We start from the raw sequence: 57,671 nt of genomic DNA, 5'->3' as shown, positions 1-57,671 counted from the left end.
CGTGGATGGCCTTGGCCAGCGCCGCCAATTGCCGGCCGCCGGTGGCCGCAAAGGGATGACCGCAGCCCAGTGAGCCGCCGTTGACGTTCATCTTGGCGCGGTCGATGCTGCCCAAAGGAACGTCAAGGCCGAGTCGTTCGCGGCAATATTGCGGGTCTTCCCACGCCTTGAGCGTGCACAGCACCTGGGCGGCGAACGCTTCGTGGATCTCGAAGAAATCAAAGTCGGCAAAACCCAAGCCTTCACGCGCAAGCATGCGCGGCACGGCGTAAGCCGGCGCCATCAGCAGGCCCTCGGTGCCGTCGACAAAATTCACCGCGGCCGTTTCGCCGGTGCGCAAGTAGGCCAACACCGGCCAGCCATTGGCGGCGGCCCATTCTTCACTGGCCAGCAGCACCACCGAGGCGCCATCGGTCAGGGGCGTGGAGTTGCCGGCGGTGAGCGTGCCGTTCTGGCGATCGAAGACCGGCGACAAGCCAGCGAGCTTTTCCAGGCTGATATCGGCACGCAGGTTGTTGTCTCGCGCCAAGCCGCGATGGGGGCTGATCAGGTCGTCGAAGAAGCCGCGTTTATAAGCCGCATCCAGGCGCTGGTGGCTGGTGAGGGTCAGCTCGTCCTGGGCCAGGCGCTTGATCTGCCAACGCTTGGCCATTTCTTCGCAGTGCTCGCCCATGGACAGCCCGGTGCGCGGCTCGCCATTACGCGGCAGCAACGGTTTGAACAGCATCGAGGGGCGTACTTTCAACAAGGTTTTGAGCTTGTCGCCCAGGCGTTTGGCCCGATTGGCCGCAAGCAAGGTATGGCGCAAGGATTCGTTGATGCCAATGGGCGCGTCGGAGGTGGTGTCGGCGCCACCGGCAACGCCCACTTCGATCTGGCCGAGGGCGATTTTATTCGCCACCAGCAGCGCGGCTTCAAGCCCTGTGCCGCAGGCTTGTTGCACATCGTAGGCAGGGGTTTGCGCGGACAAGGTGGTGGACAACAGCGCCTCGCGGGCCAGGTTGAAATCCCGCGAGTGCTTGATCACCGCTCCGGCGGCAAACTCACCCAGGCGTTGGCCGTGCAGGTTGTAGCGCTCCACCAACCCTTGCAGGGCGGCGACCAGCAGGTCCTGGTTACTGTCGTGGGCATACACCGTGTTGGAGCGCGCAAATGGAATACGGTTGCCGCCGATAATCGCCACGCGGCGGGTCGGGGCTGGGGTAAAGCTGTAGTCGCTCATTGCTGGCTCTCTTTGCAAATGAATAGCCCGCGCATATGGGGCTTGTCCCCGGCGAAATTGCGCACTTCGAACTCGCGCCGTGGGCCGGTCACGGGGTGGCTCCACAGGGCGACCTGGCCGGGCAGGAAGATCGGCAATTTGAAGTCGCAATGGGCCTCGGCCTGGTCCAGGCCGCCGGGTGGCTGTTGCGCTGCCAATGCGCGGCCCAGGGTCCACATGCCATGGGCGATGGCGCGACGAAAACCGAAGAGTTTGGCACCGATGATTGAGGTGTGAATGGGGTTGAAATCCCCCGAGATCTTGGCAAAGCGTCGCCCCAGGTCGGCGGGCAGCACCCAACGCTGGGTGCGTAACAGACCGTCTTCCTGCAGTGGCAGAGGGTCATTCCAGGGTTCACCCACCGGATTGCTGACGTCACGGCGCAAGTACAGGCTGTCGCTTTCCCACACCAGGGTTTCCTGGCTGTAGGCACGGGTAGCGATGCTCAAGGCCTGCCCTTTCGGATGGGCCACCCAGCGCTCGCAATACACTTCCAGGCGCAGCGCCTGGCCCTCGTGCAGGCGCTGGTGCTGACGAATGCGATTGGCCAGGTGCACCATGCCGCTGGCGGGGTACGGGAAGCTTGGCCGGGTCAGCAGCATCAGGTGCAGTGGGAACGCCAGCACATGGGGATAGGACAATGGCACGCCCTGCTCGCGACGAAAACCACACGCCCGTGCGTATGCGGCGATACCGGCCGGCGAGAGTTCCACCGCGCTGCGCACCAGGCGTGCGGTGGGCAATGGCGGCGCACCGTCGAACTTGGGTTTGCGCAAGGCGCGCAAGCCGCCGAGCAGCAACTGCGTGCGCGACGGCGGTGGGTCGATGATCTGCGTCACGTAGTCCATCGGTCAGGCTCCCAACAGGCTTTGGCCGCACACCCGCACCACCTGGCCATTGACCCCGCCCGACGCCGGATGGGCCAGCCAGGCAATGGCCTCGGCCACGTCGATGGGTTGCCCGCCCTGGGACAACGAATTCATGCGCCGCCCCGCTTCGCGGATCATCAGCGGGATCTTGGCGGTCATCTGGGTTTCGATAAAGCCGGGCGCCACCGCGTTCACCGTGACCTGCCGGGCGGCCGCACGCGGTGCCAGGCCTTGCACCAGGCCGATCACCCCGGCCTTGGACGTGGCGTAGTTGCTCTGCCCCAGGTTGCCGGCGATACCTGAAATTGACGACACGCACACAATGCGCCCGCCGGGGTTCAAGCCCTGGCTGTCGAGCAAGGCCTCACTGAGCTGCAACGGTGCTTCGAGATTGACCGCCAGGACACTACGCCAGGCGGCCTCGGTCATTTTGGCGATGGTCTTGTCGCGGGTGATCCCGGCGTTGTGCACCACCACATCAAAGGCGCCGTATTGGCTGACGTGGGTTTGCAACAGCGCGGCGGTATCGGCGGCGGTGATATCCAGGGGCAACGCCGAGCCGCTCACGCTGGTCGCCGCCTGCTGCAAAGCTTGCTGGGCCTGAGGCACGTCCACGCACACCACATGGGCACCGTCGCGCGCCAGCACCTGGGCAATCGCCAGGCCGATGCCACGGGAGGCGCCGGTGACCAGGGCGCGTTTGCCGGCAAAGGGTTTGTCCCAGTTGATGGCGGCGTGGCCATCGACCGGTTTTTCCAGGCGCACCACCTGCCCGGAAACATAGGCGGAGCGGCGCGACAGGAAAAACCCCAGGCTGCTGTCCAGCGCGTCTTCGGCGCCCGGCGCCACGTACAGCAATTGCACGGTGATCGCCCGGCGCAGCTCCTTGGCCAGCGACCGCACCAAACCTTCAAGGGCGCGTTGGGCGATGGCCTGGGGCAAGTCGTTACAATGCTCGGGCGCGGTGCCGAGTACCACCACCCGGCCATGCTGACCCAGGCGTTTGGCATTGCTGTGAAAGAACAGGTAAAGCTCGTCCAGCTGTTGCAGATCGGCCACGCCGCTGGCGTCGAACACCGCGCCTTGCACCTTGACCGTGGACGGCGCCTTGGGCGTCGCCGGGGTCGCGGCGACGGTGTCGGTGGCGCTGAACACGCGCTGCACCGAGGCCACCAGGCGCCCTGCCCCGGCGATGATCACCGGGTTAGCCAGGCCGGCCTTGCCGCTGCGATGCCGTTGCAGGGGCAAGGGTTGCGGCAAGCCGACCGCCTGGGCCAGGCGCCGGCCCCAGGGGGAATTGACGAACGAAAGGTAGCTGTCACTCATAGAGGGTTCCACTCACAACACAATGGCTGTCTTGTAAACCCGATCGATGTGGGAGCTGGCTTGCCTGCGATGCCCGCGACTCGGTGTATCAGTCAAACCGAGGTGACGCCATCGCAGGCAAGCCAGCTCCCACAGGTGGACCGGGGTTGCTCTTAACTGACCGGGACGCTGCGCCGCTTGGCGACCGGTTCAAGTGCCTGCTTACGCTGCTGCAGGGCCTCCAGCAAACCAAAGTCCTGGGGGAAGTCATCCACCTGGATACCGTGGTCGGCGTACTCCACATAGCGCGCCAGCAAGGCGTCTTCGTCGTCGCTGATCAAATCCAGCGCCCGCGCCTTCACGCGCCAGTCGGTGAAGGCCGTGGCAGAGATCGGCAGCGGACCGAGCAGACCTTGCTTGATGGCGGGCTTGAGCCGCGCCTCGATCAGCTCCACTTGGGGCAGCAAACGGAAACCCAATTCGCCGTAGGCCAGCTTGTCGACTTCCGGACGGGGGATGTAGGAGTTGGCCAGCAAACGGTCGCGGGTTTCGCCAGGGGTCTGCACCACCTCCGCCACCTGCGCCAACAGGCGATCCGACGGTTTGCGCTGCGGGATGCCAAACGGAAAACTCAACGCACGCACCATTGCTGCTGCGGGCTTTGAAGGGTAGTTGTCGAGCACTTCGGCCAAGGCTTCGTGGGCGCGCAACAAGGCGTCTTGGGCCGCCCAGTGCACCAGCGGCAAGTCCGCCTGGGGCCTGCCGTCATCCTCGAAGCGCTTGAGCACGCAAGACAAGATGTACAACTGCGACAAAATATCCCCCAGGCGCCCGGTGATACTTTCCTTGCGCTTGAGGGCACCGCCCAGCACGCCCATGGAAATATCCGAGATCAGCGCCAGCACCACCGACAGCCGATTGGCCTGGCGGTAGTAGGCAGCCAGCGCCGAGTCGGTCTTGGCCGGGGCCGCAATCAGGCGTCCGCCGGTCAGGGCATGCACCGCTGCGCGTACCGTGTTGGCCACGACAAAACTCACATGGCCAAACATTGCGCTGTCGAAGTCTTCCAGGGCCTTGCGCCGGTCGGGGTTGTGCGCCGCTTCCATCTCGCGGAACACGTAGGGATGGCAACGAATCAAGCCCTGGCCAAAGATGATCAGGCAGCGGGTCATGATGTTCGCACCTTCCACCGTAATGGCGATGGGGCTTTGCTGGTAGGCACGGGCGAGGAAGTTATTGGGGCCCATGCAGATGCCTTTGCCAGCGACGATGTCCATGCCGTCGTTGACGATGATGCGCGCCCGCTCGGTGACGTGGTACTTGGCAATGGCCGAGATCACCGACGGTTTCTCGCCGGCGTCCAGGGATGCCACCGACACCTTGCGCACCGCATCACAGGCATACAGATGCCCGGCCATGCGCGCCAGCGGCGCCTGTACACCTTCGAACTTGCCGATGGGCAGGCCGAATTGCTTGCGCATCGCCGCATAGGCTGTGGTACCGCGCACCGCCACTTTACCCAGGCCGACGTTGGCCGATGGCAGGGAAATCGCCCGGCCTGCCGCCAGGCATTCCATCAACATGCGCCAGCCGTTGCCGATTTGTTCGCGACCACCGATCACCCACTCCAAGGGAATGAACACATCCTTGCCGGTAGTAGGACCGTTCTGGAAAACCGCATTCAACGGCCAGTGACGCCGGCCGCTGTTTACCCCTGGATGGGAGGTGGGGATCAACGCACAGGTAATGCCCAGGGAACCAGGCGCGCCAAGCAAGCCCTGCGGGTCTTCGGCGCGGAACGCCAGGCCCAGCACCGTGGCAATCGGGCCAAGGGTGATGTAGCGCTTGTCCCAGGTCACTTTGAAACCCAGTACTTCCTCGCCCTCATGCATGCCTTTGCAGACGATGCCCAGGTCAGGGATCGCGCCGGCATCGGAGCCGGCATACGGGCTGGTCAGGGCGAAACACGGAATATCGTCACCGCGTGCCAGGCGCGGCAGGTAGTAGTTGCGCTGAGCGTCGGTGCCGTAATGCAGCAGCAGCTCGGCCGGCCCCAGGGAGTTAGGCACCATCACCGAAATGGCTGCCGCCGAGCAACGTGTCGACAGCTTCATCACCACTTGGGAATGGGCGTAGTGGGAGAAGCCTTTGCCGCCGTACTGCTTGGGAATGATCATGCCGAGGAACCCGGCCTCCTTGGTGTACTGCCAGCCCTCGGGGGACATGTCCTGCCAGACTTGCGTGGTTTCCCAGTCGTTGGCGATGTCGCACAGGGTTTCGACTTCGTTGTCGAGGAAAGCTTGCTCCTCGGCGCTCAGGCTGGCCGGCGCGGCTTGCAGCAGGCGCTGCCAGTCGGGTTTGCCGCTGAACAGCTCGGCATCCCACCACACCGTGCCGGACTCTATCGCCGCACGCTCGGTATCGGACATCGCCGGCATGATTGTACGAAACAGGCCCAAGGCCTTGGTGGTCAGCAGCTTGCGGCGCAGGGGTTTGATTGCCAGCACCAAGGCGGGCAGCACCACCAATACCGCCGCCAGGGTAATGCCCGGCACGGCCACCGCGTTGAACAGATAACCCGCCGCTAACCAGACCAGGCCAGCGCCCAGCCAGAGGGTGGCGGCGGCTTGTCGATACGCCAGGGCAATCGCGGCGGCGAGACCCACCAATAACCAGATAAGCATGGGGATACCTCTACTTGATTCAGGGCGTAAAACCACACTACAAACTTCAAATCATAAATTCAAATAATGTTTTGAAATTTTTATTTAGTGTGTTGACGAAAAAAATCAGGCTGAACGACTCAGCCTTGTGGAATAAGAAACCAGAACAGCCTAAACAGCCCCGGCAGGGTCTCCAGGTGCACTGGGAACCCTGCTCGACAACTGCTCCACGTGCCCTTTAGAACTTGTAGGTAGCCGACAGACTGACCACATCACCTGAAGATTCGGCTTTGCCGTCCAGTTGGGCGGCTCCGAGACGATCAACGTTCTTGGTCTTCAGATTGACCTTCTGGACGAATTGGTGCGAATACGCGGCATCCACTGACAGACCAGGCACAGCCTTGATGTCATAACCGGCACCAAACGCCAAGAAATAGCGGTCGCCGTCGGGGATCCGGGGGTCACGCGTGGAGTTACGGGTAGGTGTCTGGTCGTAAGCTACACCGGCACGCAGGGTAAGTTCGTCAGTGGCTTTATAGTCGCCACCGATCGAGGTCATCCAGGCGTTCTTGTAGTTGTACGGGATGGCAACAATAGTCGAGCCTTGCGACTTGAGTGTCAGGTCTTTGAACGAAGACCATTCAGTCCACTGGGCGCTGACACCTAATGTCCAGCGATCATTGAACTGGTGGACCCAGTCAATCGCCGCAGTAGCCGGAATATCCAACTGAGTGCTGGCATGCGCCCCGTCCGGGAAAAGCTTCAGCCCCGGATACGCCATTTCAACCAATGTTTCGCCGTTCGGTCCAATAGGATTGGTCATCGCGTTGCGACCGATAGCATCCGTATAGACATTGTATTTGCCGGTCATCTTGTTTTTGATTTTGGCGTGATAGTTCAAGCCCAGTGTGTCTTGCGCCGTCGGCTTCCATACCACACCGCCAAACCAACCGACCGAGATATTATCGACTTTCACACGCATCAACGAATGCCCTACACCGGTCGGAAAGCCGGTCCCGCCGAGTCCGGGAGAGACGTCCGCCGCTGCCAGCAAGTCGACGTTCTGGCTGACAAATCCCTGGCTGCGTTGGACGATGGCGCCACCGCCGACCGAAAACTGGTCATTGACCTTGAACGACAGTGAGCCTGTCAGGCCAACGGTCTCAATTTTGGTGTCGACTGCAAAATCCCGCAGCTTGGAGTCTTCGTTCCAAGTTGTTCTCATGCCCTGGGGGACCACCTGGCTCAAGCCAAACGCAAAGCGGTCGCCGATGGGGATCACCAGGAAACCGGTTGGCAGCCACGCGGTAAAGCCACCTTGCCCCCCGTTATTGTTATTGAGCGTCGGATCGCCCATGCTGCCCTGATCATCCAATACCGGCGTATTGGTCACAGGATTACCGTTGTGGTCAAAAGCCTGACCCGAATATTTGATCTTGACCCGGGCATAATCGACAGTCTGCTGCGCGATAGTTGAATCGATGAACGCCATGGCCGCCGGGTTGTTGTACGCGGCACTGGGGTCGTTCTTGAACAATGAACCGCCGCCAAACGCGCGGCCCCAGCCAGGCGCACCGTAGGTTGGCGTGGAGAAGCCGCCCGCCTGCACATGTCCCGTGGTCATCAAACCTCCCAACAGCGCCAACCCCAGTAACGTGTGAGCGTGTTGTTTCTTATTATTCATGCGCTGCTCCTTATTATTATTTCGCCCGGCCCCTGCCGGTGGGTCGTGTGGCCGCAGGCACACCGTAAGTACCCTGCCCAACCGATGCCTCGCATGAGGCATCGGCCTTTCACGGGTGATCAGCCCTCTGGAGTCACATGCTTACGGGTTAACCGTCAGCGTCGGGGCAACAACATTCAGCGATACGACGGTGCAGTTGCCGGTCAGCGACTGATTGGTGGCCGAAAGTGTTTTGGTACCAGGAGTCCACGCCACGGCAATGGTGGTAGGGCCGCAGTTAGTGGCCGGAATCGAGGAGATTTTGTAGCCTACGTTGGTCACGGTGCCGGTGGTGCCCGTCGCTGCGGTAAGAACCCAAGGCAGGTTAGTCAGCGTGGGCAGTGCGCACAGGCCGCCGCCGGTCAAGGACGCACCGTTGATAGAAGCCACGCCACCGCTAACGTTGCCGGTAAAGGTAATGCCGCAAGTCACTGCCGCACCGAAGGATGAGGGCGACTTCACCACGATGGTACCGGCATTAGTCGAGAACGGACCGTCTGGAGAAACGGACGCCGCGCTCGCCATGGAGGCGGCACCAAAGCACAGAGCAAACGAAGTTGCACAAACGAGGGTTTTCAAGCTTTTCATTGTTTTTCCTCACATGTTATGGCGATTCATTTCGCCAGGGGTAATGGCCATGATCGAGAGGTCACGGTGAAACTGCAGAACTTCCCTTTCCAGCCAAATTTCAATGCATTTACCGCTACAACTGTCGGAACGTGTTATTCGACAACTTTGAAGTTGGCCGGCATCTTGATCGACACCGTCTTGATCTTGCAGTCTTCGCCAATCGCAACATCGGCGGCTTCCAACTTGCCGGTGGCGTTATCCCAAGTACCGTCGGCCGTCGACGGCCCACACTTGCCACCCAGGCCAAAGGCATGCACGTCCACGCTGATCTTCGACATGGAGCCGCTTTTTGTATCTTTGGCGATTAACACCCAAGGCAAGTTGATGGCTTCGACACGGCTGCACTTGAGGCCACCGTCGAACTCGACTTTATCGACATTCACCGATGAACCATCGGCTGCGACCTTGCCGGCTACCTTGATGGTGCAGTCGGCACTGATGAGCTTGCCTTTGGAAAAGCTGATAGGTCCTTGGGCAGTGAAGGCACTGCCAGCAGGTTCGATACGCGCAGCCTGAGCCTGGTGGTAAGCAATCAAACCCATGGCCGCCAACAGGATGTGGGCGGTGAACTTGGCAGAACTTTGCATGGTGTACGTCCTTCCCTTGAAATTATTGTTGTAGGGTCAAACCAGGTTCTTGCACTCAAAACGCCGGGCGACAAGGACCTGCGCGATACACAGATCCCGAGTACACCCTGAAGGCTTACTTCATCTCAAAACGGCTTGGCACTACCGCTGTACTTCTCCAGATACTTCAAACGCTTTGACGGCTGAAGATTGGTCAGGTTGATATCGCCGGCATAGTGATTCAGTACACGATGGTCCATGCGACGCCGCCACAAGTACGGCACATAAGCCCAGACAATCATGCTGGCGTAGCCATATGGAAGTTGCGGTGATTCATCAAAGTGACGCAGCGACTGATAACTGCGCGTGGGGTTGGCATGGTGATCGGAGTGCCGCTGCAACTGGAACAGAAAGATATTGGTGACAATTCGATTACTGTTCCACGAGTGACGCGGCGAGCAGCGTTCATAACGGCCATTGGGCAACTTCTGACGCTTGAGGCCGTAATGCTCGACATAGTTCACCACTTCCAGCAACGAGAACCCGTAGATGCCCTGGATAATCAGGAACGGAATTACCGCCGCCCCCAGCCAGGCAATCATTGCGCCCCACAACACCACGCTGTACATCCAGGCGCTGAGCACCGCGTTCTTCCAGTGCAGGGCCGGCAGGCCGAGTTTGCGCAGGCGTTCGCGCTCCAGGTTCCAGGCCGACACAGCGCTGAACCACACCGAACGCGGCAGGAATGCCCAGAAACTTTCACCCAGGCGCGAGCTGGCCGGGTCTTCCGGCGTGGCGACCCGTACGTGATGGCCACGGTTATGTTCGGTGTAAAAGTGGCCATAGAAGGTTGGCGCCAGGGTGACCTTGGCCAGGAACACTTCCAGAGGCTTGGGTTTGTGCCCCAGCTCATGGGCGGTGTTGATGGCAATGCCGGTGGCGGCCCCGGTGGACATGGCCATGCCCACATACGTCAACCAGCTGACTGCACCGTGAAGTTCAGTGCGTGCGGTGATGAACGCGGCGGTCCTGGCCAGCCAGTTCGAGGGTTCCAGGGTGGCCGTGGCCTGTAACAGGCCGCCGTTGATGATCCAGTCGATACCGCCCGCAGCGAGCCAACCGGTGATCACCACCGAGGCAATCACAAACAGCACGCCGGTGTAGACGATCCAGCGGTAGTAGCGTTGGGATTCAAGGTGGCTGACGGCAGATTCGGGCGGGTTGCTGACGTCTTCGCCGAGCAGGCCGTCAATCAGCGGGATCAAGCCGAAGATCACCAGCACGCCCACCCACCACAGTTGTTGCACGCCTGTGGTGATGGCAAGGGCGCCGGAGAGCAAGGGCGTCGCCAGCGGCATGATGCCCAGCCACCACAGGTGGCGTTTGCCGTCGGCCCACACGGTCGCAGCTGCCAGAGTCTGGTTCATGGCAGCCTCCGCACACATTCGGTAGGCAATGCGGCAGCGGTGCGCTGACTGCTGCGAGAAATCATGCATGCGATAAAAGGCGTTTTTTTCATTATTTTATTCGCTCTTAGGCATTTCAAAAATAATTTCAAATTACACATTGAAATAATTTTTTTAAATAAATAGCGCGGAATCGTTAGGTCGTCAACTAGTTTCTCCAGCCCTTTTTTCCGTGACCGAGCAGTCTCTTTTCAGCCATTTGGTCAGGTGCTCAGGGGCAAGCGTCAACGCCAGGCGCCGCAGTCAGGTGGCACTGTTACTGGCTCGCCAGGGCGACAGGGGGTTTAACGGCCGGACGCTCTCGCCGGGTCGAGCCCGCTTGGCCACCTGCTCCACCAGCGCCGCCACGCGCTCGGTGGCGGTGATCGGCAACATATGCCCACGGCCTTCGATCACTTGCATTTTCAGCCCTGGCACCTTGCTGGCCAGGGCCTGGCCGTGTTTCTGGAAGTCGAGCACCTTGTCCTGCGCGCCGTAGATCAGGCCGATGGGCAGGGTCAATCGGGAGTAGCGCTTGACCATCTCCGGCAGGTGGTCGTTGACCCGGTTGATCTCGGTGGACGCGGCGTAGAAATTGTCGGGGCGCATGCCCAGCAAACCGCCGCCACGGGTGGCAAAGTCCGGCGGCGCAGGATCGGGGGCAAATACGCCCTTCACCACCGAGTCTTTGGTCAGCAGCCCGATGGGCAAGGTCAAGGTGTGCGCCACCCAGCGCCGCAGCCAGGCCGGGCGCACGGCCAGAGACAGGAACACCAGCGGCAGCATGCGTTGGGGGTGAGTCAAGGGCGCAACCAGCACCAACCCGGACACCGCATGAGGATGGTCGAGGGCCAGCGCCAGGGCAATCGCTCCGCCCAGGGAGTGCCCCAGTATCAGCGGTTTGCCCAGATCCAGCGTCTTGATGAAGGCCGCGATTTGTCGCGCCTGGGCCGGCAAGTCTGCCGGCGTGCCGCTGTGCCGGGTGGAATAGCCTGAGCCCGGCCGGTCGAGGCTGATGACCCGAAAATGCTCACACAACGGGCCGGACAAGGCATAGGTCAGGTTGCGACTGCTGCCCATCAGCCCGTGAATCATCACCAGCGGCGGGCCCTTGCCCTCTTCGACATAATGAAAGCGCTCGCCATCCACCTCGACGAAACGCCCGTTGATCGGCACGGTCGCTTCAATGCGCCGCGTCATCCAGGCACTCAAGCCCCATAACGCCGCACTGGCGCCCGCCAGCACACCCGCAGCGACAACCCACTCGACAGCCATAGCTCGGTCCTCTGCTTCCCTGCTGCTGGCGACCCGACCGGAATTGATCTGGCCCCAGCCATCGTCCACACCCTGGACCTAGACTTCATGCATACCACGTTCGTCCGTCGGACAAATCGCTCATGCGCAACAAGGCCCTAGCGTAGGCGAATTTTTCAGGTAGATTATTTAAAATCTTTTTTAAAATAATTAATTCAATTTTCCTTTGCAATGGTGTTCTATCTAAAAGACAAAACAAAAACAGGAGCACATCCGATGCCCAAGCGCTTTATTGATGAGGCAGCCCTATGAATGCCCCCAGTGACTCAATCGACATCGCCATCATTGGCTCCGGGTTCGCGGGCCTGTGCATGGCGATCAAACTCAAGGAAGCCGGGCTCACCGACTTCTTTATCGCCGAACAGGCCCAGACCCTCGGCGGTACATGGCGCGACAACCACTACCCAGGTTGCGCCTGCGACGTGCAGTCCCATGTGTATTCGTTTTCCTTTGCGCCCAACCCGAACTGGACGCGACAGTTCGCGGCGCAACCCGAGATACGCGCCTATCTGGAAGACTGCGCCAGGCGCTTCAAGCTGGCGCCCTACCTGCGCTTTGGCATGGGCCTGCAACGGGCGCTGTTTGATGAACAACAGCAGCGCTGGCAACTGACCTTCACTAACGGCCGCCACGTCAGCGCACGGGTGCTGGTGTCGGGAATGGGGGGCTTGTCGCGCCCGGCAATGCCAGATATCCCAGGGCTGGACAGTTTCAAGGGCAAGCGCTTCCACTCCCAGCAGTGGGATCACGAGTACTCCTTGAAGGGCAAGCGCGTGGCGGTGATCGGCACCGGTGCCAGCGCCATCCAATTCGTGCCGCAGATCGCCCCGCAGGTGGCGCACCTGGACCTGTTCCAGCGCACACCGCCGTGGATCATGCCCAAGCCTGATCGGCCGATTTCCGCTGCCGAGCGCTGGTTGTTCAAGCATGTACCGCTCACCCAGAAGCTGGTGCGTGCTGCGCTTTACTGGGCACTGGAAGGCCGCGTGGTGGGCTTTGCCCTGCATCCACGCCTGATGAAAATGGTGCAGAAAATCGCCCTGCGTCATCTGCGCAAACAGGTGGCCCGCCCTTCCCTGCGCAAAACCCTGACGCCGGACTACACCATCGGCTGCAAGCGCGTGCTGATTTCCAACGATTACTACCCGGCACTCTCGCGCAGCAATGTCGAGGTGGTCACCGACAACGTGCTGCGCATCGAAGCCGACGGCGTAATCACCGCCGACGGTATCAAGCACCCCGCCGATTGCCTGATCTTCGGCACGGGTTTCCAGGCCAGCGACCCGTTGCCCCGTGGCTGCATCATCGGCCGTGACGGCATCGACCTGATGGATGCCTGGCGCGATGGCGCCCATGCCTACAAAGGCACCACCGTGCCGGGCTACCCGAACCTGTTTCTGATCGTGGGCCCCAATACTGGCCTGGGGCATAACTCGATGATCCTGATGATCGAGGCCCAGGTCGCGTACATCCTCGACGCCCTGAAACACATGCAGCGCCAGCGCCTTACCACGGTAGAGGTCAAGCCCGCCGTGGAGCACGCCTACAACCAGCAGTTGCAGGACAAGCTCAAGCGCACCATCTGGAACACCGGCGGCTGCCAGAGCTGGTACCTCGACCCGCGCACCGGCAAGAACACCACGCTGTGGCCCGGCTCGACCTGGCGCTTCAAGCAGGTCACCCGGCATTTTGCCCTCAAAGACTACAGCGTCAGCCAGGCGCCGGCGCCCGCCCTGCCGCGAGCGGTTGCAACGCCCCACTCCACCACAGAAGGCAGCCTGTCATGAAGTCATTCAACGGCCGCGTCGCGGCGATCACCGGCGCGGCGTCCGGTATGGGCCGCTCATTGGCCCTGGCCCTGGCGCGGGAAGGGTGTCATCTGGCGCTGGCAGACAAAAACAGCCAGGGCCTGGAACAGACCCTGGCGCTGATCCGCACCTCGACCTTGTCGCCCGTCACTGTCACCACCCGAGTGCTGGACGTGTCCGACCGCCAGGCCATGCACGATTGGGCAGCACGCTGCGCGGCCGAGCACGGCAAGGTCAACCTGGTCTTCAATAATGCCGGGGTGGCGCTGTCGAGCACCGTCGAAGGCGTGGATTACGCCGACCTGGAATGGATCGTCGGCATCAACTTCTGGGGAGTGGTGCATGGCACCAAGGCATTCCTGCCGTACCTCAAGGCCAGCGGCGACGGGCATATCATCAATACGTCCAGCGTGTTCGGCCTGTTCGCCCAGCCCGGCATGAGCGGCTACAACGCTACAAAGTTCGCGGTACGCGGCTTCACCGAAGCCTTGCGCCAGGAACTCGACCTGCAACGCTGCGGCGTCTCGGCCACCTGTGTACACCCCGGTGGCATTCGTACCGACATCTGCCGCAGCAGCCGCATCGACGCGAACATGACCGGCTTTCTCATCCACAGCGAGCAACAAGCCCGCGCCGATTTCGAAAAACTCTTCATCACCGACGCCGACCAGGCCGCCAAAGTGATCCTGCAAGGCGTACGCAAAAACAAGCGCCGCGTGCTGATTGGCCGCGATGCCTATTTCCTCGACCTGCTCGCCCGTTGCCTGCCGGCGGCCTATCAGGCCCTGGTGGTGTTTGCCAGCAAGCGCATGGCGCCCAAGCCGCGCACGCCGGTGTTTGAAACCAACGACGAGCCTCGACTCTGAACAGGAGGACGCACCATGCTGCCGATCCGTCGCGACATCCGTTTTGCCTTGCCTGCCGAGCGCATCAAGAACTGGCATGAACAAGGGCCTGTGGTCAGCCATTTCTTCAATGCCCTGTCGCTGCTGTTTCCCCAGGGCGAGCTGTTCTTCATGGACAGCGTGCGCCACTACCGTGGGCAGATCGACGATGCCGAACTGAAAAAAGAGATCCAGGGGTTTATCGGCCAGGAGGCCATGCACAGCCGTGAACACGTGGCGTATAACGACTTGCTGCAAGCGGCCGGTCTGCCGGCGCACTCCCTCGACCGACGCCTGAAGTTCTTCCTCGACCTGCAGAAAAAACACCTGCCGCCGTCGTTCAACCTGGCGGTGACCATCGCCCTGGAACACTACACCGCGATGCTCGCGGAAATCCTGCTGAGCGACCCGTCGCGCTTTGGCGACTCACTCAAGGGTTACCAGCAGATGTGGTACTGGCACGCCTTGGAAGAAACCGAACATAAAGCCGTGGCGTTCGATGTGTGGAACACCGTGATCAAGCCAGGGCCTGCGCGTTACCTACTGCGCACCGGCACCATGCTGACCACCAGCGTGCTGTTCTGGGTGGTGGTGCTGGATTTTCACGTGCGCCTGTTGATTGCCGACCGCACTGCGGGTGGCACGCTGAAGGGGCTGTGGCGCATGGTTAAATTCTTGTATGGGCCCAAAGGCGTGTTTCCACGGATGTTCCGGCCGTGGCTGCATTACTTCAAGCCGGGCTTTCATCCCTGGGATCATGACAATCGGGCGCGGTTGGCGGGCATTGACCGGTTGGTCGAAGAGATAGAGCGCACGCGCCGCAGCTATGACGCTTATCAAACTGACGCCTCCTGACCTAAATGTGGGAGCGGGCTTGCTCGCGAAAGCGGTGGGTCAGTCATATTGATGTCGACTGACACGCCGCCTTCGCGAGCAAGCCCGCTCCCACAGGGGGATCGCGTTAAGGCAGTGAGGGTTACGCCAGGCTCTTGCTGACCACCTCAAACACATCGCTGGACAGCTCACCCGTACCCAGGATGCGCTCCAGCTCCGCCTTCATCAGCGCCTGCCGGGCGCTGTCGTATTTACGCCAGCGTGTCAGCGGCGCCAGTTGGCGCGAGGCGATCTGCGGGTTCAGGGTATTGAGCTGGATCACCAGGTCGGCCAGGAAGCGGTAGCCCGAGCCATCCGCCGCATGGAAGTTGATCAGGTTCTGCCCGGCAAATGCGCCCACCAGTGCGCGCACCTTGTTGGGGTTCTTGATGGTGAACGCCGGGTGCTCCATCAACGCCTTGACCCGCGCCAGCCCGCCCGGCAAGGTGCTGCCGGCCTGTACGCTGAACCATTGGTCCATGACCAGCGGGTTGTCCTTGAAATTTTCGGCAAACACCGCCAAGGCCTGGGCTTTCTCTGCTTCGAACGGCGAGTTCACCAACACCGCCAACGCCGTCAGGCGTTCGGTCATGTTATCGCTGGTGTCGAACTGATCCAGGGTGGCCGCCAACACTTCTGGCTTGCCGCTGAGCATCAGGTACGACAGCGCGATGTTCTGCAGCGCACGCCGGGCGAAGTGCTCGGCTTCTGCCACGTAAGGCGTTTGCTTGGACAGCTCGCGGTTGGCCTGGTAGCGCAGCCACAAGCCTTCGAACAGGTTGTCGGCCAGTTGCTTGCGGGCAAACTCGCGGGCAGCGTGGATAGCGTCCACATCCGCCACCTCGCTGATTTCCGTGAGGTAGGCTTCGCTCGGCAACGAGAGCATTTCGGCGACCATGGCCTGGTCCAGGCTTTCATCACTCAACACCGTGCGCAGCGCGTCGATCAAGCGTTGATCAAGCTTCAGCGGCTGGCCCGCCTGATGCTGGCCGATCAGCTCCTGCAACACCTGCACGGCCAACTGCTGGCCGGCATCCCAGCGGTTGAAACCGTCGCTGTCGTGCTGCATCAGGAACATCAGTTGATCGCGGCTGTAGGGGAAGCTGAGCTTCACCGGCGCCGAGAAACCACGCAGCAACGAAGGCAAGGGTTTTTCAGCGATGTCGACGAAGGTAAAGGTCTGTTCCGCTTCGGTTACCGAAATTACCCGCGAAGTGTCGCCCGCCGTCGCTTCACCGGCCAGGCGCAAGGCAATGCCGGCGCCCTGCCCGTCCAGCAAGCCCAGCGCCACCGGGATCACGAAGGGCAATTTCTCGACCTTGTCCGGAGTGGGTGGGCAGCTCTGGCGGAAGGTCAGGCTGTAGGTCTTGGCCGCCGCATCGTAGGCTTCGCTCACCGCCAGGCGCGGGGTGCCGGCCTGGCTGTACCAGCGCTTGAACTGGCTGAGGTCGGCGCCATTGGCGTCCTCCATGGCTTTGATGAAGTCGTCGCAGGTCACGGCCTGGCCGTCATGGCGTTCGAAATACAGGTCGCTGCCTTTGCGAAAGCCTTCGGCACCGAGCAAGGTGTGGATCATGCCGACCACTTCCGAGCCCTTTTCATACACGGTCAGGGTGTAGAAGTTGGAGATCTCGATAAAGCTGTCCGGGCGCACGGCGTGGGCCATGGGGCCGGCATCTTCAGCGAACTGGTGGGTACGCAGGTACGCCACGTCCTGGATGCGTTTGACTGTGGCCGAGTTCATGTCGGCAGAGAAGCCCGAGTCACGGAACACGGTGAAGCCTTCCTTGAGCGACAGTTGGAACCAGTCGCGGCAGGTCACGCGGTTGCCCGACCAGTTGTGGAAGTATTCGTGGGCGACGATGGCTTCGACGCGCTGGTGAGCGGCGTCTGTAGCGGTTTCGGCGCGGGCCAGCACGGCGCTGGAGTTGAAGATGTTAAGGCCCTTGTTCTCCATGGCGCCCATGTTGAAATCGTTGACCGCCACGATCATGAAGATGTCGAGGTCGTACTCGCGACCATAGGTTTCTTCGTCCCAGCGCATGGATTTTTTCAGGCTGGTCATGGCGTGCTGGCACTTGTCGATATTTTCCGGCTCGACGTAGATGCGTAGCGCGACTTCGCGGTTGGTCATGGTGGTGAAGCTGTCTTCGACGCACCACAGGTCACCGGCCACCAGCGCAAACAGGTACGCCGGCTTCTTGAACGGATCTTCCCAGGTCGCCCAGTGCCGGCCGTCTTCACCGGGGCCGCTGGCGATCGGGTTGCCGTTGGACAACAGCACCGGGTAGCTGTGCTGCTCGGCGATCACCGTGGTGGTGAACACGCTCATCACGTCCGGGCGGTCGAGGTAATAGGTGATCTTGCGGAAACCTTCGGCCTCGCACTGGGTGCAGAACATACCGCTGGATTTGTACAAGCCTTCCAGGGCGGTGTTGGTTTCTGGGTGGATCTTGACGGTGGTGTCGAGGGTGAAGGTCTCACTCTTGGGCTGCACGGTCAGGTGGCTGTCGGTCAGCTGGTAGTCAGCGTCCGTCAACGGCTGGTCGGCCAGGTTGACACTCAACAGCTCAAGTTGCTGGCCATCGAGGACCAATGGCGGCAAACCGGCGCCGCGCTCGGGGTTGCGGCGCATCACCAGCTGCGCGTGGACCAGGCTGTGGTCCTCGAACAACTCGAAGGTCAGGTGCGTCTCGTCGATCAGGTAGTCCGGCGCCTGATAGTCCTTAAGGTAAATCATCTTCGGTTGTTCGGTGCGCATGCTGGGGATCCTTCTACTGATGCACGGCGAGCTGATAGGCCGTGTATTTACGAATGTTGATGACGCCGGTGTCGAAGATCAGGTATTGGCCCTTGATCCCCAGCAGCGTGCCTTCGGCAATCGGGTTCTTGTCCAGGTTGAAGCTGACGATCTTGGTCGGATACTGCTCGACCGGGTAGCGGATTTCAATCGGCTCGATGTCGGCAATGGTTTGGATGGCTTGCAGGCCAAAGCGTTCCTGCAAACCCAGCAAGCCCTCGGCGCAAGAGGCGAACAGCTCATCACGCACCTGCTTGAGGTCCACCGCTTGCGCGTCGCCCTTGAGCAAGGCGCGCCAGTTGGTCTTGTCGGCCACCTGGCTGCGGAACAGGTCTTCGACGAAGCCCGATTGCTGACGTGTCGCCACGCGCATGATCGGCAGCGCCTGGCTGGCGCCCTGGTCCAGCCAACGGGTGGGCAACTGCGTAGCACGCGTAATGCCGACCTTGATGCCCGACGAGTTGGCCAGGTACACCACGTGGTCGGTCATGCAGAATGTCTCGCCCCAGCCCGGATCGCGGCAGGTACCGGCGTCGTAATGGCAACGCTCGGGGCTCATGATGCACAGGTCACACTGGGCCAGCTTGGTCATGCAGGGGTAGCAGTAGCCCTGGCTGAAGCTGGTCTTGGTCTTGCGCCCGCAATGGCTGCAATGAATCGCGCCCAGGTATTCCAGGCGGATATGGGTACCGATCAGCGGATTGACCGGCACCTCGGTGTCGCCCAGGCGAAAGGCGTATTGAACGGTCGGCTCACCGAGCTGCGCCGACATTTTGCTGACTGCACCGCGACCAATTTCAATCAATGGATCGCATCCGACTTGAACAGGATATTCGGTACTGGCGCGGATTTGGACGCGCACTCCTGCGGGCCCATATAGCCGGTGCGCTGCTCTTCGGGCAGGTTCTGGATCTCCCAGGCGATCATCGCTTGCAACGACAATTCGCGCTGCTCGGCGGTGAGCTTGCGGCCATCGGACCATTTGCCGATCTCTACCGCGAGCTTGAGGCTCTCGTAGATGTCCGGGGTGATGTTTTCGATCATTTCAGCAAAAGAGGACATAAGGCTCTTCCTTATCAAAGAGACGCTTTGCGACGGTTGTACAAACCGCCGAGCAAACCCGTCAAGCAACCGATGACCAACCCGCCCACATGGGCCGCGTTGGCGATTTCGCCGAAACCGATCATCGAGACCAGCCCCGACAGGCAGAGCAACAACCACACCAGCATCATCACCAGCACCCCACGGGGCAGGCGATAGGCCGGGTTGGGCGACAATAATTGAAAGATCCAGCAGTGCCCGAGCAGGCCGTACAAAACGCCAGACAAGCCGCCAAACAAGCCGGGGCCACCGTAGGCGTATTGCGCGTAGTTGGAGACCAGGCTGAACAACAGGGTCAGGCCCAGCAGGTTGATGCTGCCCTGGCGCGCTTCAATGCGCCGACCCAGCTCCCAGTACCACATGCCGTTCATCGCCAGATGCAGGATGCCGAAGTGGATCAGCATCGGCGTGACCAGGCGCCACCACTGCCCCGAGGCCAGGGTGTCGGCCAACGGCGTGAACTGGATGTACTCGCCCAGCACCCGGAATGGCAGGAAGGTCAGCCAGGCCATGGTTTGCAGGTTAGCGCCGAGCAACGTCACGGCCGCGACGATGAGGCTGGCCAGCAAAACCAGCGCGGTGACCGGGCTATGGCGCACTTGCTGGACAAAGCCCGGCCGCGCAACCGGCGCCTGCTCGGGAATATCCAGTTGCTGGTCCGGGTCGCCAGCGGGGAAACGTTGATACAGCACGCGCACGTCGTCGCTGATGGCCTCGGGCACCCACAGCACCTGTTCACCGGCCTCCTCGCTGACGCGGTGCGGCACCTGCATGCGGTGCAGCAACTTGACGAAACCACCCAGGTCGACGCTCAGGGGCAAGCGCAATACAGCTACGGTACTCATGGAATGGCCTCTGGTCGCTCAACGTCGACCCATACGAATTTACGCGGATCCAGCTGGGTTTCCTGGTCCAGTCGATACGCCACCAGCTTGCCGTACAGCACCGCGCTGTAGTCCAGGCAGGCCAGGTTCGGGCGGATCGGCGCGGGTTTGCCGCTACGCCAGTAATGGCCGACGAACAACAACGGTTCATCGACGCCATAGCGCAGCAAAGAATTCTTTTGTGTGGACGACAACGGCGTGCGTGCCACCGGCTCCGGCAAGGCGTCGGGCTGGAACACGATGTCACCGTAGGTCTTGGGGTCGTCTTCCCAGAACTTGGTGCGAAAGAACGAACGCGTCAGGCCATCGCCACCGGTCAGGGTGAGCCCATCGGGCAGGCGCATATCGGTGCCGCGCAACAGGCGGTCGAATGCATTGCAGGCGAAACTGCCCGGTACGGCGGCGGCTTGCAGGAAGTGCGGGTCGATGCAGCCATCCGGGAAGGTGGCGCGCAGCGGCTGGATAAAACTGTCGTCCCAGCACGCGTGCACCACGCGGAAACGCCCGGCATCGACAAACAGCGGCATGTCGTAGAACCAGCCGAGGAAGTCGTGCCAATCAGCCGGGTGGTGTTCGAACTGGGTCAGGGTCTCGTGGATCAAGCGGGCGTGGCGCGGGTTGTGCTCACGCACAAACTGCTTGCCGCTGCCCGGCGGGGCCGGCGTGGTCCAGCCCAGCGCATTGAACTCGTGGTTGCCCATGATGCACAGCGCCTGGCCGGCCTCGGTCATATCGTGGACGATATGCAGCGCCTCACGGATGCGCGGGCCACGGTCGATGATATCGCCCAGGAACACCGCCATGCGTGACGGATGGCGCCAAGTGCCGCCCTGCTTGTGGTAACCCAATTGGTCGAGCAAGTGCTCAAGGGTATGAGCGCAACCGTGCACGTCACCAATCAGGTCGTAGCTACGCGCGGGATCGAGCATCAGTCGCCTCCACCTCCCAAGCGGCTGCCCCAGCCTAACTTGGTGCGGCACACTTCGTAGTAGTTGTGATCCAGCGGGTGGATCAAGCGCAACTTCTGTGCCTTCTTGCTTACGGTGATGGTGTCACCGGGGGCGCAGGTGAAATGGTTCTGCCCGTCGCAGGAGACTTGCGGGTAGATTTGCATGTCTTTGGACACCACGATTTTCAGCTCACTGTTGCCATCGACCACAATTGGCCGACTGGACAACATATGGGGGTACATCGGCACGATCACAATGGCATCGAGCTTGGGGTGCATGATCGGGCCGCCGGCCGACAGCGCGTAGGCGGTAGAACCGGTAGGCGTGGCGACGATCAGGCCGTCGGCCTTCTGGCTGCAGACGAACTGGCCGTCGATGTACAGCTCGAACTCGATCATGCGCGTGGATTTGCCGGGGTGCAGCACCACGTCGTTAAGGGCATCGCCCTGGCCGATCGCCTCACCATGGCGGCGCACTTCGGCCTGCAGCAGGAAGCGGTTCTCCACCAGGTAATGGCCGTCGAGCACCTTGGCCACTTCGACTTCCAGCTCATCGGGGCGGATGTCGGTGAGGAAGCCCAGGCTGCCGCGGTTGATCCCCAGCACCGGCACGTTATGCCGCGCCAGCGCCCGGGCAGCGCCGAGCAGGCTGCCATCGCCACCGACCACGATGACCATGTCGCACACCTCGCCGAGCATCTTGCGCGACGAGGTTTGCAGGCCGTGGCCAGGGAGGATTTCAGCGATGGTGTCTTCGAGGATCACATGCAGGTGGCGCTCGAGCAGAAACTTCTTCAGCCGGCGGACGGTGTCCAACACCTGGGTACTGCCCAGGCGACCGATAATGCCGATATTGCGAAATTGCTCCATGGGGCTCCTGCTGGATCTGGGGTGAGGCAAAAAGAGCGATTATGGGCGAAAGGCCGCCTCAGGCAAAATCCTTTGTCGCCGCCAAGCCTTGATGACAATGGTTCTCAGGCACCTTCTGCGCACTGAAAAGGCTATGCTCGGACCATGACGCCATTCCCCGACTTGCACACCCTGCCCCGCCAACTGCGCCACCCCGAGGTGCGCGACCTGGCGTGGGTGATGCTCGCACCACCGATGCTGGCGCAGACGCCTTGGCCGCAGCGCCATCCGCTGGCGGGCAGTGACTGGGTGCAAGCCCCTCAGCAACTCGAAGCCTGGCTGCGCCAGCTGGACCAGGACAGCAGCGCGTTGCAGCAGTGGTTGAGCCTGGCACGTACCCGGCGCCTGGGCCTGTATTACGAGCGCTTGTGGCAATTTGCGGTGCAGCATGCGCCGGGCGTGGAGTTGCTGGCCGCCAACCTGCCGATCCGCCGTGCCGGGCACACGCTGGGCGAGTTGGACATGCTGCTGCGCGACCGCGAGGGGGTGCACCACCTGGAACTGGCGATCAAACTCTACCTGGGCCCGCAGGACGGCAACGGCCAGGACGCTACGCAATGGCTGGGGCCTGGCTGCCATGATCGGCTGGACCGCAAGCTGGCACACCTGGCCGAGCATCAATTGCCAATCTCTGCGCGGGCAGAAAGCCGCGAGGCCTTGGCGGCGCTGGATATCCAAGCGTTCGATGCGCATTTGTGGCTCGGCGGCTATCTGCTCTACCCCTGGCCCGGCGCGGCGCTCTCCCCCCTCGGCGCTCACCCGCAGCACCTGCGTGGGCGCTGGTTGCATCAGCGCGACTGGACAGACTTTGTCAGCACCCGCCCAGAGGGTCGTTGGCAACCCCTGCCCCGCCATGCCTGGCTGGCGCCCGCGCATTACCCGGCCGATGAAGTGTGGAGTGAAGTGCAGATGAAAGGCTGGCTGGCAGACCTGGACCCGATGGCCCCGGCGCAGTTGCTGGTGCGCATGGTGCCGAACGGTGAGGAGTGGGAAGAAGCAGAGCGGTTGTTTCTGGTGGCCGATCTTTGGCCGAATGTGCCGGGGACAGGTTGATACAGGTGTGGTGTGTTTGAGGGCCTCATCGCAGGCAAGCCAGCTCCCACAGTTTGACCGCGCCGCTGGCTTGCCTTTTGTAGGAGCGAGCTTGCTCGCGAAAAACTCACTGACTCCGCGTTCATTCAGCAAGCACGGGTTATCGTTGACGTTTTTCGCGAGCAAGCTCGCTCCTACAGAATTGACCGCAGCGCCGATTCCATGTGGGAGCTGGCTTGCCTGCGATGGCGATAGCCCAGGCGCTACAGCTTATCGATGTGCTGATACTCCAACTGCAACCCCACCGCCAATTCCTCAGCCCGCCCCAACCTGATCGGCCCACGCTCGATGTCAATCAACATGCCTGGACACTCCAATCGCGGCAGCGCGCCCGTCGCCTTGAGCCGCCCATCGGTCACCACCAGCAGCTTCTGTTGCTCGGCAGGATAGCGCTTGCGCCGTGCCGCCAACCAATGCCCCGCCTCCGTCAGCGCAGCCAGCAACGGCGTCCCGCCGCCTGCTCCCAACTGCCCCAACCAATCGGCCAAGCCTTTCGCCGCCTTCAAACCTTGCACCTGCCACTTCGGCGATTGCCCGCTGGCCGTCAATAACGCCATGCGCGCCCGTTGGCGATAAGCATCATCAAACAGCTGGGCCAGCAGCCCCTTGGCATCGGTCAGTGCCCGATGGCGCCGCGTGGACGCCGAAGCATCGACAATCACCAGCCACAGTTCAGGAGCCGACCGGCTACGCAGTTGGAACAGCAGGTCCTCATGGCATTGCGGCCGCCCACCCAGCAACGTGCCCGGCCAATTGATCGCCCCGCGCTGTGCGCTGCGGGCCTTGCCCTGCCGGCCAGTGTTCAATCGCCCCGCCTGGGGCCGGGCATCCGCCCCCGTGTCAGCTCGGGGGCGGATGCCTAGGGCTTTTTTGGCCAGGTGGGTACATCGCGGCGGGCGCCCGTGGGCAAGGCGGGTGCGGGCATATCGCCCCACTGGCCTTGGCCGGGCGAGGTGTCGGAGGGTGACGATGACGGCCCGTCATTCGGCGGGGGCGGCGCGCCTGCAGGCGCTTGCTGCTGACGTCGATGGCGCAAGGCGAACTCCGCCACCGCGTCGATATCGTCCTGCTCGATAGCGACGGCGCCACGCCACGCCGCATGGGCACGGGCGCCACGCAACCAGACCAGGTCGGCACGCAGGCCGTCGACCCCAGCGGCAAAGCAGCGCTCGGTGATGTGGGCCAACGCCTGGTCATCCAGGGCGATACTGTCTAGCCGTGCCCGCGCCAGGGTGCAGCGTTCGCGCAAGGCAGCTTGCGCTGGCGCCCACTGCGCGCAGAACGCCGCCGGGTCAGTGTCGAAATCCAGGCGACGCCGAATGATCTGCCCGCGCTCGGCGGGCAAGGTTTGCCCGCTCAAGGCCACGTTGAAGCCGAAGCGGTCGAGCAACTGCGGGCGCAGCTCGCCCTCCTCCGGGTTCATGGTGCCGATCAACACAAAGCGCGCCGCATGGCGATGGGAAATCCCGTCGCGTTCGATCAGGTTGGTGCCGCTGGCGGCTACGTCCAGCAGCAGGTCCACCAAGTGGTCGGCCAGCAGGTTGACCTCATCCACGTACAACACCCCGCCGTCGGCCTTGGCCAACACGCCGGGGGAGAATTGCGCGCGGCCTTCGCCCAGCGCGGCATCCAGGTCCAGGGTGCCGACCAGGCGCTCTTCGGTTGCGCCCAGGGGCAAAGTGACAAACTGCCCGCTGGCCAGCAGGTCTGCCAGCCCGCGGGCCAGAGTCGACTTGGCCATGCCCCGTGGCCCTTCGATCAGCACGCCGCCGATCTTCGGGTCGATGGCCGCCAGGCACAGCGCGAGCTTCAAGTCATCGGCGCCGACCACGGCGGACAGCGGGAAATGGGGAGTATCAGTCATAGTCAACTCTTAATAGCTCGTTCCAACGCTCCCGCGTGGGAACGCTTCGCTGGACGCTCGGCGTCCGTTCTTGTGACGCAGAGCGTCACGGGCTGCATTCCCACGCGGAGCGTGGGAACAATCACTCAGCTGTCTTCTTCTATGTCCAGCAACAGGTTTTCCAAGGCTTCGCGGTACGCCCCCGGTGCCTGCCACAAGCCACGTTGCTGGGCTTCGAGCATGCGCTCGGTCATGTCGCGCAGGGCATCTGGGTTGTGCTGTTGCACAAAGGCACGGGTATCAGGGTCCAGCAGGTAGGCATCGGCGAGCAAGGCGTATTGGTGATCGTCAATCAGCGCGGTGGTAGCGTCGAAGGCGAACAGGTTGTCCACGGTCGCGGCCATTTCAAACGCGCCTTTATAGCCATGGCGCTTCACGCCTTCGATCCACTTGGGGTTGGCCGCACGGGAACGGATCACCCGGTTGAGCTCTTCCTTCAAGGTGCGGATTTTCGGCACGTCCGGCTGGCTGTGGTCGCCATGGTAGCTGGCGGCCTTTTCGCCGCTCAGGGTTTCCACGGCGGCCAGCATGCCGCCCTGGAATTGGTAGTAGTCGTTGGAGTCGAGCAAGTCGTGCTCGCGATTGTCCTGGTTCTGCAACACCGCCTGCACCTGGCTCAACCGCTGGGCAAATTGCTCGCGAGCCGCAGTGCCTTCGTCAGCCCCCCCGTAAGCGTAGCCACCCCAGTTCAGGTAGACCTCGGCCAAGTCCTCGCGGCTCTGCCACAAGCGCCCGTCAATCGCGCCCTGCACGCCCGCGCCATAGGCACCCGGTTTGGCGCCGAAAATGCGCCAGCCGGCCTGCTTGGCCGCGGCACCTTCATCCAGGCCCGCCTCAAGCAATGCTTGGCGTTCACTGCGCACTTTGGCGGCCAGCGGGTTCATGTCGTCGGGTTCATCCAGGGCCGCCACCGCTTGCACCGCCGCATCGAACAGGCGGATCAGGTTGGCAAACGCATCGCGGAAGAACCCGGACACGCGCAGGGTCACGTCCACGCGCGGACGGTCCAATAAGCTGATCGGCAGGATCTCGAAATCGTCCACCCGCTGGCTGCCGGTGGCCCATACCGGGCGCACGCCCATCAGCGCCATGGCTTGGGCGATATCGTCCCCGCCAGTGCGCATGGTGGCAGTGCCCCATACCGACAGGCCGAGCTGACGCAGGTGGTCACCGTGGTCTTGCAGGTGCCGCTCAAGAATCAGGTTGGCCGACTGGAATCCGAGACGCCAGGCCGTGGTGGTTGGCAGGTTGCGTACGTCCACGGTAAAGAAGTTACGCCCCGTAGGCAGCACATCCAGCCGACCGCGACTCGGCGCACCGCTGGGCCCCGCCGGGACAAAACGCCCACTCAAGGCATCGAGCAAGCCACGCATCTCTGCGGGGCCGCAGGCATCCAGGCGTGGCGCGACGACGATGCGCAGGCCTTCGATCACCGCCTTCACCTCCTGCCAGCCGGGCTCTTCCAACTGTTCGATGGGGCCTTCCAGTGCCTGCTCGATCAAGCGCGCCGCGTACAACTCCAGACGTTCACGGGTATCCCCGGCCGTACGCCACAGCTGATCGTCAATCTTCTGCAACACCAACGGGCGCCGCCCCGTCCAGGGCTCGGCCAGTGCGCAATCGAGCGGATCAAACCCCAGGTCGAATGCCTTGGCCAACACTCGCAGCAGGCTCGACTGCGGGCCCCGGCCATCGCCACGGGGAATGCGCAACAGCGCCAGCAAGGTGTCGATACGCAAGCGGCCCTCGGGCGACTCGCCAAAGATATGCAGGCCATCGCGGATCTGCGATTCCTTCAAGTCGCACAGGTAGGTATCCAGGCGCGGCAGCCACACCGCCGCGTCCGCCTCACTGCCCAGTTCAAGCTCCTGGTCGATACGGGTTTCGCGCACCAGTTTGAGGATGTCTTTTTGCAGCTCCAGCGCACGGCGCGGGTCAAGCAATTGCGCCTCGTAATATTCGTCGGCCAATAACTCAAGGTCACGCAGCGGGCCGTAGGTTTCGGCGCGGGTCAGCGGTGGCATCAGGTGGTCGATGATCACCGCCTGGGTGCGCCGCTTGGCCTGGGCGCCCTCACCCGGGTCGTTGACGATAAACGGGTAGATATTCGGCAGCGGCCCCAGCAATGCATCCGGCCAGCAGTGCTCCGACAGGCCCACGCCTTTGCCGGGCAGCCACTCCAGGTTGCCGTGCTTGCCCACATGGATCACGCCGTGGGCGCCGTAGGTATGGCGTAGCCAGAAATAGAACGCCAGGTAGCCATGGGGCGGCACCAGGTCCGGGTCGTGGTACACCGCGCTGGCATCTACCTGGTAACCCCGGGCCGGCTGGATGCCGACAAAGGTCAGGCCCAGGCGCAGGCCGGCGACCATCAAGCGGCCATCGCGGCACATCGGATCGTTTTGCGGCGCGCCCCAACGCTCCAGCACGGCCTGGCGATTGGAGGCCGGCAAACGATCAAACATCGCCTGGTATTCCACAACGCTCAGGCTTTGATGGCAGGGGCGCAGGTCGAGGCTGTCGAGATCGTTGGTGACGCCGCCGAGCAGTTCATGGATCAGCGCGGTGCCGCTGTCGGGCAGCCGCTCCGCCACCGGGTAGCCCTCGGCTTGCAAGGCGCGCAGGATATTCAGCGCTGCCGCAGGGGTGTCCAGGCCTACGCCGTTGCCGATGCGACCGTCGCGGGTCGGGTAGTTGGCGAGGATCAACGCAATCCGTTTCTCGGCATTGGGCACCCGCGCCAACTCGACCCAACGGCGTGCCAGCTCAGCGACAAAATCCATGCGTTCGGGCGCTGCACGGTAGCACACCACATCCGACTGGCTGCGCTCGCTGCGCCAAGCCAGGTCCTTGAAACTGATCGGCCGGCTGATGATGCGCCCGTCCAACTCCGGCAAGGCAATGTGCATCGCCAGGTCGCGGGGCCCCAGGCCTTGTTCGCTGGCCTGCCAGCCGGGCTGGTTGTCCTGGGCGCAGATCGCCTGGATCACCGGGATATTGCGGCGAAACGGGCGCAAATGCGGCGCTTCCGGGCTCGATTGGGCAAAGCCGGTGGTGTTCAGAATTACCGCGGCTTGCACGTCATCCAGCAGGTTCTCGACCACCGTGAGGCAGCCGGGTTCTTTCAAACTGGCCACCGCGACAGGCAAGGGGTTGAGGCCCGCCGCCTGTAAGCGCTGGCAGAACACATCAATAAAACCGGTATTGGCCGCCTGTAAATGGGAGCGGTAGAACAGCACCGCAGCCACCGGCCAGTCAGCGTGCCAATCGGCCTGCCAGTCATTGAGGCGGGCATTGGCGTTGTGCGGGTGATAGATCGCCGTGCGCGGCAGCGCTTGCGGCTCGGCCCAGGCATAGTCGCGCCCCAGATGGGCACTGGCTAGGCAGTGGTAAAAATCCAGGGCATTGCCCAGGCCACCTTGGCGCAGGAAGTGCCACAGGCGCTCGCGGTGTTCGGCCGCAACGGTGCTCAGGCTGCTGAGTTCCGGGTCTGGGCGGTCGTCACCCGGCACCAGGATCAGGGTGACGCCGCGTTCGGCCAACTCCACCAGGCGCTCGATGCCGTAGCGCCAATACCCGATGCCGCCGTGCAATGACAGCAGGATGACCTTGGCGTGGCGCAATACCTCGTCGACGTACAGGTCGACCGAGGCATGGTTCTGCACCTGCATTGGGTTGGCCAGGCGCAGGCTGGGGTAATCCTCGGGCAATTGCTGGGCGGCTTCGGCGAGCAGCGCCAGGCTGGAATCGCCGCTGCACAGGATCACCAGTTCAGCGGGGGTCTGGCCAAGGTCGGCAATATTGTCGTCCGCGACGAAACCACCGGGTTGGGTCCTGAGCAGGTGCATGGTTAAACGCTGAGGGCAGCGCGCAATTGCGCTTCGAGGCCGGCGGCGTCCAGTTCCTGGCCGATCAGCACCAGGCGCGTGGTGCGTGCTTCGTCAGCGCCCCAGGCACGGTCGAAGTGTTTGTCAAAGCGCGTGCCCACGCCCTGGATCAGCAGGCGCATCGGTTTGTTGGGGATCGCGGCGAACCCTTTCACCCTCAGGATGCCGTGCTGCACCACCAATTGGGTCAGGGCGTCGAGCAGCAGCGCCTCATCGGCTTGGGGCAAGTCGATGGAGACGGAGTCGAAGGCATCGTGATCGTGGTCGTCTTCACCTTCGTGGTGATGGTCGTGATGGCTGTGACGCCCGTCGATATGTTCCTCGGATCCGACGCCCAGGCCGATCAGCACGTCCAGGGGCAGGCGACCGCTGCTGGCTTCGATGATCTTCACCGCGGCCGGCAGTTCTTCGGCGACCTCCAGGCGCACGCGGGCCAGGTCTTCGGCGCTGATCAGGTCGCTTTTGTTGAGGATCACCAGGTCGGCGCTGGCCAGTTGGTCGGCGAACAACTCATGCAACGGCGACTCGTGGTCCAGGTTCGGGTCAAGTTTGCGCTGGGCGTCGACCTGGTCCGGGAAGGCGGCAAAGGTACCGGCGGCCACGGCCGGGCTGTCGACCACGGTGATCACCGCGTCAACGGTGCAGGCGCTGCGGATTTCCGGCCACTGGAAGGCTTGCACCAACGGCTTGGGCAGGGCCAGGCCCGAGGTTTCGATGAGGATATGGTCCAGGTCACCGCGACGGGCGACCAATTCGCGCATCACCGGGAAGAACTCTTCCTGCACGGTGCAGCACAGGCAACCGTTGGCCAGTTCGTAGACGCGGCCATTGGCTTCTTCTTCGGTGCAACCGATAGAACACTGCTTGAGGATTTCACCGTCGATGCCCAACTCGCCGAACTCGTTGACGATCACCGCAATGCGACGGCCCTGGGCGTTGTCGAGCATATGGCGCAACAGCGTGGTTTTGCCCGAGCCAAGGAAGCCGGTAACGATGGTGACGGGAAGTTTAGCCAGTGTTTTCATCGAATGCCCTTTGGGGCGGGCATACGGGACGACAGGCCCTGCGGCGGCGCGCAGCAGCGGATTTCGTCACCGGATCACCCCGCCCGGTTGAATTGGAAAATCAGTCGCGAGGCAGGTCTCCTGGCTAGGGGTGTGCAGGTCTTGCGACCAACGCTGACTGCGCCTTCCCGCCCTATCGGCAGTGGCGTGGCAGTCAACTGAACCCTTCACAGTTGCGGGGGCAGCCGCGGCTTGAACCGCGTTCCCTTCTTAGCTTCGGCCTGGGCCGAAGAACCTCGAAGGTGCAAGGCTACGCAGTGAGTGACAGCGGGTCAATCTCAGCGTTTTGTATTAATGGATATCACCCGTCATCGGCGATACCTCCCTAAATACCCAAAGACTTTGTAACAAGCGCGCAGCAATGGCTGCGGAACCGCTGAGCGATTAGAACCACATTAATAACGAGACACCTCATACATGCCTTGCAAAAAACTCACTGAATTGGAGAAGATCCTTGACATCAATCCCCAGCCAAATGAACACGCACTGGAATTCACCGACCCTGGACGCCTCACCGGACGGCGCACACGCACTCGACAAACGTGAAGCGGCGCAGGCAGCCTCCCTTCAAACCTCTGCGGACCTCATGCATCCCGAGGAGCTCGCACGGGCGCTGCAGGCACATTACGGGGCGATGGTAGATCCGCGTTCTGGTGAGATCACCCGCAGTTCCCTGCAGAGAGTGGCGGACGGAGTGCCACTTCACGGGACGCTCCTCACGCAGGACCAGATAGACATTGCCCAGGAAGTCCTCAAGCGCAGAGACTTGTTCGCACAATTGGCCAATGCAGACAAAACGGACGGAGCTATCACCCGCGATGAACTCGCAATTTCGTCGCGAGACTATCACCACCTCAGTGATCGGGGGCTGATCGCCCTGGTCGGAAAGCATTTCGACGAGTATGGAGGCGGTGACAGATTCGTGAACTTCAACGAGCTGAAACAAGCTGCCGGTGAGGTCGAAAGCAACAAAATCTATACTCCTCAAGAACGTGGTGTGGCCGCAGAAGTGCTCAAGCGCGAAGAGTTACTCAAGCGATTGGACATTGGCATCGGTTTCTTCGGTATTCCAGGCAAACAAGACCAACGATTTGATCGTGTTAACGTTGGGTACACACAACTAAACAGCTCGGTTGAGTCCCGCTATCCTGGTTGATCAGCTCTCCTGATGCACTACCCGCACGGCAGTGTTTGAAAGTGCGAACCTTGAGCGCCATCAAACCTCCATTTGACGGCCTCCTTAACCCATGCTCTCCTACACATCTTGTTTCGGGTGCCCTTCACAGGGTGAAACGGGAAACCGGTGCGTCATAGACCTATGACCAGTCCGGTGCTGCCCCCGCAACGGTAAGCGAGCGAAGCGTCATGGCCACTGTGCTTGTGCATGGGAAGGCGATGCTTTCAGGAGGACTCTTTCCAGAGCCGCCCCTCGCAAGCCCGGAGACCGGCCCGAAAACTTCAGATAACAAACCCGCGGTGGGCGGGCGCTGTTCGAACCCTGCGTGCCTGGCGCGTGGGGTTTTCATGCGCTCGTTTCACCCTGACACCTGAAAGGGACGCGCCATGTCGATCATCAGCAGCACTTCGCACACCGCCACTAGCACCGCCACCCTCAGCCAACGCCTGACCGCCGCCATCGGTGCGTCGATCCTTGGCGCGTGCCTGGTGTATTTCGCCGGGTTCTCGCATATCGAGGCAGTGCACAACGCCGCCCACGATACCCGCCACAGCGCCGCGTTCCCGTGCCATTGAGAGCTGCCGACATGATCAAGCGTATTGCGCAAACCGCAGGGTTCACTGGGCTTTTGGCTGCCTTGCTGCTGACCCTGCTGCAAAGTTTCTGGGTGGCACCGCTGATCCTGCAAGCGGAAAGCTTTGAAAAAGCCCCGCCAGCCGCCGAAATGGTGCACGAGCACGCCGCTGGCGCTGCTGCCCACAGCCACGATGCCCAAGCCTGGGAGCCGGAAGATGGCTGGCAGCGTGTGTTGTCCACCACTGGAGGCAACCTGGTGGTGGCCGTAGGCTTTGCACTGATGCTCGCCGGCCTCTACACGCTGCGTGCGCCGACCCGCACCGCCCAAGGCCTGCTCTGGGGCCTGGCCGGCTACGCGACCTTTGTACTGGCCCCCACCCTGGGCCTGCCACCGGAACTGCCGGGCACTGCGGCGGCGGACCTGACACTGCGCCAGACCTGGTGGATCGGCACCGCAGCCTCCACCGCCGCCGGCCTGGCGCTGATCGTGTTCGGCCACAACTGGCTGTTGAAAGGCCTTGGGCTGGCGATTCTTGCCGTGCCCCACGTCATCGGCGCGCCGCAACCTGAGGTACATTCGATGCTGGCCCCGGAGGCGCTCGAAGCGCAGTTCAAGATCGCCTCGCAATTGACCAACGTCGCTTTCTGGCTGGCCCTGGGCCTGATCAGCGCCTGGTTGTTCCGCCGCAACCGCGACGACCAATACTCGGCATGATCCTGGTTGTCGGCTTGGGCTGCCAGCGGGGCTGTGAGGTTCACAGCCTGCTGGCGTTGCTCGACAGCGCCCTGGCCGAGGCCGGCATTGAGCGCTCACACATTACGGCGCTGGCAAGCATTGAGCCCAAACGCGATGAGCCCGGGATGCTGGCCCTGGCCCAGTGCCTGAACTTGCCTTTGCAATTTTTCTACGCGGAACAACTGGCGGGCTATGAACATCGGCTGAGCTATCGCTCAGCGCTGGCTTTTGCTCACACCGGCTGTTACGGCGTGGCCGAAAGCGCCGCCCTGGCCCTGGCCGAACAGCTGTCCGACAGCCCTGCCCGCCTGCTGATCCCGCGAAAGAAAAATACCCAAGCGACCCTGGCATTAGCCTGCGCCGGTTAAAATCTCGATAATTGCCACTCTCGATCATGAGCGTTGTTCATGCTCGCTCGTTTCTCAACAGGATTTTTCATGACCGTCTACTTTATTGGCGCCGGCCCCGGCGACCCGGAATTGATCACCGTCAAGGGCCAGCGGCTGATCCGCAGTTGCCCGGTGATCATCTACGCCGGCTCGCTGGTGCCCGCCGCCGTACTGGAAGGTCATCAGGCGCTCCAGGTGGTCAACAGCGCCGAGCTGCACCTGGAACAAATCATCGAGCTGATCAAGACGGCCCATGCCCAAGGCCAGGATGTGGCGCGGGTGCACTCCGGTGATCCCAGCCTGTATGGGGCGATTGGTGAACAAATACGCCATTTGCGTGAGCTGGGCATCCCTTTCCAGATCATTCCAGGGGTCACGGCGGTCGCCGCGTGCGCGGCCCTGCTGGAGACCGAACTGACCCTGCCGGACATCGCCCAAAGCGTGATCCTGACCCGTTACGCCGATAAAACCCGCATGCCCCCCGGTGAAGACTTCGACAGCCTGGCGCGGCATGGCACCACGATGGCGATTCATCTGGGGGTCAATCATCTGGAGAAAATCGTTGCCGAGCTGCTGCCGCACTATGGCGCAGACTGCCCGATTGCCGTGGTACACCGTGCCACCTGGCCGGATCAGGACTGGGTGGTGGGCACGCTGAGTGACATTGCCGAGAAAGTCGCGGCCAAGGGGTTTCGGCGAACAGCGTTGATTGTGGTGGGCCGGGTGTTGTCCAGTGACAGTTTCAGCGAGTCGTCGCTGTACCGCGCAGGGCATGCGCACCTCTATCGCCCCTGAAGCCAGCTCCCACACTTGATCTGCTTTATCAGATATATTTTGCAACTCTATGAATTTAAATAATAAAAAACGGCGCTCACGGGGCGCCGTTTTTTATGTTCGCAGTGAACACCTTACTCAGTAGTAGGCGTTTTCTTTCTGCGTGTGGTCAGTCACGTCACGTACACCCTTGAGTTCAGGAATACGTTCCAGCAGCGTGCGCTCGATGCCCTCACGCAAGGTCACGTCCGCCTGGCCGCAGCCCTGGCAGCCGCCGCCGAACTTCAGTACGGCGATACCGTCATCCACCACGTCGATCAGGCTCACCTGGCCGCCATGGCTGGCCAGCCCCGGGTTGATCTCGGTTTGCAGGTAGTAGTTGATACGCTCATTGACCGGGCTGTCGGCGTTGACGTTCGGCACCTTGGCGTTGGGGGCCTTGATGGTCAACTGGCCACCCATACGGTCGGTGGCGTAGTCGACCACGGCGTCGTCCAGGAAGGCTTCGCTGAAGGCGTCGATGTACGCGGTGAAGCTTTTGAGCCCCAGGGCGGTGTCTTCAGGCTTCTCTTCGCCGGGCTTGCAGTACGCAATGCAGGTCTCGGCGTACTGGGTGCCAGGCTGGGTGATAAAGACGCGGATGCCGATACCCGGGGTGTTCTGCTTGGACAGCAGGTCAGCCAGGTAATCGTGGGCGGCGTCGGTAATGGTTATGGCAGTCATGGAAACTCCTCACAGGCTTGCCCGCAGTTTACGCCAAATTATTACGCAGGTACAAAGTCCGAGTATTTTTGTCGGGAAAGACCTGTTCCTGTTGGCCTGACGCATCGTGACACCTGGCCATTTCTGCGAAAACCTGTGCCTACCTATATAGCCCCCCCGCAAACCCCGGCTCAATAGAGTGAATCCTCTTCGACTACGGATTGTGAGGATTGAATGAATAACGCATTGCAGAGCTTCTATTTCAAGGGCTTGCCGGAACAGCAAGCGCATTTGGACCATCTGATTGATTTCGTGACGACACAAGGCTCGCTGACGGCATCCGCCGCCGAGGTGTACTACTGCCCCCCGCACAACAGCGAACTGCATCGCGAGTGCAAGGAAGCCTTTCGAGTCTTGGCAAAGCTGGAAGCCGATGAAGACTTTCAGCGCTTCCTGCGGGAAAAGCCCGAACCGGATGATTCCATTATCGGCCGGGACTTCCTTTACGACCTGCTCTCCACCCTGTTCAGCAGCACGCGCTCACCGATACCCGACCCTGCCGAAACGTTCAGCATTGCCGACCATTCGGTCATCCTGCGCCATATGCCCACCTATTGGTACATCGACGCCGACGTGTTGCTGGATATCAACCGGCGTGTGGGTAACGGCCTCAAAAGCGACGGTTCGGTGCGGTTTGATCTGGTGCTCAAGTATTACTCGATCATCCCGGCACAGCCCAAAACCCGCGAGCAGTGGAAAGCGGTTCTCGCTGTCTTGCAGGAACATCACACCCTGAAAAAACTCGGACACGAAGGCAACCTCAGCGATTTGCAGCACTTGCTGGATGCGCCTGCCGACCAGAAAATCATGGAGATTATCCGCCAGATCGAAACACAAACCCGTCAATCGCTGTTCCGTCATGTATTGCCCGAAACATTTACCGCCTCACAACAGGACATGCTCACCACCACCCCCACCGTGCTGCTCGAGCAATTGCTCAATAGCCCCGATAACCTGGCACTGGGCGAACGGATTGCCAAGGCCTTGGACTGGTATGGCAGCCAGAAGGACGAAATCTGCCCAGACCCGGTAAGGGTGAAATTACTGTGGCGCGCGTTGTGGCTGACGATCATTCCCAGCACCGACTCGCTGATCGACAACGAATTGAAACTATTCATCGCGCCTGGCGCGTCTTATTCGTCGGTCCGCCAATCCTTGATCAGCCGCTATGAACATAGCTTGTCGATCAGCGCTGACGCGGCACAATTGGCGGTGTGCGTCCTCAAGGCCAATGTTGCCAGCGAAGTCTGGGTGGCCGATATTCCCGATGACCTGCCCTACGCTGCCACCAGTACCTGGGTCAATTTCAGAAGCGGCTTTCTGCTGGCCGAAACGATTGCACCGGGTTCATCGCGCCACATGAGTTTCGAACAATTGCTCAACCTGGCGGCGGAACACTTTCGCGCCAGCGGCGATGACATCAAACAACAGGCACTGGTCGCAGCGGCCAAGTTGGGCCCCACCGTGCAATGGGCACAGGCCAACGGTCTGATCGCCAGCCGATCGTCGGGCCACTCACGCGATGAGCTCACCCAGGCCGTCACCGCCCTGGAGCAGCATGAATATGAGATGTTCAACGCAATTCAGAACCTCAAACTCAAACTGCCCAGCCGTTGGCGCTTTGTCTCGGACATGGAGTACGAGAAAGCCTTTCGCGAAGCCCTTGAGGTGCCGAGAAACGCCTACAAGACCTTAATCCAGTCACTGCTTGCGCACCTGGGCAATGCGACCCTGGATGTGGATCAGGACGAGATCACCGTGTATTCATTAAGAGAAGCCCTGGACAAGGTGCCCATCGAATATGAAACCAAAGCCAAGACCGATGCCGTTCGTTACCGGACAGGTTTTATCCTACGCATCGCCAAGCCCCGCTCGCCCCTCCATGCCATCTACATCGAGGTATTCCCCTTCGCCGGCCTGCTGCGTCGACGCAAAGACCTGCAAAGCCTACCGCTAAACGGCAAAGTGGTAGAGCTACGCGACGCCATGAGCTGGGACAAGTACAGGCTGGCCACCGAAGTACCGTTTGATCGAGAGGCTTACCGCGAGAACAAAGCGCCCAGGCCAGGCAAAAAAGCTGAGTTGATCGTTGAACAAGTCGGCGAGACACTGCCTGGCATCGACGCAGGGCCGCGCATCCAATCGTTCGCGCCCAACACGCTGTATGCGCCGCGCAGTGAAACCCTGGCAAGCATGATTGCCCGCGAGCTGTTTTTCTGCGATGAGCAAGCCCTCCTGGAAAAAACCCGCAAAGACACGCGGGAGGTAGACATTCCCGCTGAGGTACTCGAAGACTTGGCGTTCTGGGGCAAGATTTTTATCCCGTTTTGGGGCGGTATCGACGACATCGCCTCCGGTGATCCCCAGCGCATCAAGTCAGGCGTCGCCGGCCTGTTCATTGACATCGTAGCTTTCGCGTTGCCGGTAGGGCGGTATGTGGCCGGCTCCACCCGCCTGCTCATCCACGCAGGCAAGACCGGGCTGCGCCTGGCGCTGCCTAAGCTCGCGAAACTGACCGGGAAGCTGGTAATTGCCACGCTCCAAGAACTCAACCCCCTGGCCGCCCTGCCCAGCCTGCTCAGGCTCGCGCGCTTTGGTTTGCTCAAGCTGGGACATAAATTGATGCGCCAGGCAAAACGGGGTATTGCCCAGCTGCGCGATGGGACGATCGCCGCAAGGCACATACGCTCGGTTGACCCTGACAGCTGGAAGCCGCTGCAGGCGGGCGATCAACTGTTTACCGTGGACGGCTTCGCCAATGTCCCGATGCGCAACGTCGGCAGCCTCGAGGCGCCGGATTATCGCTTGATCGATACCGCCTCCAATAAAGCCTTCGGGCCGCGCTTTAGAGAGCCGATCACGGTCATCAGCAACAGCAGCCCGTTGATTCGTCAGTACGCGGTTGACCCGGAGTTGATCAGAGGCCTCAAGCCCGACGCACGCGGTATCTTCTCCCGAGCGGACTACAACCAGAAGTTCATCTGTAATGTTGATGACAAGGGCAAAATCGCGGTGTACCAGGTTCGCGACAATTCCTATGGGTTCATTCAGGAGGCCGCCGCGGGCGCCGACACCAGCTTTTCTATCGTACTGGTCAATCCGAGGAGCAATCGCGATTTGTCGATCACGCTGTCGTCGGTGGAGCCTGGTCATTGGTATTCAGGCCCGATCAAGCTCGCGGGCGGCGCGCCGGATGCGCCAAGCGTGGTAACGCCCTCAGTGCTGTTGAAATGGACCGAGGCCAGTGAAGACGCCCTGAAAAAAACCATGGACAACTTCGTCAGCACTTACAACCTGGACCCCAGCGCCTTTCGGCAGTTCGTCAACAGCCGCAACACCCTGACACCCCGAGGGCGAAAGATGCTGGACCGTGCAGGGACCGCCCGCACCTGCGTCACTTACGAGCATATGGAGCACTGGAGCAAGGCGTCCCAGCGCGAGCGCAACAGCCTCACCCTTGAAGGCTTCGCCGCCGACCATAACCTGGACCCGGTGGCCTTTGCCGAGCATGTAAACATTGATGGCACCTATCGAGCGGCAGGCAAAGTACTCGCCAAATACGCCAGAGGTGAACAATTCGACGACCTGAAACCCGAACACCTGCAAGCGTGGAACAAGCACTACAACGCCACCAACTCAAGGGTGTCCATGCACGCATTTGTCGAGCAGAACAACCTCAACCCGGTTATCTGGAGTGACTACGTCAATGACAATGGCAGCATGACCCGCGCCGGTAGAGAAAGGTGGCTGTTCGGACAACGAAGCCCGGTGGACGAGCCCGTGGCCAGGAAGCGGCCTGCGCCCCCCACGGCAGGTAGCTCAAAACGTCCGCGGCTGGACGATGGCGCCACACCCACGCGGCGCCGATCCACTTCAATCACGGCGTCTTTTGATCATAAAATCAACAATAATGCGCCAATTCTGCAAGACCCCAACGACGTCAGGCGCAGCTTGACCCTTGAACTTGAAGGTCCGTTGCAAAAAATAGAGATCACCGACGCCAACCAGTTTTTTGACGAGTTCACCGGCCTGCAATACGTCGAAGTCAAAGAGGCTGCAACCAAGAGTATCCGTGAATGGATCGCCAAGGAAGGCAATCATCATCGCCGGCTTGATCGCCTTTTGGAGGTCAAGAAACTGCAGGAGGGCCCAGAGCGTGGCCTGTCGGTCGTAGCCAGAACCGATATAAAACGCTTCGATGTCCTTGGGCCGTATACCGGCAAGCTGCACCTTGATCAAGCCTCGATCAATACCGAGATACTGGAAAAAGGTGAAGCGGCCGTCGGCACGTATTTATTCCAGACCCACACTCATGGCGCGACTATCAGCGGCCACGGTAACAGCAACACGCTAAGCCTGATCAATGCGGTCAAGGTGCCCAATCTGCCCGACGTTGGCATCGAAAATGTCGGCGCCGTGTATGTAGGCAAATACATGGTGTTCATAGTCGCTTGGCGGGATATCCCTGCCGGGACCGAGTTGCTGATGGACTATGGTAAAGCCTACTGGAAGTACGTGAGGCCCTGAGCCGCCAAACGGCAGTCCTAATGCTTTTGCCTGATGGGTAACGCATCATCAATGCCAAACCAATGTTTGAGCCTGCGATGCGTAGCCTTCTCCAACACCTGGTAACTGGCCCATGCGCCCAGCGCAATGACAGCGATGCACACCGCTATCATTGCGTAGGGGTCTATTGCCCTGTGCTCGATGGCCCAGCGCAACGCGAGCAGTTATAGGTTCTCATAGCGGTTCATGTCCAATACGCCCTCTTCCACCGGCGTGGTTTCGTGGATGTACCGCGACAAGTCATGGAAGTACTGCCAGAACAGCGGGTGACTGCGGCGCACACCCCAGCGGTCGACGATTTTCTCGAAGCTCTTGGCGTCCTTGGCCTGCTCCATCTGCGCGACAAACTCAGGCACTTGCCGGGCCGGGATATTGAACATGAAGTTCGGGTAGCTGCTGAGCACGCCTGGGTAGATGGTCACGGTGTCCAGGCCCGGCTGATAGCGATATGCCTCACCCAGCAGGAACGCCACGTTACTGTGGGCACGGTTGCGCAGCAGGCTGTAGACCTCGCGCTTGCCGCTGGCGGTTTCGATGCGCAGCATGGTGGCTTCGGGCAATTGCTCGATCACCTTGAGCCCCGCCGCCGGCCGCGAGGTCAGGCGGCTCAGGGCTTGCTCGGCATCCTGCAAGGCCGGGTCGATGCCGTCGCGGGAGCAGAACGCGCCGCTGCAGCGGTTGATCGGGTCGGGGCTGGCGTTCAAATGGCCGTAGCGGGTCAGCAACTGGTTGGCGAAGTCACGCTTGGGGTCCTTCTCGCTCAGGTGCAAACCACTGGCCTTGTCATCGTCAATCGCTTCGTAGTCCAGCCACAGCTTGAGCTTGCCGCTGTTCTGGTACCAATCGTCCATGAAGTCTTCGCGGGTGTCGGCAGGCATCAGGCGCAGGAAGTTCTGCTCGGCGCCGTTGCGGATCAGGTCGAAATACAGGCGGGTCTGGCCCTGGTGCGAGACGTTGCCAAACACATCGAAATTCACCGCCAGCTGGTAATAGGTGCGTTCCAGCAGTGGGTAGTCGAACAGCCACATCGTCTGCGGAACCTCGCCAATCAGGCCCTTGGTCACCGAGGCGCTGTCGAAATGGCGGAAAATGCTCAACAAGGCGTTGTCATTGCCCGCCCACAATGTCGACCAGCTCGGCGCCGGCAGGTCTGCATAGTTGTCACGGCGCAAGGCTTCGTACTGGTTGCGCTTGTCGCGATAGGCCAGCCACAGGCTCAGCACACTGCCCACGTCGTCATTCTGCCCAGGCATGGCCAGCAACGGCGTGGCCTGGCCGCGATAACGCGCATCGGTGATGTACAGATCGTGGTCGGGGTCCTGGAACAGCGTCCAGAAGTTATCGCGGATCACGTCCGTAGCGATCTGCCCACGGCACACCGGCCCGCGAATGAAGGTACGCACGAAGTACTCAGCGTTATCGAGCATGAATTGGTAGCGCGCTTTGGCCGGAATGGCTTCGAATGTCGCGAACGGATTGGCCCGGCTACCGGGGCCATAGCCTGGCAAGGCCGTGACTTGCCAGTCGCCGCCGTAGAACAACGCCTTGATCCGCGCCATCTTCGCCGCGCTGAAGGGGTAAGTGATGTGAGTTTTATGCACGATCACACCCTGCACCGGCCACAGGCGGTAGTACACCTGGGTGCCTGGGTCGTCGTTGGGGCGGCGTGTGGCGATCAGGTCAATCGGCTGGCCACTGGGCGTACGCGAACGCACCCACTGGAAGTAATGCCCCGGCTCGCCGTTCTCGAAATAGATATGCGCCAGGAACAAATGCTCGAACAGCCAGCGCGCCACCAGGCTTTCCCGGGCGCCCGGCTGGTTGAACAGGTTTTCCCACTGTTGCACTTGCAACGCTTCCCTGGCACTCGGCGCCAGGCCCTGCTCGTCAATCGGCGCGCCGGAGGCCAGCCAGCGTTGCAAAGTCTGGTATTGCTGATCGGTCAGGCCGGTGACCGCCAGCGGCATACCTTCCTTGGGGTGAGCGCCGGCATAGGCACTGAACTCGCCGGGCGTTGCGCACATATTTTCGCGGTTGAGCCCCAGCACAATGTTGTCGGGCAGCTTGGCATTGGGCGCCAGCGGCGCGTTGTGCCCCAGCTCCAGCATGCGCGCCATCAGCGCAGCCTGGCTGCCCTGGGCGTCCAGCACCGAATAGAAGCCCTTTTGCTGCCACGCCTGCTTCCCGAATGCGTCATAAAACAAACGCGTCGTTGGCGTGGCCTGGCTGCGCTCGCCGTCATACACCGGCATTTTGCTTGCCCCGCGTGCGGCGCCCTCGGCGCTCCCCAAGTTGAGCTGGCAGGCGGAGTCGTAGCAGGCGTGGCAGGCCACGCATTTCTCGGTGAAGATCGGTTGGATATCGCGGGTATAGGAAATCGCCGAAGCGGGACCCTCTGCCTGCGCAGTACTGGCTATCAAGGCCAGGACGGCGCTGACGATCAAACGAAGTGACATGTATCGGGTCCCGATTCAAGGCGTGCGGTCTGTGAAATGGCGGTGATTCTACCGGGCCATGACCGCCAGCAACATGAGCGATATTCATGCACAACCCGGACATGCTCCAAATCGGCACAGGTTTGCTATGATTCACGCCCTCCGTAATGCCTGACCAGAGTAGTCCCATGCCCGATCGTAGCGCTCGCCTGCAAGCCCTTCACCAAGCCCTCAAGGAACGCATCCTGATCCTTGATGGTGGCATGGGCACGATGATCCAGAGCTATAAGCTCGAGGAGCAGGACTACCGTGGCAAACGCTTCGCCGATTGGCCAAGCGACGTCAAGGGCAACAACGACCTGCTGGTGCTGACCCGCCCGGACGTGATCGGCGGCATTGAAAAAGCCTACCTGGACGCCGGCGCCGACATCCTTGAAACCAACACCTTCAACGCCACGCGAATCTCCATGGCCGATTACGGCATGGAAGAACTGGCCTATGAACTGAACGTGGAAGGCGCACGCCTGGCGCGCAAGGTGGCCGACGCCAAAACCCACGAGAACCCGGCCAAGCCGCGTTTTGTCGCCGGTGTACTGGGCCCGACCAGCCGCACCTGCTCGCTGTCGCCAGACGTCAACAACCCCGGCTACCGCAACGTGACCTTCGATGAGCTGGTGGAAAACTACACCGAAGCCACCAAGGGCCTGATCGAAGGCGGCGCCGACCTGATCCTGATCGAAACCATCTTCGACACCCTTAACGCCAAGGCCGCGATCTTCGCCGTGCAAGGGGTGTTCGAGGAACTGGGCGTGGAACTGCCGATCATGATCTCCGGCACCATCACCGACGCCTCCGGCCGTACCCTGTCGGGCCAGACCACCGAAGCGTTCTGGAACTCTGTGGCCCACGCCAAGCCGATCTCGGTCGGTTTGAACTGCGCCCTGGGGGCCAGTGAACTGCGCCCCTACCTGGAAGAGTTGTCGAACAAGGCCAACACCCACGTTTCGGCGCACCCCAACGCCGGTCTGCCCAACGAATTCGGCGAGTACGATGAACTGCCGTCAGAAACCGCCAAGGTCATCGAAGAATTCGCCCAAAGCGGCTTCCTGAACATCGTCGGCGGTTGCTGCGGCACCACGCCTGGGCATATCGAAGCCATCGCCAAGGCTGTGGCCGGTTACGCGCCGCGCCCGATCCCGGACATTCCCAAGGCCTGCCGCCTGTCGGGCCTGGAGCCGTTCACCATCGACCGCAGTTCGTTGTTCGTCAACGTCGGCGAACGTACCAACATCACGGGCTCGGCCAAGTTCGCCCGCCTGATCCGCGAAGACAATTACACCGAAGCCCTGGAAGTCGCCCTGCAGCAGGTGGAAGCCGGCGCCCAGGTGATCGACATCAACATGGACGAAGGCATGTTGGATTCGAAGAAGGCCATGGTGACCTTCCTCAATCTGATCGCCGGCGAGCCGGACATCTCCCGCGTACCGATCATGATCGACTCCTCCAAGTGGGAGGTGATCGAAGCCGGCCTCAAGTGCATCCAGGGCAAGGGGATCGTCAACTCCATCAGCATGAAGGAAGGTGTGGAGCAGTTCATTCACCACGCCAAGCTGTGCAAGCGCTACGGCGCGGCGGTGGTGGTGATGGCGTTCGACGAAGCCGGTCAGGCTGACACCGAAGCGCGCAAGAAAGAAATCTGCAAACGCTCCTACGACATCCTGGTCAATGAAGTGGGCTTCCCGCCGGAAGACATCATCTTCGACCCGAACATCTTCGCGGTCGCCACCGGCATCGAAGAACACAACAACTACGCCGTCGACTTCATTAATGCCTGTGCCTATATCCGGGATGAACTGCCCTACGCGCTGACCTCCGGTGGCGTGTCCAACGTGTCGTTCTCGTTCCGGGGCAACAACCCGGTGCGCGAAGCGATCCACTCGGTGTTCCTGCTGCATGCGATCCGTGCGGGCCTGACCATGGGTATCGTCAACGCCGGCCAGTTGGAGATCTACGACCAGATCCCCGCCGAGCTGCGTGACGCCGTCGAAGACGTGGTACTCAACCGTACGCCGGACGGCACCGACGCCCTGCTGGCGATTGCCGACAAGTACAAGGGCGACGGCAGCGTCAAGGAAGCCGAGACCGAGGAATGGCGTGGCTGGGAGGTCAACAAACGTCTGGAACACGCGCTGGTCAAGGGCATCACCACGCACATTGTCGAAGACACCGAAGAATCGCGCCTGTCGTTTGCGCGCCCGATCGAAGTGATCGAAGGCCCGCTGATGTCCGGCATGAACATCGTCGGCGATCTGTTTGGCGCCGGTAAGATGTTCCTGCCCCAGGTGGTGAAATCCGCCCGGGTGATGAAGCAGGCGGTGGCGCACTTGATCCCGTTCATCGAGCTGGAAAAAGGCGACAAGCCCGAAGCCAAGGGCAAGATCCTGATGGCCACGGTCAAGGGCGACGTGCATGACATCGGCAAGAACATTGTCGGCGTGGTGCTGGGTTGCAACGGCTATGACATCGTCGACCTGGGGGTGATGGTACCGGCGGAGAAGATCCTGCAGGTAGCCAAGGAGCAGAAGTGCGACATCATCGGTCTGTCCGGCCTGATCACCCCGTCTCTGGATGAAATGGTGCATGTGGCCCGCGAGATGCAGCGCCAGGATTTCCACCTGCCGCTGATGATCGGGGGCGCCACCACTTCCAAGGCGCACACGGCGGTGAAGATCGAGCCCAAGTACAGCAATGACGCGGTGATTTACGTCACCGACGCCTCCCGCGCCGTGGGCGTGGCCACCCAGTTGCTGTCCAAGGAGTTGAAGGCCGGCTTCGTCGAAAAGACCCGTCTGGAATACATCGACGTACGTGAGCGCACCTCCAACCGTAGTGCACGCACCGAGCGCCTGAGCTACCCGGCGGCCATCGCCAAGAAGCCGCAGTTCGACTGGAGCAGCTACACCCCGGTCAAACCGACCTTTACCGGCGCCAAGGTGCTGGACAATATCGACCTCAACGTCCTCGCCGAATACATCGACTGGACGCCGTTCTTCATCTCCTGGGACCTGGCCGGCAAGTTCCCGCGCATCCTCACCGATGAAGTGGTGGGTGAAGCGGCAACCGCGCTGTATGCCGATGCCCGGGAAATGCTCAAGAAACTGATCGACGAAAAACTCATCAGCGCCCGTGCGGTGTTCGGTTTCTGGCCGACCAACCAGGTGCAGGACGATGATCTGGAAGTCTACGGTGACGACGGCGAGCCCATCGCCAAACTGCATCACCTGCGCCAGCAGATCATCAAGACCGACGGCAAGCCGAACTTTTCCCTGGCCGACTTCGTCGCGCCCAAGGACAGCGGCGTGACCGACTATATCGGTGGTTTTATCACCACCGCCGGCATCGGTGCCGAAGAAGTGGCCAAGGCTTACCAGGACGCCGGCGATGACTACAACTCGATCATGGTCAAGGCCCTCGCCGACCGTCTCGCCGAAGCCTGCGCCGAATGGCTGCACCAGCAAGTGCGTAAAGAGCACTGGGGTTATGCCAAGGACGAGCAACTGGACAACGAGGCGCTGATCAAAGAGCAATACAGCGGCATTCGCCCTGCCCCCGGCTACCCGGCGTGCCCGGACCACACAGAAAAGGCCCAGCTGTTTCAACTACTGGACCCAGAGGCGCGTGAAATGCACGCCGGGCGCAGCGGCGTATTCCTCACCGAGCACTACGCGATGTTCCCGGCAGCGGCGGTCAGCGGCTGGTACTTTGCCCACCCGCAAGCGCAGTATTTTGCGGTGGGCAAAGTCGACAAGGATCAGGTGACCAGCTACACCGCACGCAAAGGCCAGGACCTGAGCGTGACAGAGCGCTGGCTGGCGCCGAACCTGGGTTACGACAACTGAAGGCCTGCCCGGCTCGATACCGCCGTGTCGACGGCCCCGGTTGCGGCGATGCCGGACCGGGCCGTGGCGCTACGGTGACAGTTGCCTGTAATGCCTGCACCTCCTTAACAATTGTCGGGACAGCCCCAGCAAACGCTGGCCCTTGATCAGCCGCCGCATCCCCGTACGCCTCGGTATCGTGCAGTCGTTCGAGCAAATGGAAAAAGCGCTCATGCCCCGGCTCATCGGCCAGTTGTTGCCATAACTGCCGCCTGGGGACGGCCAAGTCCTGCGGTGGTCGCTGTACTTGTCGCCAATGGCAAAATACACACAGCCTGTCAGCCTGATTTTCATCAGGCTCATTCCCGCACATAACCTGAAGTCGCCGCAGGTTGCTTGTCAACGACACGCTGGGTGGGTAGATCAGACATTCGGTCACTCCGGTGATTGGGAATGACAGAACATCACCGTCCAGACGCTGCTCGGTGGTGAATATATACGGTGCAGAGTTGTTGGCACCCCAACTGATAGGCTCGCGGTAATCACCTACCGCACCCGCAATGACCAAATGCGATTTCCTGTGCCGGACCGATTCCCGGTCCGCTGGGCCGGCAGCTCAGAACAACCGGTTTTACACAGGAAACGGATTTCGTCATGCCCGAACCCATTACACCCGCGTCAACCCTGGCCTTTCGCCAATTACCCGCCCAGGCCGTACATGCGCGTTTCGCCACCCGCCCAGCCTTGTATTCAGTGCTGTTGAACGCCCTGCGCGAGCGTATTCTGGAACGCTACCCGTCGCTGAAGCTGGACTGGCAGACGGTCAAACTGGCAAGCCCTCAGCCATCCGGCGGTTACGCCTATCCCGCATTGATGGAAGTGGCTATCGCCCATGTGCTGAACCCGCAGACGCTTGACCTGCACTCCGTGCGCGAGCGTCCCTACTTCCTCACCCAGACGCCACCCGAAGTGATCAAGCCCGAGGGCCTGCCGGGTCTCGACATGCAAGTCATCGCACAGATCATAGACGAGCTGCCAGCCTCGCTCTATCTGTACATGCAGCATGAGCTGGCCGACTACTGGAGCCAGGTTGACGAGCATGGCAACAGTCGCTGGCAGTGGCTCAGCGAGTTCCTCAACGGTCGGATGACCGCGGCGGCGGCGGGTTCTTCAACCTTGACCGACACGCAGCGTGACATGTTGACGGTGGTCGCCGCCTGGCCGGCACAACGTGAGCGCCTGCCCCGCTCCTCACCGGCCACCTATGTGTATTTCATAGAAACCACGCTCGCCGACGCCGGCAAAACCGTGCGCGTACTCACCCCAGATCTGCTGCTGGTACGTGAAAAACAGCTGCTGCTGTACAGCGTGGCCGGCAAGATCGACACGTTCGACTCACTGGCGGCGTTCAGCCAGGCCTGGGGCGCGAAGATGCAGGAGCAGTTCCGATTCGACAGCCTGACCTGGCGGCGCAACGAGCCGGTCGCCAATGTGTTTGAGCAACAGGCGGGGCTGATCCTCAATACACACCTGGAAGACCTGGAGACCCTGTCTTTCCAGGGTCAAGACGAAAAAACCCTTGAGCAGCACCTGGAGAAGATCACCGATCCGGCACGCTATTTCACCGACGTCCCGATCGCCGCCGCCGAACGGCTCGATGCCGTGAGCCAGCGACTGCCGGCATGGCTCGCGCAAGCCGACAATACTGATCGATTTGCCTACCACCGCCATCTGCAGGACATGGCGCAGGTGCTGCAAAAAAACCAGGGCCGCGCGTTCAACGAGGGCATTGAAAACATCCACACGTTCAGCCGGGCCGCGCTACGCAAGCAGATGCAGGCTGATCATGGTGACGTCGACCCCGATGCCGTGCTGTTGGATTTCACCGTGGCCGCCGGTTATCCAGGGGGAGCCGGAATTGTCGAGCATGTGCGCATGTCGCTGACGGAACTGGCTCTGAAGAACCTCGCTGGCAAGCCCTCTGGCACGTTAGCGCTGTCCTCCCGGACGACAACACCGTTGCCAGGCTGGTTGAACGAAGATTATCTGTTGGGCAGCAGCGGTCTGATCCGGCGCGTCGATATCGGCACCACCTACCCCGAAGCCCTCAAAGACCTGTTGTTGTCCGACACGGTCGATGCTCGCCGCAGGGAGTCGCTGTTTACTCGGGAACTCAAGGTCCATCTGCCGATGCAGGCACTGGAGTACAAGATTCGCCAGCAGCACGGCATGACCGTCACCGGTTATCGGTACGTCAAGGCGCTGATGGCGCAAATGCCTGCCGACAGGATCGTTGACGGCCAGGAGATCGTCTTGCGCCCGCTGGCCCTGTGCCGCAAGACCGGGGCTGCGCCGGATCAAGCCAGCAATATTTTCATCATCGAGCCACGCGATATCAGTGCGGGCCCACATTTGCTGTATCGACCGTTGTATGCCGATGCCCTGCATCAATACCCCACTCGCCAGGCGCTGCTGGAGGCCATTGCCCAGCCAGGCGAGTTGCAGGACAGCGTGCTGGACTGGTTATCGGAGAAAGCCCGCCCCATCTACGCCCACGGAGGTATCAAGGAACCGCACATCATTCGTTTCCTGCCCGGCGATGAATACAGCCTGGCCGAGAAACCCGCCCCGGCGACCCTGGCGGTTGATGAGGGTGCCGGTGAATGGCTGCAATCGCAGGTCAACGGCCAACTGCTTAATCATCTGTTCGGCAGTACAGCGCGGGCGCTGGTCGATTTGGCGGACCGTGAATCAGTCTCCAACACCGAAAGCCGCTGGGCCGTCTTGATGGAAGGTGCGTGGTTGCTGTTCAACACCTTGTTGCTGCCGCTGGTACGCGGCCCAGCCATGTTGGCGGGCTGGTTTCTGGTGCTGGTCGCCAGCCTGGAGCAGGATCTGGCGGGGTTGGACAGCACGGACCCGATTACGCGTGAATCGGCATTGATCGATCTGCTGCTCAATACCGCCATGGTGTTGCTGCATGGCGCATCCGCGTCTGGCACGCCGTTACTGGAAGCTGATACAGAGGCCCGTGGTTTGCGACTGGCAGCCTGGCGCCGTGCCCCGGGCACGCCGGAAGCGGAACAACTGCCAGCGATACGCGAGGGCGTGGTGTCGCTGCCCGGTGAGCCGCCGGCGACGGGTGATACGGTGCTGGACTTCAGCCGGTCCCTGGCCAGCCCTCAAGCCAGTGAACGGCTCAGAGCGATGCTCGATATTCAGGTGCCCTGGCCCTCGTCACTGCCGGCCCCGCAAGCGAGCGGTGCACTCAAGGGCCTCTACCGCATTGACGGCGTCTGGCACGCCAGCCTTGGCGGGCTGCTGTTCCAAGTCAGCGTGACACCGGGGTTCGGCGAGGTCTACCTGGTGCACCCCAAACATCCTCAACATCCAGGCTTCAGGCTGATAAGCGACGGCCAAGGACATTGGCGCCTTGACCGCCACGCGAGGCTCAACGGCGGCATGCCCCGTGACCGATTGAGTACCTGGCAAAAGGAACGTGCCGAACGCCTGCGGACTCTGAATTCAGAGCTCACTGCGCTCAACGCCACGATGTTTTCCTTGATGGGTGCCTCTTTTACCTCTGAAAGAGCCCTGACGATCGCCCGTACCAATCTGGTCGAACAGAGTAAGAACCTGCGCAAGGATTGGTTGCTGCTGGCCAGTTCCAAGAGCATTCCGAAACTGCACGCCGAAGTGGTCAAGCGTCATGAGCAACGCCGCATTGCAACCGCACAGGCCAGGATCCAGTGGGATATTGCCCTGGACAACCAGCGCCGACACGGGCTACCCGTTGTCGAACTGATGAAAAAAATCCAGGCCAAGGCCAACGAGCTGATGAGCCTGGATAGGACTGACCCGGCCCACGAGCGCGCGCGGGACAGGGCCATCAAAACCCTTTACAGCTTCTGGGGCGGGCTTTATGAGTCTCTCTCCCAACGAATGTCAGACACCCTTGAGACCGAGCGCGGCGAAAGTTATGACGAGCTGAATGCGCGCACTAAGCAGGAGTTGCCCAATGACATCACCGACGCCTACGACGACTACATCAACCTGCAGAAACGCCAGGTCCAGGCGCTCGAACACATGATCGAGCCCGCAGAAAAAATCGAGACGCTGCTCAAGGAAGCTACCCCGGCAACACGTCAGTTTTTACTGCAAGACAGACCCACCGATCAAAACATCCACTCAGTGATCATCAAGCAACATGCGCTGCTGGTGTTTATCGACTTGGTATTAAACCGTGCGCACGGCTCAAGGGAGCTGGCGGAGTATCCTTTCGTCAGTGAACTGACCGACCCACGCACGGCAACCAGCCTGTCGGCGCATACGGAAATGATGACGACCAGCGGCTACTCGACCCTAGAGCAGATCGATGTACTCAAGAGTGTCCTGGAGCGCTATGAGCAATTGGAAAACGCCGTCAACTCATTGACTGAAATGGGTTCAGGGTTTATTCGCGAAGAATACCGCGAGCCCTTCCTGCAACATCTGGCCCAAGCCCGCACCAGCCTTGAAACCCAACTGGCCCATTCGATTTTGGTCGAGGAGGGTTTTGCCCCTGTCACGCCCCCCGACAGCGCCACGCGACTCAAAGCCTCGAGTCGCAGAGTCATCACCACCCGCGACAGGAGGACCCTGGTAGGAGACTTGCGTGTCGGCCAGCCGGATGCGCCAGGCAATTTCGTCGATATCAAAGACCCGCTGACCGGCAAGACGCTCGCCACCTACCTTGAACACGCCAGTGAGGGGTTCTGGAATGTCGTAGAGCCAGCCCGCGCCGCACCGCCTGCTGAGGTGGCGCTTAAGCGCCCACTGAGGGCAATAGAGGCACAGGCACAAACGGTCAAAGACGAGCGCGCGGGAATTGATCGCAGTATTCATTTTCAACAACGCAAACTCAACGACCCCAGCCGACTGGAAAGCCTGGCCCCCCATGAATGGGATGTCATGCTGACGCAACATGCGCAAAAATTCACAACCCTGGCTGAAGAACTCAAGCGCGACCATGCCACAGACGCCCGTGCCACCGAGCTGATCGACCGTTACCAGGAAGAGGCCGCCGCCGCCACCCGGCAAGCACGCGAGGCATGCAGCCTCGGTTACAAGTTGCAGCGCCCCAGGGCAGCCCATGTGGCCTATTTATGGCGACACGGTTTTGTCGACATCAACCTGGTCCGCAGCCGTGTCCCGTTAAAAGCGGGGGACTACCTGACCGAGTATGCGATACGCGATAAAAGCAAAATCAGGGAAGGCAAACAAGGTGAGGACGCCGTGCTGTGGTACGCCCACTTCCACTACGCGACGGCCGACAAGCCGCCTGCCAGCCCTGACTTCGGGCATCTGAAAACCAAAGCTGAACGGCTGTATACCCGCAAGGACCTGATCGAGCGGGCACGTGCCGACAACCGGGCCGTGGTCAACCTGGAGAAAGCCGAGATCAAGCCGCCGCTGGACCAACAGCTATTCCTGGGTCTGGAGGTGCTCAGCCCAAGATAAGCCGTAACCGATTGTCTATGCTCTGTACGATGACCCCGTTGACGAGGGCTGTATGGACGACCCAATCGATAACAAGCCGCCGACCTTCTGGCAGATGCTGCACAGCGTGATGGCGGCGGCTTTTGGTGTGCAAAGCGGCAAGAACCGCGCCCGCGATTTTACCCACGGCAAGCCTAGCCACTTTGTAATGCTGGGCATCCTGTTTACGGTGGTGTTTGCCTTGACCTTATTTGGCATCGTCAAATTGGTGCTGCACCTGGCCGGGGTTTAACGCAGCAGTAGTTGCAAGCTGAACGGGTAACGGTAGGACGGGGGCTTGCCCACCGCCGACAGTGCGCGAAATTCCACCGACCGCATGGGCCCCATCAGGCGCCGTGCCTGGGCAACATCGATCAATTGGAACAAGGCCTGTTGGCGGTTGCGACCGCCAAGCGCGCCGATATCGACACCCTTGGCATCATCATGGATCAACACCATTGCCCAGCCGCCCAGGGTGAAGTGCCCCGCCACCAGCGTACTCAGGCGCCCGTCCAGGCGTGCTGCAAGGATCTGCGGCGAACTGTTGACCGCACTGAACAACACATCCTTGCCCGGTACCCGACCGCTGTCTTGCAGGGCCTGCATGGCGCCCAATGCCATCTCATCATTGGCCGACCACACCAGGGCCGATTGTGGATAGCGCTTGAGCATCTGCGTGGCTTGTTCGTAGGCGCGCTGGCGGTTCCATTCACCGTAGACCAACTGGCGCAGGCGCACTTGCGGATGTTCGGCCAGGGCGCGGCGCAGGCCCTGTTCACGCAACTGCGCCGCCGGTGTGGTCTTGGCACCGGAAAATGCCAGCAGGTCCAGCGTTGCGCCAGAAGCGATCGGCCCGTGTTGGCGCAACAAGTCGGTCAACATCAGGTAGCCGGCCTGCTCGTCGTCCGCGACCATGCTGCCGATCAACCGGGTGTCGTGGTAGGCATCCAAGAGCTGCGTCTGGTCGGGCGTCAGGGCGTTGTTGACGATCAGTAATTTCACCCCGCTGCCCTGGGCCATGCGCATGATTTGCGGGGCAACGTATTGCTCATTCACCAGCACCAGGTAATCAGGTCGTTCAGTGCCCAGCAATGCCTCTCGCGCATGGGCCAGGGTGACTTGGTTGTCACGCTCGGAATAGCGCACACGCAAATCCAGGCCGAGGTCCTTGGCGCCGGCCTGCATGAATTGCGCATAACTGACCCAGAAGGTTTCCGAAGACCGGCCAGGGTTGAGAAACACCACCGACGCAGCCTGGGCGATTGCCCCGTACGCCGACCCCAGCAACCACACACACGCCATCAGAACCTTCAACATGGTTGTCTGAACCTTGAACATAGAGCGCCATGATAGTGGCAATTAGATATTCAATCGAGGTTCAATCAACCCGCTGCTTTACTGGTGGCTAACCCAGAACACGGCGGTTCCCACCACCAGGATGATCAAAAATAAAATGGCCCAGGCATCCACAGTACTGTCGGGTTTACGGGCTTTGGTGGAATTGCTCATCGCATCGCCTCTTGTCGGTTTTATAGGTGACTGCACTAAGACTCGATCACAGTAAAGACCAGAGTTTTCCCTATGACAAATGTGGGTATGGCGATAACGGTTCTCATTAGTCAGTTTGGTTATTTACATATACCCAAACATCACTTTTGCGCATATACGCAAACTGGTATCGTGCGCCGGCTCCGTTGGGAGTGCGCGGCCGTGCGCGCAGATTTGCCGAGAACAGGACCTATATGTACGTATACGACGAATACGATCAGCGCATCATCGAGGACCGCGTCAAGCAGTTCCGTGATCAGACCCGACGCTACTTAGCAGGTGAACTGAGCGAAGAAGAGTTCCGCCCTCTGCGCCTGCAAAATGGCCTTTATGTGCAGCGCTTTGCGCCGATGCTGAGGGTGGCCGTGCCCTATGGCCAACTGACGTCGCGCCAGACGCGAATGATGGCCAAGATCGCCCGCGACTTCGACAAAGGCTATGCCCACATCAGCACCCGCCAGAATGTGCAGTTCAACTGGCCGGCCCTGGAAGATGTACCGGACATCCTGGCTGAACTGGCTACCGTGCAGATGCACGCCATTCAGACCAGCGGTAACTGCCTGCGCAACGTGACCACCGACCAATTTGCCGGCGTCGCTGCCGACGAGTTGATCGACCCGCGGCCGTGGTGTGAAATCGTGCGTCAGTGGACCACCTTCCACCCCGAATTCGCCTACCTGCCGCGCAAGTTCAAGATCGCCATCAATGGCTCGACCTCGGACCGTGCCGCCATCGAAGTGCACGACATCGGCCTGGAGCCGGTGTACAACGCCGCCGGCGAGCTGGGTTTTCGCGTATTGGTCGGCGGTGGCCTGGGCCGTACCCCGGTGGTCGGTGCGTTCATCAACGAGTTCCTGCCGTGGCAGGACCTGTTGAGCTACCTCGACGCCATCCTGCGGGTCTACAACCGCTATGGCCGTCGCGACAACAAGTACAAGGCCCGGATCAAGATCCTGGTCAAGGCGCTGACCCCTGAGGTGTTTGCCCAGAAAGTCGATGCCGAAATGGAACACCTGCGCGGCGGCCAGACCACCCTGACCGAAGCCGAAGTGCACCGCGTCGCCAAGCACTTCGTCGACCCGGAGTACCAGGCCCTGAGCAATCAGGACGCCGAGCTGGCCGCACTCGACCAGCAACACCCAGGTTTCGCCCGCTGGCGCACGCGCAATACCCTGGCGCACAAGAAGCCCGGCTACGTGGCAGTGACCCTGTCGCTCAAGCCCACCGGTGTTGCCCCTGGCGATATCACCGACAAGCAGCTGGATGCCGTCGCCGACCTGGCCGAGCGCTACAGCTTTGGCCAACTGCGCACCTCCCACGAGCAGAACATCATTCTTGCGGACGTTGAACAAAGCCAATTGTTCACCCTGTGGGGCGAACTGCGCGAAGGCGGCTTTGCTACGCCGAACATCGGCCTGCTGACCGATATCATCTGCTGCCCGGGCGGCGACTTCTGCTCCCTGGCCAACGCCAAGTCGATCCCGATTGCCGAGTCGATCCAACGCCGTTTCGACGACCTGGATTACCTGTTCGACATCGGCGAGCTGGACCTGAACATCTCCGGTTGCATGAACGCCTGTGGTCACCACCACGTCGGCCACATCGGCATCCTGGGCGTGGACAAGAAAGGCGAAGAATTCTACCAAGTGTCCCTGGGTGGCAGCGCCAGCCGCGATGCGAGCCTGGGCAAGATCCTCGGCCCATCCTTCGCCCAGGAAGCCATGCCAGAGGTGATCGGCAAGCTGATCGACGTGTATATCGAACAGCGTACCGAAGATGAGCGCTTCATCGACACCTACCAGCGCATCGGCATCGACCTGTTCAAGGAGCGTGTCTATGCAGCGAATCATTAAGAACAACGCAGTCGTCGACGAAACCTGGCACCTGCTGCCCAAGGACGCGAGCTTCGACGGCATCTCCAACTGCGACGACCTGATCGTGCCGCTGGCACTGTGGCGCGAGCACGGCCATGCCCTCAAGGCCCGCGATGGCGGCCTGGGTGTGTGGCTGGACGCCGATGAAGAAGCCGAAGAAATCGGTGATGACGTGCAGCATTTTCAGGTCATCGCCCTTAACTTCCCGGCCTTCACCGACGGGCGCAACTACTCCAATGCCCGCCTGCTGCGTGACCGTTATGGCTACAAGGGTGAACTGCGGGCCATTGGCGACGTGCTGCGTGACCAACTGTTCTACCTGCACCGCTGCGGGTTCGATGCCTTCGCCTTGCGCGCGGACAAAGACCCGTACGAAGCGCTGGAAAGCCTCAAGGATTTCTCGGTGACCTATCAAGCGGCCACCGATGAACCTTTGCCGCTGTTCCGCCGCCGCTAACCTCCTGTAGGAGCGAGCTTGCTCGCGAAGAACGCAAGGGCGCCAAATACATCCAGGTGACCTGCGTTATCGTTCAAGTTCTTCGCGAGCAAGCTCGCTCCTACAGTTGCATCGCCCGTGATCGACTCCCGCTTGACATTAAAGTTAACTTTAAGCTTAGCCTGAGACCTCCCCTGCTCAGGAGTTAACCCATGTCACCGTTCGAATCGCTGCAACTGCCTAACGGCCAAGTCATCGCCAACCGCATCGGCAAGGCCGCGATGGAAGAGAACATGGCGGACCTGCATCAGGCACCGTCCAAAGCCTTGAAGCAGCTGTACAAGACCTGGGCCGACGGCGAACCCGGCCTGCTGCTGACCGGTAACGTGATGGTCGACCGCCGCGCCATGACCGGCCCTGGCGGTGTCGCGCTAGAAAACGAGCAACACCTGGCCAGTTTTCGTGAATGGGCCGACGTAGCCCGGGCCAAAGGTGTGCACTTCTGGGTACAGCTCAGCCATCCGGGCCGCCAGACCATGGCCAACCTCGGTCAACAAGCGTTGGCCCCCTCGGCTATTGCGCTGGATGTGGGCAGTTTTTCCAAGATGTTCGCCAAACCCAAGGCCATGACCGAAGACGACATCCAGGACGTCATCAAGCGCTTCGCCACCAGCGCCCGCCTGGCCGAGCAAGCCGGGTTCACCGGCGTACAGATCCACGGCGCCCATGGTTATTTGTTGAGCCAATTTCTCTCGCCCTTGAGCAACCATCGCACCGACCGCTGGGGCGGCCCCTTGGAAAACCGCGCACGCCTGTTGCTGGAGGTCGTCCGTGCCGTACGTGCCAGCGTCAGCCCTTCATTTTGTGTGTCGGTAAAGCTCAATTCCGCAGACTTCCAGCGCGGCGGCTTCGATGAGACCGATGCGCGCGCAGTAGTGGAGATGCTCAATACACTGCCGATCGATTTGCTTGAGTTGTCCGGCGGCAGCTATGAAGCGCCGGCCATGCAAGGTGAGGCGCGGGACGGCCGCACCTTGGCCCGTGAAGCCTACTTTTTGGATTTCGCCACACAAATGGCGAGCATCGCCACCATGCCACTGATGGTGACCGGAGGTATTCGCCGCTTGCCGGTGGTCCAGCAAGTATTGGACAGCGGCATCGCCATGGCCGGCATCGCCACCGCCCTGACCCTGGAGCCGCAACTGATCAAACAGTGGCGTGAAGGTCGCGACCTCAACCCACAACTGCGGCCCATGGAATGGAAGCGCAAACCCCTGGCCGCCCTCGCCACCCTCGCCGTGGTGCGCGACCAGATGCGCCGTCTGAGCCGCGGCCGCCTGCCCAACCCCAACGTTGCGCCCTGGCTGGCATTGGCCTGTGACCAGTGGTTTATCGCGCGGCGTACGCGGCAATACCGCGCAAGCATGACGCAATCTTCACATTAAAGGCGGAGCATTCGCCGTGATTGAACTGTCCCCTACTGATCAGCAGTTTTTCAACCTCACTGACGATTGGAGTTCCTCATGGCGAAAATCAACCTGGCCCAGCAGTTGGCGACCACCCTGGAACAAGCGGGTATCAAGCGTATCTGGGGGCTCACCGGCGACAGCCTCAATGGCCTGACCGACGCCCTGCGCAGCATGGACAGCATCGAGTGGATGCATGTTCGCCACGAGGAGGTCGCCGCCTTCGCTGCCGGTGCCGAAGCGGCGGCCACCGGCGAGTTGACGGTGTGCGCCGGCAGTTGCGGGCCGGGCAACCTGCATTTGATCAATGGTTTATTCGATTGCCATCGCAACCATGTGCCGGTGCTGGCGATTGCCGCGCAAATTCCATCTTCGGAGGTTGGCCTGAATTACTTTCAGGAAACCCATCCCCAGGAACTGTTCAAGGAATGCAGCCACTTTATCGAGCTGGTGAGCAACCCCGAGCAGATGCCTCAGGTGCTGCACCGTGCCATGCGTTCGGCGATCCTCAACCGAGGCGTGGCGGTGGTGGTGATTCCGGGAGATGTATCGCTGCTGGAGGTGGAAGATAAGCTCAAGCCGTGGCCGGCCTTGCACGCACCGCGCACCCTGCCGGTTGAGCAGGACTTGCAGCGCCTCACCGACATGCTCCAGAGCAGCGAGAAAGTCACTCTGCTGTGTGGCAGCGGCTGTGCCGGTGCCCACGATCAAGTGGTGGCGCTGGCCGACGCCCTCGGCGCGCCGGTGGTGCACGCACTGAGGGGCAAGGAGCATGTGGAGTGGGATAACCCGTTCGACGTCGGCATGACCGGCCTGATCGGTTTCAGCTCCGGCTACCACGCCATGCTCGATTGCGACACCTTGGTCATGCTCGGCACCGACTTCCCTTATCGCCAGTTCTACCCGACCGACGCCAGGATCATCCAGGTGGACCGCAACCCCCAAGCCCTGGGGCGTCGTGCGACCCTGGATCTGGGCATCGCCGCCGACGTCAGTGAAACCATCGCCGCGCTGTTGCCGCGCCTGACCCGCAAGACCGATCGCAGCTTCCTCGAGACCTCCCTGAAGCACTACGAAAAAGCCCGCCAAGGCCTGGATGACCTGGCGCAACCGTCCAAGGCCGGCCGGCCGATCCATCCCCAGTATGTGGCGCGCTTGCTCAGCGAGCTGGCCGATGATGATGCGATCTTTACCGCCGATGTCGGCTCACCCACCGTGTGGGCGGCGCGTTATCTGAAGATGAACGGCAAGCGCCGGCTGATCGGCTCGTTCAACCATGGCTCGATGGCCAACGCCATGCCTCAGGCTATCGGCGCCCAGGCAGCATTCCCTGGACGGCAGGTGATCTCGATGTCTGGGGACGGTGGTTTCACCATGTTGATGGGGGATTTCATTTCCCTGGCGCAACTGCAATTGCCGGTCAAACTTGTGGTGTTCAACAATTCGTCCCTAGGCTTTGTCGCCATGGAGATGAAGGCTGCAGGTTACCTGGACACCGGGACCGAGCTGAAAAACCCGGACTTTGCGGCCATGTCCAATGCCATGGGCATTTTGGGCATACGTGTGGAGCAATCCGAAGACTTGGAGCCGGCACTGCGCCGTGCCCT

The 57,671-nt window shown here is 61.2% G+C and carries 39 protein-coding genes and 2 riboswitches (2 of these 41 cut by a window edge); of the genes, 17 read left to right on the top strand and 22 right to left on the bottom strand.

Going from position 1 to position 57,671, the window contains the following annotated elements:
* The 9 genes from BMH52_RS06515 to BMH52_RS06475 all read right to left on the bottom strand — a co-directional run.
* On the bottom strand, window positions 1–1,222 hold the 5' portion of the coding sequence (locus BMH52_RS06515; protein WP_073843213.1) for an acetyl-CoA C-acetyltransferase. The gene continues 77 nt to the left of window position 1, outside the view; 1,222 of the gene's 1,299 nt are visible here — the first part of the coding sequence; it begins with the start codon at window positions 1,220–1,222; its stop codon lies beyond the left edge, outside the window.
* On the bottom strand, window positions 1,219–2,109 hold the full coding sequence (locus BMH52_RS06510) for a MaoC/PaaZ C-terminal domain-containing protein (protein WP_073843211.1): 891 nt from the start codon (window positions 2,107–2,109) through the stop codon (window positions 1,219–1,221). The genes BMH52_RS06515 and BMH52_RS06510 overlap by 4 nt, the downstream gene beginning before the upstream one ends.
* 3 nt (window positions 2,110–2,112) lie before the next feature.
* Complete coding sequence (locus BMH52_RS06505; protein WP_072434507.1) at window positions 2,113–3,456, bottom strand: 3-oxoacyl-ACP reductase; 1,344 nt, start codon at window positions 3,454–3,456, stop codon at window positions 2,113–2,115.
* Between the two features lie 152 nt (window positions 3,457–3,608).
* Entirely contained in the window at window positions 3,609–6,119 is a 2,511-nt protein-coding gene (locus BMH52_RS06500; RefSeq protein WP_072434506.1) for an acyl-CoA dehydrogenase, read from the bottom strand.
* A gap of 217 nt (window positions 6,120–6,336) precedes the next feature.
* Window positions 6,337–7,782, bottom strand: coding sequence for an outer membrane protein transport protein (locus tag BMH52_RS06495; RefSeq protein ID WP_014718294.1), 1,446 nt, complete (start codon window positions 7,780–7,782; stop codon window positions 6,337–6,339).
* Window positions 7,783–7,923: 141 nt separating this feature from the next.
* A complete protein-coding gene (gene praB, locus BMH52_RS06490; protein WP_014718293.1) occupies window positions 7,924–8,409 on the bottom strand; it encodes an alkane oxidation protein activator PraB in 486 nt (161 codons plus the stop codon).
* 134 nt (window positions 8,410–8,543) lie between these two features.
* Complete coding sequence (praA, locus tag BMH52_RS06485; protein ID WP_020301539.1) at window positions 8,544–9,038, bottom strand: alkane oxidation protein activator PraA; 495 nt, start codon at window positions 9,036–9,038, stop codon at window positions 8,544–8,546.
* Window positions 9,039–9,163: 125 nt separating this feature from the next.
* A complete protein-coding gene (locus BMH52_RS06480) occupies window positions 9,164–10,444 on the bottom strand; it encodes an alkane 1-monooxygenase (RefSeq protein WP_020301540.1) in 1,281 nt (426 codons plus the stop codon).
* 282 nt (window positions 10,445–10,726) lie between these two features.
* A complete protein-coding gene (locus tag BMH52_RS06475; RefSeq protein ID WP_083610634.1) occupies window positions 10,727–11,737 on the bottom strand; it encodes an alpha/beta fold hydrolase in 1,011 nt (336 codons plus the stop codon).
* A 287-nt stretch (window positions 11,738–12,024) separates the two neighbouring features.
* On the opposite strand from BMH52_RS06475, the gene BMH52_RS06470 reads away from it, so the two are divergent.
* From BMH52_RS06470 to BMH52_RS06460, 3 genes are read left to right on the top strand one after another with little or no spacing between them, the layout of a single operon-like run.
* On the top strand, window positions 12,025–13,563 hold the full coding sequence (locus tag BMH52_RS06470; protein WP_032903561.1) for an NAD(P)/FAD-dependent oxidoreductase: 1,539 nt from the start codon (window positions 12,025–12,027) through the stop codon (window positions 13,561–13,563).
* A complete protein-coding gene (locus BMH52_RS06465) occupies window positions 13,560–14,450 on the top strand; it encodes an SDR family oxidoreductase (protein ID WP_073843209.1) in 891 nt (296 codons plus the stop codon). Before BMH52_RS06470 ends, BMH52_RS06465 begins: the two co-directional genes overlap by 4 nt.
* A 15-nt stretch (window positions 14,451–14,465) precedes the next feature.
* Window positions 14,466–15,323, top strand: a complete 858-nt coding sequence (locus BMH52_RS06460; RefSeq protein ID WP_072434502.1) for a metal-dependent hydrolase — start codon at window positions 14,466–14,468, stop codon at window positions 15,321–15,323.
* A 121-nt stretch (window positions 15,324–15,444) separates the two neighbouring features.
* Here the strand turns inward: BMH52_RS06460 and pepN are convergent, their stop codons facing one another.
* From pepN to BMH52_RS06430, 6 genes are read right to left on the bottom strand one after another with little or no spacing between them, the layout of a single operon-like run.
* Window positions 15,445–18,102: an aminopeptidase N gene (pepN, locus tag BMH52_RS06455; protein ID WP_073843207.1), complete on the bottom strand. Its 2,658-nt coding sequence runs from the start codon at window positions 18,100–18,102 to the stop codon at window positions 15,445–15,447.
* 13 nt (window positions 18,103–18,115) lie between these two features.
* The gene (locus tag BMH52_RS06450) at window positions 18,116–18,946 is read right to left on the bottom strand and encodes a DUF2797 domain-containing protein (protein WP_072434501.1); all 831 of its coding nucleotides are present in this window, start codon (window positions 18,944–18,946) and stop codon (window positions 18,116–18,118) included.
* Window positions 18,943–19,203 (bottom strand): YeaC family protein, encoded by a 261-nt coding sequence (locus tag BMH52_RS06445; RefSeq protein ID WP_003190750.1) that lies wholly within the window; start codon window positions 19,201–19,203, stop codon window positions 18,943–18,945. Before BMH52_RS06445 ends, BMH52_RS06450 begins: the two co-directional genes overlap by 4 nt.
* A gap of 14 nt (window positions 19,204–19,217) precedes the next feature.
* A complete protein-coding gene (locus tag BMH52_RS06440) occupies window positions 19,218–20,087 on the bottom strand; it encodes a rhomboid family intramembrane serine protease (protein WP_072434500.1) in 870 nt (289 codons plus the stop codon).
* Window positions 20,084–21,058, bottom strand: coding sequence for a metallophosphoesterase (locus BMH52_RS06435; RefSeq protein ID WP_162236638.1), 975 nt, complete (start codon window positions 21,056–21,058; stop codon window positions 20,084–20,086). Before BMH52_RS06435 ends, BMH52_RS06440 begins: the two co-directional genes overlap by 4 nt.
* Entirely contained in the window at window positions 21,055–21,945 is an 891-nt protein-coding gene (locus BMH52_RS06430; protein ID WP_003217892.1) for an NAD(+) kinase, read from the bottom strand. The genes BMH52_RS06435 and BMH52_RS06430 overlap by 4 nt, the downstream gene beginning before the upstream one ends.
* 144 nt (window positions 21,946–22,089) lie before the next feature.
* Between BMH52_RS06430 and BMH52_RS06425 the strand changes: the two genes are divergently transcribed.
* Window positions 22,090–23,037, top strand: coding sequence for a DUF1853 family protein (locus BMH52_RS06425; protein ID WP_072434499.1), 948 nt, complete (start codon window positions 22,090–22,092; stop codon window positions 23,035–23,037).
* Window positions 23,038–23,279: 242 nt separating this feature from the next.
* Here the strand turns inward: BMH52_RS06425 and BMH52_RS06420 are convergent, their stop codons facing one another.
* The 4 genes from BMH52_RS06420 to cobW all read right to left on the bottom strand — a co-directional run bounded on the left by BMH52_RS06420 (window position 23,280) and on the right by cobW (window position 29,891).
* Window positions 23,280–23,882, bottom strand: coding sequence for a VWA domain-containing protein (locus BMH52_RS06420; protein WP_073843205.1), 603 nt, complete (start codon window positions 23,880–23,882; stop codon window positions 23,280–23,282).
* Window positions 23,883–23,935: 53 nt separating this feature from the next.
* The gene (locus BMH52_RS06415; RefSeq protein WP_058410566.1) at window positions 23,936–24,940 is read right to left on the bottom strand and encodes an ATP-binding protein; all 1,005 of its coding nucleotides are present in this window, start codon (window positions 24,938–24,940) and stop codon (window positions 23,936–23,938) included.
* Between the two features lie 125 nt (window positions 24,941–25,065).
* Window positions 25,066–28,827 (bottom strand): cobaltochelatase subunit CobN, encoded by a 3,762-nt coding sequence (gene cobN / locus BMH52_RS06410; protein WP_073843203.1) that lies wholly within the window; start codon window positions 28,825–28,827, stop codon window positions 25,066–25,068.
* A 2-nt stretch (window positions 28,828–28,829) separates the two neighbouring features.
* Window positions 28,830–29,891 (bottom strand): cobalamin biosynthesis protein CobW, encoded by a 1,062-nt coding sequence (cobW, locus tag BMH52_RS06405; RefSeq protein WP_072434496.1) that lies wholly within the window; start codon window positions 29,889–29,891, stop codon window positions 28,830–28,832.
* 92 nt (window positions 29,892–29,983) lie between these two features.
* Window positions 29,984–30,184: riboswitch (cobalamin riboswitch) on the bottom strand.
* 200 nt (window positions 30,185–30,384) lie between these two features.
* Between cobW and BMH52_RS29255 the strand changes: the two genes are divergently transcribed.
* The 5 genes from BMH52_RS29255 (at window position 30,385) to cobM (ending at window position 33,603) form a co-directional block, all read left to right on the top strand.
* Window positions 30,385–31,086 carry a hypothetical protein gene (locus tag BMH52_RS29255; protein ID WP_177345076.1) on the top strand — a complete coding sequence of 234 codons (702 nt, stop codon included), beginning with the start codon at window positions 30,385–30,387 and terminating at the stop codon, window positions 31,084–31,086.
* Window positions 31,087–31,184: 98 nt separating this feature from the next.
* Window positions 31,185–31,398, top strand: a riboswitch (cobalamin riboswitch).
* A gap of 95 nt (window positions 31,399–31,493) precedes the next feature.
* Window positions 31,494–31,682, top strand: coding sequence for a CbtB-domain containing protein (locus BMH52_RS06395; protein ID WP_003190735.1), 189 nt, complete (start codon window positions 31,494–31,496; stop codon window positions 31,680–31,682).
* Window positions 31,683–31,693: 11 nt separating this feature from the next.
* Complete coding sequence (locus BMH52_RS06390) at window positions 31,694–32,398, top strand: CbtA family protein (protein ID WP_014718277.1); 705 nt, start codon at window positions 31,694–31,696, stop codon at window positions 32,396–32,398.
* Window positions 32,395–32,787, top strand: a complete 393-nt coding sequence (locus BMH52_RS06385) for a cobalamin biosynthesis protein (RefSeq protein WP_014718276.1) — start codon at window positions 32,395–32,397, stop codon at window positions 32,785–32,787. The genes BMH52_RS06390 and BMH52_RS06385 overlap by 4 nt, the downstream gene beginning before the upstream one ends.
* A 69-nt stretch (window positions 32,788–32,856) precedes the next feature.
* Window positions 32,857–33,603, top strand: coding sequence for a precorrin-4 C(11)-methyltransferase (cobM, locus tag BMH52_RS06380; protein WP_072434493.1), 747 nt, complete (start codon window positions 32,857–32,859; stop codon window positions 33,601–33,603).
* A 117-nt stretch (window positions 33,604–33,720) separates the two neighbouring features.
* On the opposite strand, the gene nfuA is transcribed toward cobM, so the two are convergent.
* Entirely contained in the window at window positions 33,721–34,305 is a 585-nt protein-coding gene (gene nfuA / locus BMH52_RS06375) for a Fe-S biogenesis protein NfuA (RefSeq protein WP_003190728.1), read from the bottom strand.
* A 213-nt stretch (window positions 34,306–34,518) separates the two neighbouring features.
* Between nfuA and BMH52_RS29505 the strand changes: the two genes are divergently transcribed.
* Window positions 34,519–38,871, top strand: coding sequence for an SET domain-containing protein (locus tag BMH52_RS29505; protein WP_073843201.1), 4,353 nt, complete (start codon window positions 34,519–34,521; stop codon window positions 38,869–38,871).
* 203 nt (window positions 38,872–39,074) lie between these two features.
* Here BMH52_RS29505 and BMH52_RS06365 read toward each other — a convergent pair whose 3' ends face one another.
* Window positions 39,075–41,366 (bottom strand): fatty acid cis/trans isomerase, encoded by a 2,292-nt coding sequence (locus BMH52_RS06365; RefSeq protein WP_073843199.1) that lies wholly within the window; start codon window positions 41,364–41,366, stop codon window positions 39,075–39,077.
* A gap of 167 nt (window positions 41,367–41,533) precedes the next feature.
* Here BMH52_RS06365 and metH point away from each other — a divergent pair, with 167 nt between their 5' ends.
* The 3 genes from metH (at window position 41,534) to BMH52_RS06350 (ending at window position 50,993) form a co-directional block, all read left to right on the top strand.
* Entirely contained in the window at window positions 41,534–45,244 is a 3,711-nt protein-coding gene (metH, locus tag BMH52_RS06360; protein WP_073843197.1) for a methionine synthase, read from the top strand.
* 633 nt (window positions 45,245–45,877) lie between these two features.
* Window positions 45,878–50,722: a dermonecrotic toxin domain-containing protein gene (locus BMH52_RS06355; RefSeq protein ID WP_073843195.1), complete on the top strand. Its 4,845-nt coding sequence runs from the start codon at window positions 45,878–45,880 to the stop codon at window positions 50,720–50,722.
* A gap of 52 nt (window positions 50,723–50,774) precedes the next feature.
* A complete protein-coding gene (locus BMH52_RS06350; protein ID WP_019820265.1) occupies window positions 50,775–50,993 on the top strand; it encodes a DUF2970 domain-containing protein in 219 nt (72 codons plus the stop codon).
* Here BMH52_RS06350 and BMH52_RS06345 read toward each other — a convergent pair.
* Window positions 50,990–52,057, bottom strand: coding sequence for an ABC transporter substrate-binding protein (locus tag BMH52_RS06345; protein ID WP_060767570.1), 1,068 nt, complete (start codon window positions 52,055–52,057; stop codon window positions 50,990–50,992). The two genes, BMH52_RS06350 and BMH52_RS06345, sit on opposite strands and share 4 nt — an antisense overlap.
* A gap of 425 nt (window positions 52,058–52,482) precedes the next feature.
* On the opposite strand from BMH52_RS06345, the gene BMH52_RS06340 reads away from it, so the two are divergent.
* The 4 genes from BMH52_RS06340 to poxB all read left to right on the top strand — a co-directional run.
* Complete coding sequence (locus tag BMH52_RS06340) at window positions 52,483–54,141, top strand: nitrite/sulfite reductase (RefSeq protein WP_032903543.1); 1,659 nt, start codon at window positions 52,483–52,485, stop codon at window positions 54,139–54,141.
* Window positions 54,125–54,619, top strand: coding sequence for a DUF934 domain-containing protein (locus tag BMH52_RS06335; RefSeq protein WP_003190711.1), 495 nt, complete (start codon window positions 54,125–54,127; stop codon window positions 54,617–54,619). The genes BMH52_RS06340 and BMH52_RS06335 overlap by 17 nt, the downstream gene beginning before the upstream one ends.
* Before the next feature lie 191 nt (window positions 54,620–54,810).
* Window positions 54,811–56,043 (top strand): NADH:flavin oxidoreductase/NADH oxidase family protein, encoded by a 1,233-nt coding sequence (locus tag BMH52_RS06330; RefSeq protein WP_038449965.1) that lies wholly within the window; start codon window positions 54,811–54,813, stop codon window positions 56,041–56,043.
* Window positions 56,044–56,121: 78 nt separating this feature from the next.
* On the top strand, window positions 56,122–57,671 hold the 5' portion of the coding sequence (gene poxB, locus BMH52_RS06325) for a ubiquinone-dependent pyruvate dehydrogenase (protein ID WP_069868415.1). It continues 175 nt past the right edge of the window; only the first 1,550 of its 1,725 coding nucleotides appear in the window; its start codon is at window positions 56,122–56,124; its stop codon lies beyond the right edge, outside the window.

The organism is Pseudomonas sp. BTN1, assembly GCF_001907715.1.
Classification (GTDB): Bacteria; Pseudomonadota; Gammaproteobacteria; order Pseudomonadales; family Pseudomonadaceae; genus Aquipseudomonas; species Aquipseudomonas paracarnis.
Note: the sequence above shows the minus strand (reverse complement) of the source record. Positions and strands in the feature narration are given on the sequence as shown.

Bases quoted from the DNA above. Each gene is read 5' to 3' on its own strand.
- BMH52_RS06495 (WP_014718294.1), bottom strand. From the start codon at position 7,782: ATGAATAATAAGAAACAACACGCTCACACGTTACTGGGGTTGGCGCTG.
- BMH52_RS06480 (WP_020301540.1), bottom strand. From the start codon at position 10,444: ATGAACCAGACTCTGGCAGCTGCGACCGTGTGGGCCGACGGCAAACGC.
- BMH52_RS06445 (WP_003190750.1), bottom strand. From the start codon at position 19,203: ATGTCCTCTTTTGCTGAAATGATCGAAAACATCACCCCGGACATCTAC.
- BMH52_RS06395 (WP_003190735.1), top strand. From the start codon at position 31,494: ATGTCGATCATCAGCAGCACTTCGCACACCGCCACTAGCACCGCCACC.
- BMH52_RS06415 (WP_058410566.1), bottom strand. From the start codon at position 24,940: ATGACTGATACTCCCCATTTCCCGCTGTCCGCCGTGGTCGGCGCCGAT.
- BMH52_RS06335 (WP_003190711.1), top strand. From the start codon at position 54,125: ATGCAGCGAATCATTAAGAACAACGCAGTCGTCGACGAAACCTGGCAC.
- pepN (WP_073843207.1), bottom strand. From the start codon at position 18,102: ATGCGCACCGAACAACCGAAGATGATTTACCTTAAGGACTATCAGGCG.
- metH (WP_073843197.1), top strand. From the start codon at position 41,534: ATGCCCGATCGTAGCGCTCGCCTGCAAGCCCTTCACCAAGCCCTCAAG.
- BMH52_RS06425 (WP_072434499.1), top strand. From the start codon at position 22,090: ATGACGCCATTCCCCGACTTGCACACCCTGCCCCGCCAACTGCGCCAC.
- BMH52_RS06385 (WP_014718276.1), top strand. From the start codon at position 32,395: ATGATCCTGGTTGTCGGCTTGGGCTGCCAGCGGGGCTGTGAGGTTCAC.
- BMH52_RS06500 (WP_072434506.1), bottom strand. From the start codon at position 6,119: ATGCTTATCTGGTTATTGGTGGGTCTCGCCGCCGCGATTGCCCTGGCG.
- BMH52_RS06345 (WP_060767570.1), bottom strand. From the start codon at position 52,057: ATGTTGAAGGTTCTGATGGCGTGTGTGTGGTTGCTGGGGTCGGCGTAC.
- BMH52_RS06440 (WP_072434500.1), bottom strand. From the start codon at position 20,087: ATGAGTACCGTAGCTGTATTGCGCTTGCCCCTGAGCGTCGACCTGGGT.
- BMH52_RS06460 (WP_072434502.1), top strand. From the start codon at position 14,466: ATGCTGCCGATCCGTCGCGACATCCGTTTTGCCTTGCCTGCCGAGCGC.
- BMH52_RS06505 (WP_072434507.1), bottom strand. From the start codon at position 3,456: ATGAGTGACAGCTACCTTTCGTTCGTCAATTCCCCCTGGGGCCGGCGC.
- nfuA (WP_003190728.1), bottom strand. From the start codon at position 34,305: ATGACTGCCATAACCATTACCGACGCCGCCCACGATTACCTGGCTGAC.
- BMH52_RS06510 (WP_073843211.1), bottom strand. From the start codon at position 2,109: ATGGACTACGTGACGCAGATCATCGACCCACCGCCGTCGCGCACGCAG.
- cobM (WP_072434493.1), top strand. From the start codon at position 32,857: ATGACCGTCTACTTTATTGGCGCCGGCCCCGGCGACCCGGAATTGATC.
- BMH52_RS29505 (WP_073843201.1), top strand. From the start codon at position 34,519: ATGAATAACGCATTGCAGAGCTTCTATTTCAAGGGCTTGCCGGAACAG.
- praA (WP_020301539.1), bottom strand. From the start codon at position 9,038: ATGCAAAGTTCTGCCAAGTTCACCGCCCACATCCTGTTGGCGGCCATG.
- BMH52_RS06475 (WP_083610634.1), bottom strand. From the start codon at position 11,737: ATGGCTGTCGAGTGGGTTGTCGCTGCGGGTGTGCTGGCGGGCGCCAGT.
- BMH52_RS06340 (WP_032903543.1), top strand. From the start codon at position 52,483: ATGTACGTATACGACGAATACGATCAGCGCATCATCGAGGACCGCGTC.
- BMH52_RS06355 (WP_073843195.1), top strand. From the start codon at position 45,878: ATGCCCGAACCCATTACACCCGCGTCAACCCTGGCCTTTCGCCAATTA.
- BMH52_RS06390 (WP_014718277.1), top strand. From the start codon at position 31,694: ATGATCAAGCGTATTGCGCAAACCGCAGGGTTCACTGGGCTTTTGGCT.
- BMH52_RS06330 (WP_038449965.1), top strand. From the start codon at position 54,811: ATGTCACCGTTCGAATCGCTGCAACTGCCTAACGGCCAAGTCATCGCC.
- BMH52_RS06365 (WP_073843199.1), bottom strand. From the start codon at position 41,366: ATGTCACTTCGTTTGATCGTCAGCGCCGTCCTGGCCTTGATAGCCAGT.
- BMH52_RS06465 (WP_073843209.1), top strand. From the start codon at position 13,560: ATGAAGTCATTCAACGGCCGCGTCGCGGCGATCACCGGCGCGGCGTCC.
- BMH52_RS06430 (WP_003217892.1), bottom strand. From the start codon at position 21,945: ATGGAGCAATTTCGCAATATCGGCATTATCGGTCGCCTGGGCAGTACC.
- cobW (WP_072434496.1), bottom strand. From the start codon at position 29,891: ATGAAAACACTGGCTAAACTTCCCGTCACCATCGTTACCGGCTTCCTT.
- cobN (WP_073843203.1), bottom strand. From the start codon at position 28,827: ATGCACCTGCTCAGGACCCAACCCGGTGGTTTCGTCGCGGACGACAAT.
- praB (WP_014718293.1), bottom strand. From the start codon at position 8,409: ATGAAAAGCTTGAAAACCCTCGTTTGTGCAACTTCGTTTGCTCTGTGC.
- BMH52_RS06470 (WP_032903561.1), top strand. From the start codon at position 12,025: ATGAATGCCCCCAGTGACTCAATCGACATCGCCATCATTGGCTCCGGG.
- BMH52_RS06350 (WP_019820265.1), top strand. From the start codon at position 50,775: ATGGACGACCCAATCGATAACAAGCCGCCGACCTTCTGGCAGATGCTG.